Raw genomic sequence first — 56,574 nt, forward strand, 5'->3', positions numbered from 1 at the left:
GTGCGGGGCCCCTTCGCGTGGCCCGTGTCCGTCTACCAGGGCAGCTGGTCCTCGGCATTCAGGACCGGGCGGTCGACGGCCATGTACCAGACGCCGTCCTCGTCCTCACGCAGCACATCGGTGCAGCTGCCCTCCAGGTGGACGTCCTGCCCGTCCGGCGTGGTGAAGTCGAGCGTGAAGTCGACGACGACGAGCGCGGTGTCACCGGCCCGGTAGGAGTAGCGGACCGAGGAGTCCAGCCGGGGCTGCATCGCCAGCAGCTCCTTGATGGCGGCGGTCCGCGCCTCGCCGCTCAGCGGGGCTCCGGAGAGGTTCGAGATCGAGTCGTCGTGGTAGAGGGAGTCGAAGATCGCGCCATCACCCGAGTTGAACGCCTTGAGGAAGACCTCGTTCTGCGTCTCGGCCTCGGCGGTGAGCACCAGGCCGTACGGGTTGGGAGTGGCAGCCATGACGGAAGCTCCAATGGTCGGTGAGGGTGATCGATGACGGTGGCGGTGACGAAGATCGGTGATCGGTGATCGGTGACGGTCTCAGGGCTGGAAGAACCGCTGCTCGTCCTGGTCCCGGAGAATCGCCGCGACGCTGCGCAGCCCTGTCTCCAGCTGCTGGATCTCGTCGTCGCTCAGATACACCGACGGCTCGAAGCGCAGCGTGTTCACGGCGCTCGCCGTCGGGAACGTACGGATCCGGTGGCCGCGCAGCAGGTGGCCGGAGAGGGCGTAGCCGAGGAAGCCCGCCTGGGCGATGCCCGCGATGCCCGGCGCCGAGGCGCCCGCCTGGTCGTGGAACTCCATCCCGAGCATCAGGCCACGGCCGCGAACCTCCTTGACGACCTCGGGAAAGTCCGCGCGGACGGCCTCCAGCATCGCCTTCAGCGCCTCCCCGCGCTCGGCCGCGACGCCGTACAGGCGTCCGCCGTCGGCCTCCAGGAGGTCGAGCACCCGGTGGGCCACGAGACCGGAGAAGCCGTCCTTGGCGAAGGTCGAGCTGTGCACCAGCTCGAACTCCTTGCGGTACCGGGCCTGCCGCACGAGCATGACGGAGATCTTCGCGAGCCCCCCGCCGAGGCTCTTGGCGAGCGTGTAGTAGTCGCCGCGCAGACCGATCGACGAGGCGGCGAGGAACGAGCCCGTACGGCCCATGCCGCTCTGGATCTCGTCCACGACGACGGGGCAGTCGATCCGCGCGCACTCGCGCTGGATCTCCTGGGCCAGCTCGGGCGTCACCTCCACGATTCCGCCCTCGCCCTGGATCGGCTCCAGGAGGAACGCGCACACGGAGGGGAAGTCCCGCTCGACGACCGTGACCACACCGCCGTCGACGACCACGTCGAAGACGGTCGTCCGCTCGGCCTCGATCGCCTCCCTGACGGCGCCGGGACGCCCCAGCGGGACGAAACGGGCCTGCGCGCCGAGCGCGGCGAACGGGGTCCGGTAGGCCGGGTTGTGCGTGAGCTGGACGCTGCCCATGAGCTTGCCGTGGAAGCCGCCCTCCAGGGTCAGGAAGACCGGAGGCCGGGCCAGCAGCTGCTCGTTGTGGCGCGACACCGCGCCGAGCAGGTCCTCGATCCCGTCGGCGCCGGCCGTAGGCGGCACCGTCGGACCGACACGGGACCAGACCTCGTCGGCGATCTTCGCCTCACCGCCGGCGACGGCGGCGCGAGCGGCCCCGAGGTGCTCACCGATCTCCTCGGCGAGCGCCTGCACCCGCAGGACACGGTCCAGTTCGGCATGTTTCACGGCGGCCTCGATGGCCTCGGCGCCGCTGTTGGCGAAGATCGCCAAATAGGGCTCGTCGGACCCGACCTCCCGCTGGACGATCCCGTTCAGCCGTGCCGCGAGGGAACTCGCGTGGGAATTCCGGGAGAACTGCGCGTGCACCGGCGCCCCGGAGTCCAGTATTTCCTTCGCGCGCGCCACTATCTCCGGATTGTTGTGCCCGAGGAGGAGAGAACCGTAGCCACCCGCGAAGTCGACGACGGGAATCTCCTGGCCGTTCTCGTCCAGGTGGAAGAGGGTGTTCCCCTCGGCCCGCACATAGTCGACGTCCAGGCCGGCGGTGCCGAGCGTCTCCCGCAGATGCGGCTCCGCCAGATCGCGTTCGGTGGACACAGTACTCATGAAATCCCCATTCTCGACTGCCGGGAAAAGACATCCTGCAACGGGCTGACGGGCCCCTCATGGCGGACCGTTTCGACCGTACCAACGCCTTTCTCGGCTCCTCTCATCGCGCAGTCATGACGGGGTAACCAGGAATTCTCAGACCGCGGAGAACTGCTCGTGCCGGGTGCGGCCTGCCCGCTCGTTGCGCGCCGTCGACAGCAGCAGATCCACCAGCTTCTCCGTCGTGAGCCGCTCGGGCCGGTGCAGCGTGACCGTCGTCATCCGGCTCTTGCCACCGGCCCAGGTCGGGCGGCGCAGCAGCAGTTCAGGACCCGCCGAGGCGACGACGAACAGCGGCACCGGGCCCACCGACTCGGCCAGGTCCTCCACGGCGTCCAGGACGAAGTCGTCGGCGCGGTGCAGGTCGTCGACGCAGAGCACGACGGGATGCCGTCGCGCCGCCTCCCCGAAGAAGACGCGCCACGCCTCCAGCGTCTCCTCCTCACCGGTCACCCCGTGGCGGGGCCCGGCGGTGGAAGCGGCGAGAGGCACGAGCCGGGGCAGCAGCCGGCCGGCCATGTCGGGGGACGGGAAGAGCGCGCGCACCGTGTCGGCGAGTTTGCGCCGGGCGTCCTCCGCGGTGTCGCCCGGTCGGACCCCGCAGTACGCCGCGAGGATCTGCGCCTGGGCCGTCAGGGGGTCGTCGTGCGGGGACGTGGGAGCGCGGCCCGTCAGGAACACCGCAGGGGACGGCCCGTCGGTGACCTTGTGCGCGAGGGACCGCAGAAAACGGCTTCGGTCCGCTCCCGGGTCCGAGAGCACCGTGACCAGATGCGGTACCGAGCGCTGCCGCGTCCTCGCGAACAGCCCGAGCAGCGCGTCCAGTTCGTGTGCCTGCTCGGACCCTGCCATGGAGTCCGCGTCGTCCGACTGCTCATGCGGACCGAGCGCCTGGCGACCGGTGGCCGGCGCGTCCATCGAGGCGTACGCGACGGCGTGCCGCGTCACCCGGAACACCGCCTCGCTGACTCGGACCTCACCTGCCGGTACGTGCGCGAGCAGCGCCTGCGACTCGTCCAGGACCGCGCCGACGACGACCGGCGGCGCGCCGTCCCCCGGGCGGCCCCGCAGCAGCACCTCGCCCATGCTCACGGCCGCGTGCACGGTCAGCTGCGCGCCGTCGAGACCGTCGCACGGAGGAACGTTGAGGACGTCCCGGATGGCCAGGGCCGCGCGCACCGCGTGCTGGGCGTCACCGTGGCCCTTCTCCGCAAGGCCGAACAGGGCCAGGGAGGTGGAGCCGAGGGAGGCCGTCACGGTCCCGCCGCACCGCTCGATCTGCTCCCGGACGACGAGGGCGGCACCGTCCAGCAGGTCGTCGAGGTCCTGACCGCCCGCGCCGGCGAGCTCCGGCGCGAGCCGGGTCCGTACCGACAACACGGTGACCTGCCGGCGCACGGCGGCGGCCGTCTCCGCCTCGGCACGCTCCTGGCTTCCCGGCCCGGCCGTGACGTCCAGCGCGGAGGTCGTGGAGCCGGCGGTCGTGGTGCCGTCAAGTGCTGTGCCGATGGGCGCGGAAAGGCGGCCGGCCGCCGCCGCGGCGTCCCTCGGCGCGGACAACCGGACGGTCTCCTGGGGCGCGTCCGCGCAGGCCGCCCCGCCGAGGAGATCGCAGGAGGCCCCGCTGTCCCCGGCCAGGGACAGGGCCGGGTCCTGCGTGAGGATCGCCTGCTGGAGCCGCTGGAGCCCACGGCCGGGTTCCAGACCGAGGTCCTCCACCAGCACCGACCGGATACGGCTGTACATGTTCAGCGCGTCGGCCTGCCGCCCGCACCGGTACAGGGCGAGCATCAGCTGACCGCACGAGCGCTCCCTGAGCGGCTCGTTCTGGACCATGGTCTCCAGCTCGGCCAGCACCGCGTGGTGCCGTCCGGACGCCAGCTGCGCCTCGCAGTAGTCCTCCATGACGTCCAGGCGCGTGTTCTGGACCGCCGTCAGCTCCGGCCACTCGATCCCGGTCTCCACCAGGTCCGCCAGGACGGGCCCGCGCCACAGGGCGAGCGCGTCCTGCAGGAGCCGCGCCGCCGATGCCGCGTCGCCGTGCGCCAGCTTCTCCCTGCCCTGGGCGACCTGTTCGTGGAAGACGTACAGGTCCACCTGCCGAGGGTCCACCCGCATCATGTAGCCGGGGGCCTGGGTCAGCAGGGCGGTGGAGGCCCTGCCGCCGCCGTCCGGGCAGGGGAGGACCCCGCGCAGACCGGAGATCGCGTTCTGCAGGATCTTCCGGGCGGTGGCCGGCGCGTCGTCCACCGACCACAGGGCTCTCAGCAGCTCGCTGGTGGCCACCACGCGATTCGCCTGGAGCAGCAGAAAGCCCAGCGTGGCCCGCTGCTTGGTGCCTCCCAGCGCCACCGGCCGCTCGTCGGCCACGACCTCCATCGGCCCCAATACCCGGAACTGCATGACATTCCCCCCACGATCCGCACGCCAGTAGGCCAAGATCCTTGGTCCATCGTGCCTGGGAGCGCTCCAAGCCTGCACAAACGGCGGCCAAGGGCGGGTCGTACCAGGCGAGTTCTGCCCGCCGGCGGGCCCGGAACGGCAACTCCCCGTCGATCTTTGGCAAGTCGCGCTTGTGCGTACGACGGAAGGCGAACAAGAGTCGACGCTCGTACGAACCGACGAACAAGGAGGCTCACACATGCGCACGCACACCACCCCGGCACACCGGGGCCCGGTTCTGTGACGGCCACCGAGAACTCTGGAGCGGTCACCGTCATCGGTCTCGGGCTCATGGGCTCCGCCCTCGCACGCGCCTTCCTGGCGGGCGGTCACCCCACCACCGTCTGGAACCGGACGGCCCGCAAGGCGGACCCCCTCGTGGACGGGGGAGCGGTCCGCGCGGACTCCGTGCCCGAGGCCGTCGCGGCGGGCGGTGTGGTGGTGCTCTCCCTCATCGACTACACCGCGGTCCGCGAGGTCCTCGACGCGGCGGGCGACGCCCTGCGCGGCACGACCGTGGTGAACCTCAGCTCGGGAACGGTGCAGGACGCCCGGGAGGTGGCCGCCTGGTCCGCCGAGCGGAACATCCGCTATCTCGACGGGTCCGTCATGGCGGTCCCGCAGACGGTCGGGGGACCCGAGGCGGTCGTCGTCTACAGCGGCTCCCCGGAGCTGCTGGACGAGCACCGTCCCGTCCTGGAGTGCCTCGCGGGCGCGAGCCTCCACCTGGGGGAGGACCCGGGACTCGCCCTGCTGTACGAGAACGCGCTGGCCGGCATGCTCTGGACGACGCTGGGCGGCTATCTCCACGCCCTGGCCCTCGTCGGCACGGAGAAGGTGCCGGCGGCCGACTTCCTCGCCTTCGCGGCGCAGTGGCACACGTCCCTGGGCGCGTTCCTCCCGGTCATCGCCGAGGAGGTCACCTCCGGCACGTACACGACCGACGTCTCGACGCTCGACATGAACAAGCGCGCGATCGCCCATCTCGTCGAGACGAGCACGGCCCAGGGCATCGGCGTCGACGTCCTGAGCGGCATGCGGTCCCTGATCGAGCGGCGCGTGGCCGACGGGCACGGCAGCGAGAGCCTCAGCGGTCTGATCGAGGTGATCAGGAACCCCGGCGCCTGACGGCGCAGGCCGTCAGGCCATCTCCAGGACGGCGCAGCCGAAGCTCCGTCCGCAGCCTCCGCCGACCAGCACCACCAGGTCCCCGGAGGACAGTTCACCCGCCTCCAGCAGGTGCGCAAGGCCCGCGGCCTGGTCGCCCGCGCGCAGATGGCCCACGCCCGTGCCCCAGTCCCAGGTGGTCCGGTCCTCGTGGATGCCGAGGGCGGCCCGCCGGCTCCACCCCTGGAGGCGGCGGCCCAGGTTGGGGAAGACGAAGCGCACGACGTCCGCCACGGACGCCCCCGCCTCGGCGAGCGCCAGCTCCAGCACCTCACGCTCCCGCTCGGCGAGGACGGGCGCCATGTCCTCCGGCGCTCGTCCTTCGGCACGTTCCCGGCGGGGCGCGGCCGCCTCCGGCACCCGCCAGGACAGGTCGGCCCGTACCAACGCGCCCTCGGGCGCGTCACCGAGCACCGCCGTCGACAGCAGCCGCGCCACGCCGGTGCGCGTGGTGACGACCAGCCCCGTCGCGCCGTCGCCGAGCACCTTGCCCCGCTCCGTGCGGTAACGGTCGGGTCCCGGGCCCGCCGCACAGTCGACCGTGGTCAGCAGCGCGGCCCGCATGGCCGTCGAGGCGGACAGGTACGCGGCCACCAGGTGCAGCGCCACCAGGCCGCCGTTGGAGGCCTGGACGACCTCCATCGCGGTGGCCGAGGTGCAGGCCAGCTCCTGGCTGACGCGCGCGGCACAGCCGGCGTCCCGCGCGTGCCCGGGGAAGGTGTGGACGACGAGATCGATGTCGGACGGCGCCACACCGGAACGGCGACGGGCGAGCCCGGCCGCCTGGAGCACCATGCCGGGCAGCGCGCGACCCGGCGCCACCCGCACCGCCCGGTAGGAGTCCCGCTCGTGATCGTGGGCGTCGTACCGCCCCGCGGACACGGCGTGCCGGAGGTCCTCGGTCTCGCCGAGCGCCGCCGCGGCGGCACCGATGAAGACACCGTCCCAGCGGGTCACTTCGCCTTCCTCCCTGCGAACTCCCCTCGTCAGCGGGAGCGGTCGAAGCCCGTCGTTGCCGGTACGAGGGCGTCGAGCGTGCCGGAGACGGTCTCGGCGACCGCGGCGACGCGCCCGTCGAGGTAGAAGTGGCCGCCGCCGTAGACCCTGACGTCGGTCCGGGCCGTGGTGAAGCGGCTCCAGGCCGACGCCTCGGACACGGACACCACGGGGTCACTGTCCCCGACCATCACGGTGAACGGGACGCCGAGCGCCGGTCCCGCCGTCCACGTGTACGAGGCCAGCGCCCGGTAGTCGGCGCGCAGCGTCGGCATGACCATCTCCAGGATGTCCGGGTCCTCGAAGACGGTGGCCGTCGTGCCGCCCAGCCTGCGGACGGCGGCCAGCACGTCCGCGTCGGAGCGGAGCTGGTCGTGCGGGTTGGGGGTCGTCCGGGGCGCGCCCCGGCCGGAGAGGAACAGGTGGGCCGGCCCGGGCATGTCGGTGAGGCGCCGGGCCGTCTCGTACGCCAGGACGGCACCCATGCTGTGCCCGAAGAAGGCGTACGGCGAGGGCCCGGTGCGCCGTACCTCGTCGGCGAGCGCGTCCGCCAGGCGGCCGATCTCGGTGAACGGCGCCTCGCCCCGGCGGTCCTGACGGCCCGGGTACTGCACGGCGAGCACGTCGACGGCGGGCGCCAGCGTCCGCGCCAACGCGATGAAGGCGCTGGCGGCCCCGCCCGCGTGCGGGAAACAGAACAGGCGCATGCCGTCACCGGCCGCCGGCGGCTCTCCACCGACAGGGCCGAACCTGCGGAACCACTCGCTGCCCACGCCATCTCCCCGATCGTCGGTCGCGTGTGCCGCCCGGACGGGGGCGGCACGGGTCTCCATCGTCCCGGGCGGTGGTCAAAGGCCGGACAAAGCACGGACGAAGCGGCGGCGGGACGGACCCGGACGCGGGGTCAGGCGGCCGGGTGCCGGTCCGTCGTGAGCGGGCGGTCGCGGTCTTCCATGCGACGGAAGCCGTACGCCGCGGAGACCAGCGTCATGTGACGGTGCCAGCCCGGAAACGACCGCCCTTCGAAGTCGAGGAGGCCGAAGTCCTCCCCGAGGGCCCTGATGCTGTCCTGGGCGCGTGACTGCAGGCGGGCGAGGGCGAGGACGTCCTCCGCCCCGGCGTCGGTCATGTTCGTGAGCCAGTAGCGCGGCGCCTGCGGCGCGGCGGACTGCCGGGCCAGCAGCCGGTACGTCCCTCCGGCGGGCCCCGCCGCCGCGTCCGGTGGCCCGGGCAGACGTACGTCCGCCGTCAGCGTGGCGACGGGGCGCGGCTCCCGGTGGGCCTCGCTCGGCCGGAAGTGCCGTACCTGGCGGCGCCCGGCCAGGCGCAGGGCGTCGTAGGCGCTGATCGCGCCGCCCCGGGCGCCCGCCGGCCCCTCGCCGGAGCCCTGCGCCGGTCGCGAGGGGCCGAGGAGCACGGCCTGCCCGGGTCGCACCGCGACGACGAAGCGGACTCCGCGTCGGTTCATGCGGCCGAGGAGCGCGGCGGCGTGCGGGGCGCCCCGGAGATCGGCGACCAACGGCAGGGCGGGCGCCGGGAGATGGGCGGCGGCCCACTGGGCCAGTTCGGGGATCTGGTCCTCCGGGGTCCGGTGGGCGATGCCCTCGGGGACTTTGGCCCGGGTCCTGCGGTACGCGTCGGCGGCCCACTCCTGGTCGACGAACAGGCTCCACTGCACCGGCAGTGCGGTGGAGCCGGAGGCGAGGAAGAGCCCCATGGCAGCCTGGCAGTTGACGACTCGTCCCAGATGGGGGACGTGTCTGCGGTGCACGCCCGGCGAGATCCGCCCTGACTTGGGGATGACGGCCAGGTCGGCCACCCAGGCCAGGGGCGCCTGCCGGTACGGCACGAGGCGGCCCGGACCCGACGCATGAGGACCCGACGCATGAGAGCCCGGGGCAGGAGTGCCCGGGGCATGAGAGCCCGACGCAAGGTGGCCCCACGTCTGGTCCAGCGCACGATGGGCCAGCCGCGTGCGGGCCGGCGCCCACTCCCAGGGACTCTGATTGACGAACTGCCGCAGCGAGTCCGACGCGGTGCGGGGCGCGAGGAGAGCCGCGGCCATCCTCCGGGGTGACTTCCTGCCGGGACAGAGCAGCAGGCCACGCAGGTAGGTGCGCGCCCAATGACGCTGGTCGGCGCGGGGCAGATGACCGAAGAGATCGTCCGCGAACCGGTCGAGGGAAGCCTCGTACGGCCGAGGAGACCGGTGAACCGTGCAAGGGCCCGGCACCGTCGTCACGTCCTCTCGCCATGCTCGGGGGATGGTCCGGCAATTAAACCGATCAATCGGTTTGCTCCCGCCCATCGTCCGGGCATCGCGGACGGCGCACCGCCGCCACCGGGGTGACGGCCCGTCGTCAGAGGTGTGACACGGTGCAGGTCTCGCCCTCGGGCCAGGCCATCAGCGGGGCGTCCTCCCCGGCGACGCCCTCGGCGCCCACGCCCTCCCCGCGCCCGCCTTCCCAGGCCGGCGCTTCGTCGCCGTCGTCCTCGCACACCCGGGTCGTCCTCGTCCCCGATGCGTCGATCCCGGCCAGGGCCGGTTCCGAGCAGAGCCGGGGCAGCAACAGCGTCCAGAACCGGGTGACCGACTGCTGTGAGCACCACTCCCCGTCGGCCCGGCCGAGCACCTCGAACCCCACGACGGCCGCGGTGACGGCCGACACCGCGTCGTTCAGCGTCACGTCGGCCGCCAGGTCACCCTCGCCCGCGGCGAGGGTGAGCATGAACCGCACCCAGTTCCGCCACGCCATCCACAACTGCACGCGCGCCTGCCAGGTGGCGTCGTTGCCGAGCTGGAACCCGGCCCGCAGCACGATGTCGTCGGAGAGCCGCTGCGCGAGGATGTGCGAGGTGTCGACCAGGAGCTGCAGCGGCGAGAGGTCGCCGACGGGGCACGCCCCCATGATGTGGTGCAGGGTCTGCGCGGCGGCGGACTCGACCGCCTCACCCAGGGCCTTCTTGTTGCTGAAGTGGAAGTGCAGGGCGCCGTTGCTGACGCCGGCCCTGCTGCTGATCTCCGTGAGCGACGACTGCGCGAAGCCTCCTCGGTTGAACGCCTCGGCGGCGGAACGGATCAACTCCTGGCGCGTGCGTACCGCACGGTCCTGCTTGGCCATCGTGTCGCTCCGGGAATAATCAACGGCAGGTCAGCGCGCAAGCACTGTGCGTATCGAGGTGGGCACCTTAACAAACCGGATGTCTGGTTTAGTAGAGGGCTGTCAAGCGTGGCTCAAAACGAGTCAACCGCCGGGGAACCGGAGTCGAGGGTTCCGACTGCTGGGCGCACGGTTCGAGGAGGGCGGGCACAGACCCTATAGGGTGGACGCGATTTCTTGACGGCTCGCGGAAGAAGGCGACGAATGCAGCAGGTCGTGCTCACCACCAACTTCGGTGTGATCAAGCTCAAGCTGGACGCCGAGAAGGCGCCGAAGACGGTGGAGAACTTCCTGGCCTACGTCGACGCCGGGCACTACGACAACACCGTCTTCCACCGCGTCATCCAGACGTTCATGATCCAGGGTGGTGGCTTCCTGGAGGACATGACGCAGAAGCCCACCCGCGCGCCGATCGAGAACGAGGCGAACAACGGGCTGCGTAACACCCGCTACACCGTGGCCATGGCCCGTACGTCCGACCCGCACTCGGCGACGGCGCAGTTCTTCATCAACACGGCGAACAACAACTCCCTCGACCACACGGCGCAGACCCCGCGTGGCTGGGGCTACACGGTGTTCGGCAAGGTCGTCGAGGGACTGGACGTGGTCGACAAGATCGCCGCCGTCCCCACCGGCCGCCGCGGCGGCTTCCAGGACGTCCCGGTCGAGCCCGTGACCATCCTCGGCGCCACGGTCGTCGAGAGCTGAGGCCGTGACGGTGTGCCGAGCGCCCGAGGGCGGCGGCTTACCGGCGAATTCCCCGCGCATGGGCCGCCGTTGGTACCGCGTGAACGGCCGGCCGCCCTGTTGCCCGTACCGTTCGATCCGACCGCACGTGCGACGCAGGGGGAACTGATGGTGAGCGACCAACGGCCCGGCCGGCTCCTCGCGGTGAGCGACCTGCATGTGTCCCACGCCGAGAACCGGCGCATCGTCGAGGAGCTGAAACCGGAGTCCGAGGGCGACTGGCTGATCGTCGCCGGTGACATCGGCGAGCTGACCACCGACATCGAGTGGGCCCTGACCCTCCTGAGCGAGCGTTTCGCCGAGGTGGTGTGGGCGCCGGGGAACCACGAGCTGTGGACCCACCCGACGGACCCGGTCCAGTTGCGCGGGCAGGCCCGCTACGACCATCTGGTCGCCCTCTGCCGGCGCCTGGGCGTGCACACACCCGAGGACCCGTACCCGGTCTGGCGCGGGGCCGGCGGCCCGGTGGCGGTGGCCCCGCTGTTCCTCCTGTACGACTACACCTTCCGGGCCCCCGGACTCAGCCAGGAGCAGGCGCTCGCCCGCGCCTACGACGCCGGCGTGGTCTGCAGCGACGAGTTCCTTCTGCACCCGGACCCCTTCCCGAGCCGCGAGGCCTGGTGCCGTGCCCGCGTCGGCGCCACCGAGGAGCGGCTCGCCGCGTGCGACCCGGAGATCCCCCTGGTCCTCGTGAACCACTTCCCGCTCGTCCGCGAGCCCACCTCGGTGCTGTGGTTTCCCGACTTCGCCCAGTGGTGCGGCACCGTCCTGACCGCCGACTGGCACCGCAGGTTCCGAACCGCCGCCGCGGTCTACGGACACCTGCACATCCCGCGCGAGACCACGTACGACGGGGTGCCCTTCATGGAGGTCTCCCTCGGCTACCCCCGCGAGTGGCGCCGACGAGGCCTCCCGACAACGCTGCTGCGCCCGGTGCTCCAGGAGGAGGCGCGCGGATGATCGGCGAGATACTTCCCGCCGGAGTCCACCACGCGGACTCCCGCACCGACCTGACGTACGAGCCGCTCCACCCGGAGGAGGAGCAGCACATCGCCCTCTCCGTCGACACCCGGCGGCGGGAGTTCACCACGACCCGCGCCTGCGCCCGCAAGGCGCTGGCCCGCCTGGGCCTTCCCTCCGTGCCGATCCTGCCGGGGCCACGCGGGGCGCCGCAGTGGCCGGCGGGCGTGGTCGGCAGCATGACGCACTGCGCCGGCTACCGCGCGGCAGCGGTGGCGCACGCGGGCGACGCCCTCACCATCGGCATCGACGCCGAGCCGAACGAACCCCTGCCGGACGGAGTCCTGGAGGCCGTCGCGTTCCCCCAGGAGGCCGCGGCCGTCCACGCCCTCGGACGCACCCACCCGGGCGTGTGCTGGGACCGACTGCTCTTCAGCGCGAAGGAGTCCGTCTACAAGGCCTGGTTCCCGCTGACCGAACGCTTCCTCACCTTCGAGGACGCGACGATCACCTGGGACACGCCGTCCGACGCGCGGCCGACCACGTCCGGCGGCTTCCAGGCCGAACTCCTCGTCGAAGGCCCCTGGCCGACGGGCCGCCACCTACCCGGCCGCTGGACCGTGCGCGACGGCCTCCTCTGCACCTCGATCGTCCTGCCGCCGGCCTGAGCGGGACCCGCGAACGCCCGGGTGGCCCGCGTGCACACGCCCGCCCGCCATCACCAGGCGGATCTCGCGCAGCGCCTGCAGGTCCTTCAGGGGGTCGCCGTGGACGATCAGCAGGTCCGCGCGGTGGCCCGGGGCGAGGGTGCCGGTGTCGTGGAGGCCGAGGGCCTGGGCCGTGGTGTGGGTGGCCAGGTCGACGATCTCCTCCGGGGTACAGCCCAGATGCTCGAAGAACTCCAGGCTGGAGACGAAGTCGTCGAAGACCGCGCGGCTCACCCCCGCGTCCGTCCCGGTGATCAGGCGTACTCCTCGCTCGCGCATCCTGCGCAGGCCGCAGAACATCGTCTCCGCGCGTTCGGCTCCGAAGCGCTCGGCGAACCCCCGCCAGTCCGGGCTGGCCGCCGGGCAGACGTGGATGCCCTTGGCCGCGATCTCGTCGACCACGTCGTCGAGCAGCCGGAAGCCGTCGCGGTCGATCCAGGTGCAGTGCTCGATCGTGGTCACCCCCGCCGCGACCGCCGCCCGGATGCCCTCGGTGCCGTGCGCGTGGGCCGCCACCGGGAGACCGGCGCGGGACGCCTCGTCGACGACGACGCGGAGGTCCTCCGTCGTGAACTGGGCGGCCCAGACCGGCGGGCCACCCTTCGTGATGCCCCCTCCGGTGGCCATGACCTTGATGACGTCGACACCCCTCGACGCGTTCTGGCGGACCAGTTCGCGGATCGCCTCCGGGCCCGCCACCTCGCCGCCCAGGAACCAGCAGTGTCCGCCCGGGCCCGTGACGGGAGTGCCTGCGGCCAGGATCCGGGGCCCGGGCAGCCGGCCGGCCGCGATCGTGTCGCGGAGCCGTACCACCAGGCCGTTCCGGTCGCCCAGGTCGCGCACGGTGGTGACCCCGGCGTCGAGCAGGCGGCGGGCCCGTTCGGCCATGCCCCGGCTCACCGTCGCGTCGTCCGCCTCGCGCAGCGCGGTGACCGGGTCCGGGCCCGCGTCGAGCGCGAGATGGACGTGCGCGTCGACGAGGCCCGGCAGCAGCGTGCCGTCCGGGTGGTCGTGGCGTGGGACGCCCGCGGGGGCGCGCGCCTCCACCTCGGGGCGCGGTCCGGCGTCCGCGATGACGCCGTCACGGACCAGGACCGCGCCGTCGGTCAGCCGGCGGCTCTGCGGCCCGATCACCATGCGCCCGGCCGAGATCAGGGTTTCCATCGGTGCTCCGTTCGTCACGCGCGCGAGGCCGCCAGGGCCTCGGACATCCGCGTCAACTGCCGTACGTCGTCTTCCAGTCCGCCGTCCCCGTGCCCGTCGGGGAGCGCCACCGGTACCGCCTGGGAGGGCGCCTCCTCGCCCGCCGCGTACGCCCGCAGCGCCGTCCGCAGGTGGCGGGCCGCGACCTCCGGTTCCAGGGGAGCGTCCGCGTCCGCGACCAGCGCCAGATGGGGGCTGATCCGCACCAGGCCGTCACGGCACTCGATGACGCGCCGGTAGTAGCGGCGGTGCACGCCCCGCGGGCTCAGGACGTCCCACCAGCGGCCAGGGCGCGTGCGTTCGAGCGCGTCCTCCGGGAACGCGGCGTGCAGTTCCGTCCACAGCGGGGCGAGACCGCGGTAGACGCGCCCGTGGTGCCACCACAGCCGGATGCTCGCCCACCGCGTCACCAGGCCGGGGTAGACCACGCCCGCCACGAACAGCGGGATAGCCAGGTCGAGGAGGAGCTTCGCCCCGATGATCACGGGGTGCGGCACCGTCCCGCCGAGCAGCCGTACGAGCGTGGCGCCCTCGCGGACCGCCGACGCCGACACCATGCCGGCCAGCGCGGCCGCCACCATCCACAGGCCGGTCACCAGCGGCCGGCCCGCCAGCCGGGCGTAGCGCACCGTCCACAGCAGCGCCGTCGCCAGGGCGTACGTGAGGTAGGCGCCCGCCGTCAGGTAGAAGACGGCGACACCCGGTTCTCGCATGTCGGCCGTGGCGTACGTATGGCTCCGCTCGACCCCGGGCGTCAGCGCCATCGCCAGCGTGACGACGCCCGCGGTCGCGGCGAGAGGTACCAGCTGCCGGCGTACCCGCGCGGCGGCGGTCGCGGGGTCCGACGCCGAGTGGATGAAGAAGCACCCGAGGAAGTACACGGCGCCCAGCAGGCAGAGGTTCTGCAGCAGCTTCGCGACGCCGTCGCCGGTGAGGCCGTCGACCAGGCGCGCGCCGGCCGGGACGCCGAAGGGGAAGGAGAGGCCCGCGCAGAGCAGGCACAGGAACACGGCGCGCAGCAGCCGGTCGGACGGGTCGCGCAGGCACTGCCTGCCCGTCCAGAGCAGTGAGCCGTACAGGACGACCGCAAGGAGCAGGGACAGCACGGTCAGAGCCACCCCTGTCGGTCGGCCAGCGCAGTCTGCACCCGGCGGGCCGAGGCGTCACCGGGGGCGCGGGGGGTGACGCGGTCCAGTACGGAGGCCCATTCGAGGATGATCGTGGCGACGAGTTCGGCCTCGCGCTCCCGCTCCTCGGCGTAGGAGGTGCGCCGCAGCGCCCGGTTGATCGCCTCCACCGACAGGTCGGGGAGCAGCTCCTGCCATACGGCGTCGTCCGACACGTCACCCGGGTGGTCCGCGAGGATGTGGCCGACCTCGTGCAGGACGATGTGGTCCTGGTGGGCCTGGCTGGTTTCCTTCTGGAAGAAGATGTAGTCCGCGTGGGCGCCTGCGATCCACAGGCCGTAAGGGCCCGGTACGGGCAGGGAGTACGGGACCAGCCGGATCGGCCGCCCTCGGTGCTCACCGAGGAGCCGGCACAGCTCGGGTACGTGCAGAGGGGGTTTGATGCCGAGCTCCCGCAGGATGCTGCGACATCGTTTGCGTAACCGTCGTTCGTTCAAGGACCAACTCCGCTGGTGGTTCTCCCGCGTTCCGGCCTGTCATCCAACGGGGTCAGACCGTCATGATCCAGGACGATTTCGGCCATCATCGTCTGCGGCTCCGCCGCGTTCGGCCTGCTCCAGGCGGTAGACGACGTCCAGCAGGTCCATCACCTGCTTGCGGTGCTCCTGCGACAACTGGCCCGCCCGCATGGCCATCAGCTTCACGTCACTGCCCTGCGAGGCCTCGTGCAGCCGGGCCTGCTCGGCGGCCAGGGCGGAGAGCTGCTCCTCGATGCGGGCACCGCTCGCGTCGTCGACGAAGTACGCCGTCGGCACGCCGAAGAACCCTGCCAGAGCCTGGAGGTGACGGAGCGTCGGATTGGTCTTGCGGCTCTTGCGCAGCTGCCAGATGTAGCTCTGCGAGATGGAGACCCCGGTGTCCCGGATGGCCGACGCCACCTGCTCGTTGCTGTACTCGTGGGCGGGGTCCGGTCTGACGGTCTCGAAGAGCCGGTTCAGCTTGTCGGCGAAGCTGTGGTCCGCTGGCTCCGGCACGCGTCCACCTCCTTCGGGCCCGGTGCGAATCCGCTGCGACATGCGGCGCGACGTGCGGTACGGCTTCCACTGAGGTGAAAGAACGCAACGCCCACTCTGGCCGACCTGGTTGAAGACCGTCAAGCTCCGGGCTACGGTACGGCTGCACCGGCCGTCGAAGCCGTGCACGAACCACGCACGGAAGAATCGACCCCGGTCGATGCCGGACCAGGGGGAACGCCGAAGGCAGCCCTCGGCTCCCGCCCCGACCAAGCGGGAGTCACCCCATCGGGCTGCCTCGGCGCCGTACCGCTCCCCCCTGCGCCGGCGCGTCGACGGCACGGCGCGCGAGCTTGAGCACAACTTGAGCCAGAAGGGGGATTCACGGAATGTCTTCAGCGCCGGGAACGGCCCACGTCCGACACCAGGCAACCGCCACCGCAGAGCCGCTCTACGCCCGGATCCGGGCGGAACTCAGGATGGACATCGCCTCCGGTCTGTACGCCCAGGGAGAGCACCTGCCCCCTGCGGACCAGCTCGGCAAGGAGTACGGAGCCAACAAGAACACGATCCTGCGGGCCCTGCGGATGTTACGCAGCGAAGGGCTCATCGACTTCGGCCGTGGGCGCGGCGCCGTCGTGCTCCACGCCACCCACCCGATGGGCCTCGACGACATCTCCGACCAGCTCCAGCGGGTCGTCAACCTGGCCGACGTCTCCGGGATCCCGCGCGCCGCCATCATCTCCGCCATCGAGCGGATGCCCAGGGTGGCCGCCCGCCACGGCCGCGCGCGGCGGGTCCAGCCGGCGGCGCGTGCCACCGGTTGGGCTGGTGCCAAGGAAGCTCATGCGGAGAGTGAGCAACAACCCAAGAAGACCAGGCTGATCCACCGTACGCGGCCCGCCGGATCCGGCTGAACCAGGCCGCTCTTCTCCCAGGTGGCGCTCCCGTCGGGGGAGTACGGAAGTCCCCAACGGCCTTGACCACACACCGTGTTGGGCGCCGGTCGCACCTTGAGCGGCCGGTCGCCGACGGCCGAGGATCTTCGTGGGCGGTCACCGCATCCCGTGAACGGGACGCCGCATTGCGGGCACGGGGCCGTCTCGCCAGAAATCCAGCGAGAGAAGGGATCAGAACCATGGCCAGGAAGGTCTACGAGGTTCCGGCGCTGTCCAAGGCCGGCGACTTCCGCAAGGACACCGGTTTCCTGAAGCGCGGGCCGCACGAGCCCAAGGTCCGCCTGCCTCTGGGCTGGTAGTCCGATGACAGGCCACGGCGAGGGTTGGTTCGCGCTGTTTCCGGACTGTGAGGCCGCCCTCGCCGTGGCCTCCCGCATCGGAGCCGGCCGAGGGCCAGGCGCGCGGCGAACCGTCACACACCCCTCCGGAAACCCGTTCATCGTGGGCGACTGGGCCACGTCCGTCCAGGCCCGCAACAGCCACGGACTCTTCGTGGCGCTGATCGGCCACACCCCGGTCGGCACCGCCGAACTCGAAGCACACCTCGCCGGCGTGCGCGAGATCGACGCGCTCGACCGGCTGACCGCGCGCCTGCCCGGCGACTTCCACGTCGTCGCCGAGGCGCACGGCGAGATCCACGCACGCGGCACGGCGGCGGGGCTCCGCCGCCTCTTCCACGCCACCGAGAACGGGGTCACCGTCGCCGCCAACCGCGCCGACGTGCTGGCCAGGATGCTCGACGCGCCGGTCGACGAGGACGTCCTCGCCCTGCGTCTGCTCGACTTCGTCCCGCACCCGCTGGGCGACGTCCCGCTCTGGCGCGGCGTCCACGCGGTCGTCCCCGGCGAGCTCCTCCGCTTCGGCCACACGCCTACCCGTACGGTCCGCTGGTGGGAGCCGCCCCGCACCCACGTGCCGCTCGCCGAGGGCGCGAAGGCGCTCCGGAGCGCGCTCGACGAGGCCGTACGGATGCGGGTGGACGCGGCCGGGAACGTCAGCGCCGACCTGTCCGGAGGGCTGGACTCCACCACCGTCTGCGCGCTCGCCGCCCGGGCGGGCGCCCGGCCGCTGCCCGCGCTCACCATGCCGAGCCGGGACCCGGGCGACGACGACGTGCGGTGGGCGCGGCTCGCCGCCGCCGAGATCGAGGGCCTGGACCACATCCTCCTCGACATCGACGAGATCCCGCTCTTCTACAGCGGCCTGCTGGACGTACGCGGTCCCGTCGACGAGCCGCTGCCCACGATCCTCGACCAGCCGCGCCAACTCGTCGGCCACGACGGCCTCCTGGCCGGCGGCTCCCGGCTGCACCTGACCGGCATGGGCGGCGACCACGTCCTGTGGGGGCACCCCGCCCACCATCGCGACCTGCTGACCACCCGCCCGCTCACCGCGCTGCGCAGCATCCGCGGCTACCGCGCCCAGAACCGCTGGTCGCTGCGGGAGACGCTGTCGGTGCTCACCGACCGCCGCCCGTACGGACAGTGGCTCGCGGACGTCGCCGACGAGATCACCGCCCCCCGGCCGGCCCCGCACAGCCCGGACGTCTTCGGCTGGGACATCCCGCCCCGGCTCCCGGCCTGGGCCACGCCCGACGCCGCCGCCTCCGTACGCCGGAGTCTGCGGGAGGCCGCGCGCACGGCCGAGCCGCGCGGCGAGACCCGGGCCCTGCACAACGAACTGCACACCCTCCACCACGGGACGCGCGCCACCCGGATCCTGCACCAGGTCGCGGAACACAGCGGCCTGCCGCTGGCCAGCCCCTTCCTCGACGACCGAGTGGTCGAGGCCTGCTGGTCCGTACGCTCCGAGGAACGCGCCACCCCCTGGGAGTTCAAGCCCCTGCTCAAGACCGCGATGCGCGGCCACGTCCCCGACGCCCTGCTCCGCCGCACCACCAAGGGCGAGGCGTCGGCCGACGCGGCGAACGGCCTGCGGGAGAACCGGGCCAGGCTCGCCGACCTGTGGCGGGACTCGCACCTGGCCAAGACCGGCCTGGTCGACGCCGAACGCCTCGTGGACATCACCCTGCGGCCCTCGTCGCCCGAACTGCGGCACGGCGGCCTCGACGCCACCCTCGCCTGCGAGATCTGGCTCCGCACCATCTGAAGGGAAACGCGATGCACCTGCGCGAGGACGTGTCCTTGGTCGACACGGACTACGGCAAGGTCCTGCTCGACGGCAGCACCGGCGAGTACTGGGAGCTCAACCCGACCGGCAGCCTGGTCCTGACCGCCCTGCTCGACGGCAGGCCGGCCGAGGAGGTCGCCGACAGCCTGTGCGCCGAGTTCGACGTGGACGGGGACCGGGCGACGGCCGACGTCACCGCGCTCCTGTCCGCCCTGCGCGACGCCCGACTGGTACGGCCATGAGCTTCCACCCGGTTCCGGAGACCCACACCGGGACGTCGTTCGCGCAGCGCGCCGCGGCCCGCGTCGCCGTCGCGGTGGCGCGCCCCCTGCTCCTCCTGTCGCCCGCCCGGCTCGGGCGCCTCCTCGGCCTGGTGGCGCGCGGAGCCCGCCCGGCCGGTCACGCCCGCACGTACCGGGCGCGCCAGGCGGTCACCACGGTCAGCGCGGTGTGCGCCGGGCGCGAGGGGTGCCTGCCCCGTTCGGTGGCCACGGCCCTGCTGTGCCGGATCCGGGGGGAGTGGCCCACCTGGTGCGTCGGCGTCCGCGCCCAACCGCCCTTCGGCGCCCATGCCTGGGTCGAGGCGGAGGGCGTGCTGGTGGGCGAGGAACTGCCCGAGAGCTACTTCCGGGTGCTGATCAGCGTGGGCTCCCGGACCAAGGAAAGGAGCCGCCCATGACCGCACCGACCACCGAGGACGCCGATCCGGTCAAGCCCGGCCCGACCACCGCGGACGCCAAGCCGACCACCGCCGAGGACGCCGAGCCGCCCGAGCACCCCCGGCCCCGCACAGGGGACCTGATGCGGCTGCTGCGCGGGAGCGGCCGTACCGTGGGCGCGGCGCTCGCGCTGACCGTCGCCGGCACCGTACTCGCCCTGTTCCAGCCGCTGCTGACCATGCGGCTGATCGACCGGGTCTCCGCCGACGAGACCATCTCCCTGCTCGTCGTCGCCCTGGCCGCACTCTTCGTCGCCCAGGCGGCGCTGGAGGCCTGCGGCCAGTACCTGCTGGACGTCACCGGCGAGAGCGTGGTCCGGCGGCTGCGCCGACGGCTCGTCGAACGGCTGCTGTTCGTCCGGGTCCGGGAGCTCGACGGCCGACGGGTCGGCGATCTGCTGTCGCGCGTCGGCACCGACACGACCGTGCTGCGCGACATGGTGGCGGGCAGCTTCGTGCAGCTCGTCACCGTCTCCGTCACCGGCGTCGGCGCGGCCGGGCTGATGCTCTGGATCGACCCGGTGATGTTCCTCGTGGTCGCCGGGACGCTCGTGGTCGCCGCCGTCCTCGTCGCCGGGGTGATGGCGGGCATCCGCACCAGTACGGAACAGGCGCTCGCCGGCGTCGGCGCGATGACGGCCGACCTCGAACGCGCCCTCGGCGGCATCCGGACCGTACGGGCCGCCCGCGCCGAGCACCGGGAGGCCGAGCGCATCGGGGCGGACGTGGACAGCGCCTACACCGCCGGGGTGCGCTCCGCGCGGCTCGGCTCCGTCGTCGGGCCGGCCATGGAGATCGCGGTCAACGGCTCGTTCCTGCTCGTCCTGCTGATCGGCGCGGTGCGGGTGTCGAACGGCTCCATGTCCGTGAGTGAACTCGTCGCGTTCCTGCTGTTCGCCACGTACCTCGTCATGCCGCTCGCGGGCCTCTTCAACGCGCTCAGCCTCATCCAGCGCGGCCTCGGCTCCCTGCGCCGTATCGAGGACGTACTGCGGCTCCCCGTCGAAGCGGCCGAAGCTGCCGAAGCGGCCGATCCGACCGATCCGGCCGAGGAGACGGCTTCGCGGGAGACGCCCGCCGAGGCCACCCCCTCGCCCCTCCTCGATCTGCGCGGCGTCGCCTTCTCGTACGGTGAACGGCCCGTCCTGCGCGACGTCTCCTTCTCCGTGCCCCGGACCGGTCTCATCGCCCTCGTGGGGCGGTCCGGCGCAGGGAAGACCACCGTCGTGTCCCTCGTGGAGAAGTTCTACGAGCCCGACGGCGGACGCGTCCTCTTCGACGGCGTGGACCTCCGCCGGGTCGATCCACGCGAACACCGCGCCCGTATCGGTCTCGTCGAGCAGCACGCGCCCCTGCTGTACGGAACTCTGCGCGACAATCTCGCCTACGCGAGCCCGGACGCCGACGAGGAGAGAATCCGAGAAACCCTGCGGATGGTCAATCTCGAAGAACTCGTCGAAAGGCTTCCGGAAGGCCTGGAAACAGCAGTCGGCGACCGCGGATTCAATCTCTCCGGGGGAGAGCGCCAACGCGTCGCCATCGCCCGCGCGCTGCTCGGCCGGCCCGAACTCGTCCTCCTCGACGAACCGACGTCACAACTCGACCCGATCAACGAACGGGACCTCACCGCGATGCTCCGGGACATCTCCCGGGAACGCGCGCTGCTCGTCGTGGCCCACCGGATGTCGACGGTACGCGCCGCCGACCGGATCGTCGTCCTGGACGACGGCCGGGTCAGCTCCGTGGGCACCCACGAACAGCTGCTCACCGAGGACCCGTTCTACCGCCGCCTGACCACCGACCACCTCACGCGGCCGCTGGACAAGGCCGCCGCAGACAGGAGCGTCGCAGCACCGTGAGCGAGACCGACACACCGCCGCCCGGGCCCGCCCGCGCACCGGGCCGGCCGCATTGGAAACCGGCCCTCGAACGCGTCGGCCGGCTCACCCCACGCGAACAGGAGACGTTCCTGCTGCTGGCAGAGGGACTGTCCAACGAATCGATGGCGCAGCGCCTCCACGTCACCGAGAGAACCGTGCGCGCGCATGTCGCCGCCGTCATGGAGAAACTGGAACTCCATTCCCGCCTGGCCGTCTGCCTCGCCTCGTACGTATTCGCCACCGAAGGCCTTTCCCGGCCCGGGTGAATATTGTCGTCACGGCCAATGGAACCGACGGATGCGATTCGACAGGATTTCCTCAGCACCGGAATTCACCGGTGTTCCCGGCGGATTCAGCCGCCGGGAAGGAACGATGAGAGGAAAGAAAATGTCGGACGCATTCGACCTCGACGCCCGTATCTCCGCCCCGGCCGCCGGCCCCGCCGGTGAGCAGGCGCCCCCGCCGTCGATCTCGACGATCGCCACCCGCACGGTCTGCACCCGGGTCGGCTGCCAGGTCACCAAGACCTGCGCCTGCACCTCGATGTGCACCATCTTCTGCGTGGGCGGCAAGTAAGCACGGGCTGAACGCCTGACGGGTGCTGCCGTGGTGGAGACACGGCAGCACCCGTCGGCACAGCGCGCGAGCAGCACGCCGAACAGACAGGACTGGACTGACATGCAACTCGCCCACCACGGTACCGAAACCTGGACCGGCCCGGCAGACCCCGCACTCGTGCAGCGCGCACGGACGGCGATCCGCCAGGTCGTGGCCGCGACCACGACCACCGCGCAGCTCGACGACCTCGCGCTGCGCGCCGCCGAACAGAGCGACACCTCCGGCGCCTGGTACCCGCCCAGTCTCACCCACGGTCTGGCCGGTTCGGCGCTGCTGCACCTGTACGCCGCCCGCGCCGGACTCGGCGACCTCGACACGGCGTACGCCCACATACGCGAGGCGGTCCTGTCCACCCAGGTCGAACCCCTGGAGCACCACGGTCTGTTCGCCGGCACCAGCGGCCTCGCGCTCGCCCTCACGGACGTCGCCAGCGACGAGCCCCGCTTCCGCCCCAGCCTCGACCGGCTGAACGAGCAGCTCGCCGAGCAGGTCCTGGCCGCGCCGCCGCACCGTGTCGAACGCGCCGTGAGCGACCTCGACTACGACCTCGTGACCGGCACCGCCGGCACCCTCGCCCACCTCGCCTCCGTCCCCGAGCCCTCCGAACGGGTCGCCGAGGCCGTCGCCGTCCTCGTCGACCACCTGATCTGGCTCGCGCAGCCCGCAGAGACCGACGGCACACCGCACCGCTGGCTCATCACCCCGGCGCACTACCCCCCTGTCGGCGACTACCACGCCAAGTACCCGCACGGCTACCTCAACCTAGGTCTCTCGCACGGCGTTCCGGGCGTGGCCGCCGCCCTCGCCGCCGCCTGGGAGACGGGCCACCGCAGGCCCGGCCACCTGGAGGCCGTCGCCGGCCTCACCCGGTGGATCCGCGACCAGGCCGGCACCGACGCGCACGGCCCCGTGTGGGGCGACGGAACCCCCGTCGACGAGCACGGCCACGAAGCCGCCGCCGGATGCGGCCACGACCGGATCGCCTGGTGCTACGGCACCGTGGGCGTCGCCGGCGCCCTCCTGAGCGTCGCCACCGCGACCGCCGACGAGGAGCTGCGCGCCGCCGCCGTCACCGCCTTCGACGGCGCGCTGGCCCGCGCCCGGCACGTCCGGCCCCTTTCGCCCACGCTCTGCCACGGACTCGCCGGACTCGTCATGCTCACGCGGGAGTTCGCGCCCTGGAGCGCCACCGCCCGCGACCGGCTGCCCGAGCTCCTCGGGGAGCTGCTCGACGACCACGACCCGGACCTCCCGCTCGGCTTCGCCGACCTGGAGGAACCCGACAAGCCCGTCGACGACCCCGGGCTCCTCACCGGCGCCACCGGCGTCGCCCTCACCCTGCTCGCCGTCCTCGGCGACGAGCGGCCCGCCTGGTTCCGCGCCTTCCTCGCCCGGTGATGCCCATGTCCCCCTACGAGCCCGCCGGGTTCTTCCTGCTGCGCTCCCCGGTCCTGCCCGCCCGCGCCTTCCTCGACCTCACGGCGGACCCCGCCCGCACCCCGCAGGCCCTGATCGACCTGGCCCGCCGCCCGGACGTCGCGCGCGCCCTGCTCGTCGCCAGCGAGGACCTGGCCGGCAGCCTCGACCGCCTCGACGAGCTGAGCGGGAAACGCGTCCGCCGTCTGCGCTCCGGGCTGCTGCGCTACCTGACCCGCATGGCGACCAGGCCGACCCCCTTCGGCGCGTTCTCCGGCGTCGCCATGGGCGAGTTCGGCCCCGCCACCACCGCCCGGCTCGGCCGGCCCGAGGACCACCGGCTGCGCGTACGGGCCGACATGGGCTGGCTCCTCGCCCTGATCGAGAAGCTGGAGGAGGACGCCGATCTGCTGCGCCAACTCCACCTCGTCCTCAACCCGATGGCGGACTGCGCCGGTGACCGCGTGGTCCTGCCCCAGGCCGACAAGTACGGCCGCCACGACGCACGGACCGTGCGCATCCGTGCCACGCCCGCCGTCGACCTCGTCATGCGGACGGCCGCCGCGCCCGTCCCGTACGAGCGGCTCACGGCCGAACTCGCGGCCGCGTTCCCCGAGGCGTCCCCGGAGACCGTCGAGGGCCTGGTCCGGCAGATGTGGGACCTCGGCTTCCTCATCGGCGACCTGCGGCCCCCGCAGACCGCCGCACGCCCCGAACACCACGTCCTGAAGAAGCTCACCGGCGTCCCGGCCGCCGCCCCCACCGCCGACCGGCTGCGCGCCGTCGCCGACCTCGCCGACCGCGTCCACGACACCGCGTCCCTGCGCGCGCTGGCAACGGCCCAGAGCGAGCTGGTCCCCGGGCACACGGGCCGCACCTACCAGGCCGACACCCTCCTCGACCTGCGCGAACCGGTCCTGGACGCCTCGCTCGGGGACGCAGCGGCCGAAGCGGTCGGCGTCCTGATGCGGCTCAGCGCGGCCCACGGCAGGCGCGACCATCTGACGCGCTACCGCGAGGAGTTCACCGAGCGTTACGGGGCCGGGACCCGCGTACCGGTCCTCAGCCTGCTCAGCCCCGACACCGGCCTCGACGCACCGCCGACGTACACCAACCCGCCCCGCTCCATCGAGCTGCCCACGGCGCCGCCCGACGACACCGGCCGACTCGACGGCGCGCTCGTCGAGTTCGCCCAGCAGGCGTGGTGGGACCGGGCCGACGAGGTCGAGCTGACCGACGCCTGGCTCGACCGGCTCGCCCCGCCAGGACCCGTCCCCGACCCGCCGCCCGCGATGGAGGCGTACCTCCAGATCCACGCCGCCGACCGGCAGGCCCTCGACCGGGGAGAGTGGCGCGCGGTCCTGCGGCACGACAGCCTCACCTACGGCGGACGCACCTTCGGCCGCTTCGGCGACCTGCTCGGCGAGGACGCCGTGGAGCGGCTGCGGCAGTACGCCCGGCGCGAGGAGGCCCTCTTCCCGGACGTCGCGTACGCCGAACTCGCCTTCCTGCCGCCCTACGGACGGGCCGCCAACGTGACGCTGCGCCCCGCGGTCCGGCCCTACGAGATCCCCGTCAACACCGCCCCGTCGGTGGGCCCGGACCGGGTCCTGACGCTGGACGACATCCTCGTGGGCGTCTGGGGAGACCGCTTCCACCTGTGGTCGCGCCGGCTCGACCGGGAGGTCGTCGTCGCCCAGCACCACATGCTCAGCCCCACCCTCGCCCCGAACGTCGCGCGCTTCCTCATCGAGGCGTCTCAGGACGGCTTCGTCATGCCCACCGGATTCCACTGGGGCCCGGCGGAGGCGGCCCCGTTCCTGCCCCGCGTCACCCGGGGCAAGGTCGTCCTGCGGCCCGCCCAGTGGCGGCTCGCCCCCGGCGCAGGCGACGACCTCGACGGGTGGCGGGAACGGTGGCGCGTGCCCCGGCACGTCTACCTCGTGGAGGCCGACCAGCGGCTCCTCCTGGACCTCGACCATCCCGCCTGCCGCGACGAGATCCGCACGGAGCTGGAGAAGCGGAAGACCCTCGTCCTGCACGAGATGCTGCCGTCCTTCGACGGCATGTGGCTCCAGGACGAGGCCGGCGACCGGTACGCCGCCGAGGTCGTCGTGCCCGTCGTCGCCCGCGACGCCGTCCGCGCCACCCGCGCCCCCGTGCCACGCCACCGCCGCGAGGTGCCGGTGGAGCGCCACGCGCCCGGCGGTGCCTGGACGTTCCTCAAGGTCTACGCGGCCCCCGAGCGGCAGGACGAGATCCTCGCGGGCCCGCTGCTCGACCTCGTCGCCGAACTGGGCGGACAGGAACTCCTGGACCGCTGGTTCTACATCCGGTACGCCGACCCCTTCCCGCACCTGCGCCTGCGGGTGCGCGGCACGGACCCCGCCCGCACCCTCACCCACGTCACCGCATGGGGCCGGGAGCTCGTCGAGAAGGGCCTCGCCCGCGACATCGAACTCGCCGGCTACGCACCGGAGATCGCCCGCTACGGCGGCCCGGACGTCTTCGACACGGCCGAGCGGCTCTTCCGGTCCAACAGCGAGGCCACCGCCCAGCTGCTGTCCCGGCGCCTCGACATCCGGCCCGAGTTCCTCGCCGTCGCCGCCCTGGACACCCTCCACGCGCAGTGGGGCGTCGACCTCTCCGCGCACACGGGCCACGCCACCGGCCAGGAGGAGGCTCATGTCCGCGACACGCGCGCGCTGTTCCGCGCCCACCGGGCCTACCTGTGCGAACTCCTCAGCCCCTGGGACCGCGACCCCCACGAGGAGGGCCGCGCCCACCGGCTGCTGATCCAGGAGGCCTTCGCGGCCCAGGCCCCGGCCGTCGCGGAGACGGCGGCGGCCGTGCGCACGGCCGCCCGGCAGGGCACCCTGGTCGGCTCCGAGGACCAGATCCTCGCCAGCCTGGCCCATATGCAGATCAACCGGCTGCTGCCCATCGACCTCGACCGGGAGGCCCGCAGCCACGCCCTGTGGAGCCACGTCCGGCGCGCGGTCCGCGGCCGCGAGGCCGCGTCGGCGAGCACACCGGGACCGGACCACGGGCCGGGGCAGGGTGAGGGCCGATGATCTGGCTGCGCGTCAGCGGACTGTTCTGGCGGCTCAGCCCGCTGCGCGTGTCCGCCTTCACGGCCGTCTCCGTCCTGCTCGCCCTGATCCCGGCCGCCCAGATCGGCCTCGTCGCCGCCGCCGTCCAGGGCGTCGCCGACGCCGTCACCGGCGACCCGGACGCGGGCCGCACCGCCCTGCTCGCGGGCGCCGCGCTGCTGGGCGTGGGCCTCGCCAACCATGTGCTCGGCACCTTCCTCCAGTACCTCGACACCCTCCTGCGGCTGGAACTCACCGCGCGCGTGGGCGAGTGGGTGATGCGCAAGGGCACCCTGCTCGACCTCCAGCAGTACGAGGACGCCGAGGTCTACGACAAGATGCAGCGCGCCTTCCAGGAGAGCAGCGGAGGCCGCGTCTACCAGGTCTTCACCCAGCTCCTCGAAGTCGCCAGGGAACTGGTCACGCTGGTGACCGTCAGTGTCGTGCTGTTCTCCTGGAGCCCCTGGATCGCCCTGGTGATCCTGCTCTCGCCCGTCCCGTCGGTGATCTCGTACATGTTCTTCAGCCACAGGGCGTACGAGATCGAGTACGACCGGGCCCCCGACCGGCGCCGCCTGTACTACTACCAGCACCTCACGACCACAGACCACACGTACAAGGAGGTACGGCTCTTCCAGCTCGGGCCGCACCTCGTGGACCTCTACACCCGGCTCGTGCGGCGGTTCTTCGACGTCGACCGGCATCTCGCCCGCCGCCAGTCCGTGCTCGGCGGCGTCCTCGGCCTGATCAGCGTCGCCGCCTCGTCCGGCGCCGTGCTCTGGGCGATCCACAGCACCACCGACGCCGGGCAGGTCGGACAGCTCGCCGGCTACCTCCAGGCCGTCGGATCGATCCAGGTCTCCGCACACGGCATGCTGCTCGGCGTCGCCGCCCTCTACAAGGACAGCCTCTTCCTCGGCAACCTCTTCGACTTCTTCGCCCTGCCCGAACGGCAACTCAAGGGCGGCACCCGGCCCTTCCCCGACAAGCTCCGCAAGGGCATCGAGTTCCGTGACGTGCGCTTCGTCTACCCCGGCACCGGCCGCGTCGTCCTCGACGGTGTCAGCTTCACCCTCCCGGCCGGCCAGTGCGTCGCCCTCGTCGGGCAGAACGGCGCGGGCAAGACCACACTCGTCAAACTCCTCACCCGCCTCTACGAACCGACCAGCGGCCAGATCCTCGTCGACGACGTCCCGATCGAGGAGTACGACCTGGACGACCTGCAGCGCCACATGGGCGTCATCTTCCAGGACTTCATCCGCTACGAACTGCCCGTGCGCGACAACATCGGCTTCGGCCGCGTCGAGGCCCGCGAGGACACCGACCGCGTGGCCGAGGCGGCCCACGCGGGCGGGGCCGCGGGCATCGTCGAGTCGCTGCCCGCGGGGTACGACACCATCCTCGGGCGCCACTTCGAGGACGGCCACCAGCTCTCCGGCGGCCAGTGGCAGAAGGTCGCGCTGAGCCGCGCGTTCATGCGACGCGCACCCGTCGTCGTCCTGGACGAGCCGACGGCGGCCATCGACGCCGAGGCCGAGGCCGAGATCTTCTCCCGGCTCAAGGACGTGGCCCGCGGCGCCACCTCCCTCGTCATCGCCCACCGCTTCTCCACGGTCCGGATGGCCGACCGGATCGTCGTCCTGGAGAACGGCCGAGTCATCGAACACGGCGTGCACCAGGACCTCCTGCGGGCCGACGGTGTGTACGCCCGTCTCTTCCGAATCCAGGCTTCGGGCTACCTCACCGAAGCCGCTTCCTCCTGAGGTCGAGCGATGCGCGCATCCGTCCTGTACCCCGTCATGCCGACGGACCCCGAGTCCGTCGTCCCCTTCGCCGCGCTCGTCCGAGACGGCTTCGCCGCCCGCCTCTGGCAGGGCCAGTCGCTGAGCGCGGACACCCAGCAGGTCTTCGCCTACCTGGCCGGTCTCGGCCACCGCATACCCGTCGGCACCAGCGTCGTCCTCATGCCGCTGCGGCACCCCATGGAGGCCGCGATCCAGGCCCGCTCCCTGGCGCTGCTCACCGGTCACCCCACGGTCCTCGGGCTCGGCCCCGCGACCCCGGACTTCGTCGCCGGCCTGCACGGCAAGCCCTACGACAGCCCGCGCGACGCCTGCGTCGCCTACCTCCGGGAGGTACGGCGCCTCCTGGCTCCCGAGGACGACGGGGGCGCCGTCAGCCTGCCGGGGATGGAGCACCCCGGCGTCGAGACCGGTCTCGGCGTGCTGCGCCCCGCGCTCGCCCGGGCCGCCGGCCAGGTCGCGGACGTGGCGATCAGCTGGATGACCCCGCCCGGCTACGTCCAGGACACCCTGCTGCCCGCCATGGCCAAGGGCGCCGCCGAAGCGGGCCGGGCCGTACCGCGCGTGGTCACCGTCGTGCACGCCGCCGTCGACCGCCCGCAGCGCAACCCGTACCGGCTCGCCTACACAGCGGCCCGTGTCCACCTCGCCGGACCCCACTACGCGGACATGCTCCGCCGGGCCGGCCTGCGCGTGCACCACAGCCGCCCCAACCTCGGCGCCCGCGCGCTGGTCGACTCCGGCGTCTTCCTGTACGGCACGCCCCGGGAGATCGCCGCCGGACTGGCCGAATACGGTCGGGCGGGCGTCGACGAAGTTGTCGTCAACGTCGCGGGCGTGTATTCCGAGCATGGCCGACCGGACGCCGTGCGAGACCTGCGGGACATTCTCACGGCGTGCCGCGAGGCGGAGAGCTGACACACGATCGGGTGCGGCAGCACGGGCGGGCCGCAGGGGCCGCGCCCCGCCGCACGCAGGGAGGAGAGGCACCCCCGTGCCCGACGACATCGCCCGCTGGCTGACCGAGCACGCCCGCCCCCTGGGCACGCTGACACCGGGCGCCCCCACCGACGACCTGAAACCGCTGGGGGAGTCCCTGCGCGGGGCCCGGATCGTCGGCCTCGGCGAATCCACCCACGGCACCGGCGAGTTCTTCCGGCTGAAGCACCGGATCGTGGAGTTCCTGGTACGCGAGGAGGGGTTCACGACCCTCGCCATGGAGGCCAGCGAGTCCGCCGCCCGCGCCCTGGACGCGTACGTCCGGCACGGCGTCGGCGACCCCGCGCGCCTCGTCGCCCGCCTCGGCTTCTGGACCTGGCGCACCCAGGAGATGCTCGACCTCGTCGAATGGCTGCGCGCCCACAACCGCGTCCTCCCCGAGGACCGCCGGGTCCGCTTCGCCGGTACGGACCCCCAGCGCAGCGCCGACTCGGTCGAGGCCGTCGCCGCCTTCCTGCGGGCGTCCTCACCCGAACGGGCCGAGGACGTCCGCGAACTGGAGGTCCTGGCCCAGGCCCGTCCCGCCTCGCGCCCCGACCCCGACCAGGCCCTCCTGCACCGCGCCGAGGAGCTCGCCCGCCACCTGGCCGACCACGGCGACGCCGACGACGACGTCCGGGAACACGCGCGGATCCTCGTCCGCACCGCCGACCTCGTGACCCGCTCCCTGGACCACACCGCCGGGCAGGACAGCGTGTTCGCCGTACGCGACAGCTACATGGCCGACGCCGTCGCCCGCCTCGTGGACGACGACCCGGCGGCGCGCGTCATGGTCTGGGCGCACAACGGACACATCGCGAAGGGGACCTACGGCGACCGGGTTCCCGCCCTCGGCAGCAGGCTCCGCGAACGGTACGGCGACCGCTACTACGCCCTCGCCCTGCTCTTCGGCAAGGGTTCCTTCCTCGCCCGCCGGGGCGACGACGTCCAGGGCCTGCCCGTACGGCACCGCATCGGCACCGGCACCCGCTCCGTCGAGGTGCGCCTCGCGGACGCCGTCAAGGGCGACTACTACGTCGACCTGCGGGCCACCGCCCCCTGGCTCCACGCGCAGCACGCGCAGCGCAGCTTCGGCGCCAACGTGCCGCGGTTCGCCTACCGCTTCCACACCGCGCCGCTCGTACCGGCGAAGGACTACGACGGCATCGCCTTCGTCGCCCGCTCGACCTGCTCGCACCTGCTCCCGCAGGTCGATGAGTGAGAGCGGGACCCCCTCACTGCCACATCTCAAGGAGGGCGTTCAGGGTCAGCTTCCACATCGGCTCGGCCCCGGTCCCGAAGGCGGCGGCGAGCGCGTACCCGACGGCCGCGTCATAGGGCTCCGTGGCCGTCTTCGTCCCCGACTCCCACTCGGCCGTCACCGTCCCGTCGCCGGTCGACGTGAAGACGCCCAGGAGTTGGCCGTCCCGCAGCAGACGGCTGGTGGCCAGGGAGTCGGGCACCAGCACGTACGCCCGCTCCCGCGCCGCGGACACGACCTCCACGCGGTACGACCGCCGGGTCAGGAAGCCCTTGGCGGGGCGCAGGACCTCGTCGGCGCCGTCGAGGTCAAGGGTGAGACGCTCCGGGTCGCGCGTCCCGATCGGCACATGACTCTCCGTCTGTGTACCGGCGCTCCGCCGGATCTCGACGCGCGGCAGACCGTCGCCTCTCACGGTCAGCGTTCCGGCCTCGTGGTCGAGCGCGATGTCGACCTCGCCGAAGAGCCGGTCGTCGGCGGGCACGTACGTGAACGGGTCCATCGGTACGCCCTTCCCTCCTGGTCGATCTGGTGATCGTCGCCCCGCCAGTCTCCGTCAGGGCGCGTGGGCCGGTTCCCTTTTCGGCCACGGGCCGGGCGGGCGCCCGGTCGTCGGTCGAGGGATGCGCGACCGTGCCGTTCCTGAAGCCGACCGTGAGGCTCTTGGTCGTGCGACGGCCGGCGGCGAGGCCGCTGCGGCGTGCTTGGATGACCACAGCGTGTACCAAGATCCGTCCCGCCTGCCCGGGCCGCCGCGCGGTACGGGACACTGGGACGATCTCAGGGCGCTGACCTGGGGAGATGCCGGTCCCTGGGACGCGGGGGCGGGATGTGGGAGAGGGAGAAACGGTGGTCGGGGACGAGTTCGCGACATTGCTGGGACAGCTCAAGCAACGGTCCGGACTGAGCTACGGCGCGTTGGGGAAGCGCCTGCACCTGAGCGGTTCCACCCTCCACCGGTACGTCACCGGGGAGGCCGTCCCGGCGGACTACGCGCCCGTGGAGCGGTTCGCCCGGCTGTGCAAGGCGACGCCCGACGAACTCGTCGAGCTGCACCGGCTCTGGGTCCACGCGGACGTGACGCGCCGGCGCAAGGGGGCGACGCCGGAACCCACGCCGGCACCGCCACCGGCACAGGAACCGACACCCGAGGCCCCCGCCCCCACCCCTGAAGCCCACGACGAGATGGTCGTCACCGGCCCCGCCCCCACGGCCGAGCCCCGACCCCGGCGCGCGTGGCGTCGGCCTACCGTCGCGATCGCCGGTGCCGCCGTCGTCGCGGCCGTCGCGTCGGTGGCCCTCGTCCTGAACCTCCCCGCCGGAGCGGACGGCGACGGCAAGCGGGCGACCACAGGCGCCTCGTCCGCCCCCGACACCAAGAGCCCGTCCTCGACCCCCGCGCTGAACGTCGCCACCAACGCGTACAAGTGGGAAGGCCCGTGCAGCCAGCACTACTTGATGGACCGGCCGCCCGCACAGGTGCCACCGCCGCCCACGGAGCCGGACGCGCCCGGCTGGGTGTCGGCGCTCGGCGGAGTCGCGGCCGGTGAACAGCTGCTCGCGCTGACCGTGCAGGGCACGGGGAAGCAGACCGTCGTCCTGGAGGCCCTCCACGTCCGCGTGGTGAAGAAGGGCGCGCCGCTCCCCTGGAACGACTACAGCATGGGCGTCGGCTGCGGCGGCGACGTGTCCACCAAGTCCTTCGGCGTGGACCTGGACTCCGGCCGCCCCGACGTGACCCCCCGGTCCGGTCGGCGGGACTTCCCCTACAAGGTCAGCGAGTCGGACCCCGAGGTCTTCTACGTGAAGGCGAAGGCCGAGGCACACGACGTGAGTTGGTACCTCGAACTGGACTGGTCCAGCGGAAGCAGGCACGGCACCGTCCGCATCGACGACGACGGCAAGCCGTTCCGTACCAGCGGCAACCTCGGCCGGCCCGGCTACGACCATCCGCTGGGCGGCAGCGAGTGGATCGACCGCCCCAAGGAGGACAACAGCACCCAGTGGCCGTAGGACACACCGGGAGGCCTTGGAGTCAGGAAACCCCGGAGAAGCGGGAGCCGGACGCCGTCAGGGCGGGCTCCGGGCGGGCCGGGCCGTTCAGGAGGCTGTGCAGCAGCGCCGGGCGGCGCTCCGGGGAGACGTCCGAGAGGAGGGTCGCCAGGACGGCCATCCGAGCCTGCCCCGCACGCAGCGTCCCCGCCGGTACGGCTCCGGCGGCCACCAGGTCCACCGCTCCGCCGCCGGTGTAGAGCTCGGCGATCGGGCCGGCGGGGACCCGTGTGCTCAGGGCCACCAGGGTGCCCTGGCCGACGGCGGCGCCGACGGCCGCGGCGATCTCGGGGGTGGCGTTGCCCGCTCCGGTGCCGACGAGCACGACGCCGCCGGCGCCGGCCGCGACGGAGGTGTTGAGGAAGAGGGGGTCGCCGTCGCTGTGGTGCATGACCACGTCGACGCGGGGCAGTTCCCCGGCAGCCGGGTCCGCCGTGGGGAGGGGCAGCGGGGTGGGCCGGTCCGGGCTGCGGCGGATGTGGACGCTGCCGAAGCCGACCTTCCCGAGGCCGCTCTCCGTCGGATCGGCGAACGCGTCCGCCGCCAGGGTCTGCGTCTTCACCGTGCCGCGCGCCGCGTGCACCCGGCCGTCGAAGACCACGAGGACGCCCAGGTCACGCACCGAGGCGGCGACCTGCAGGGCGTCGTACACGTTGCCGGGGCCGTCGCCGTCCCCCGTACCGAGCGGACGCTGCGCGCCGGTGAAGACGACCGGGCGGGGATCCGCGTGGTGGAGGTCCAGGAAGAAGGCGGACTCCTCCAGGGTGTCCGTGCCGTGCGTGACGACGACGCCGTCCACGCCGGGGTCGGCGAGCGCCGCGTGGACCGCGCGCAGCAGCGTGAGCTGCCGTACCGAGGTCATCCGGGAGCTGTTGACGTTGAAGAGGTCGACGACCTCGACCGTCACGCCCTCGGGGAGCGCGGAGGTGGCCAGGACGTCGTCACCGGAGGCGTCGGCGGCGTAACCGGTGCCCTGCCAGCGGCTGGCTATCGTGCCGCCCGTGCTGATGAGGGTGATCCGGCGGGGCCGGTCGTCGCGTGTCCACTGCATGGGTGTCTGTCCCGGGGATCGTAGGTAGTCGCCTTCGCAACGATAGGACAGCTTGTCTGCAATGTGATTGCGAGTTCAGGGCCGGATTCGTAAATTGCGGCGTGCATAATTGCGCCATGGACCGGATCGACCGCAGTATCTTGCGCGAGCTTCAGGATGACGGCCGGCTGACCAACCTGGAGCTCGCCCAGCGCATCGGCCTCAGCGCCTCCGCCTGCCTGCGCCGCGTGCGGCAGCTGGAGGAGGACGGCGTGATCCAGGGGTACCGCGCCGTGATCGACCCCTCCGCCGTCGGGCGCGGTTTCGAGGTGCTCGTCTCCATCGAGGTCCGGCGCGACCGGGAGACCGTCGAGGCCTTCGAGGAAGCCCTGCAGGAGATCCCCGACGTCATCGAGGCCTACCGCCTCTTCGGCAGCCCCGGCTGCCTCCTGCGCATCGCGGTCGCCGACCTCGCCGCGTACGAACGCCTCTGGATCGAGCGGCTGACCTCGCTGGCGGGCGTCACGGAGGTCAACTCACAGATCATCATGAAGCGGATCAAGGAGCCGCGCGGACTGCCGGTCGAACGCTGACGCCCCGTGAGCGAGCCGGCCGGAGTCCCTCGTGTCGGTGTTGGGCCGAACGGGTGAGAAACGGGAGGATGGGCCTATGAGTAGGTACGAGAGGTACGACGTCACCGACGAACAGTGGGAGGGCCTCGCCCAGGTCGTCCCCCTGCGCGGCCGTGACGAATGGCCGTCCAGGGTCGACCACCGCGCGATGGCCGACCCGTACGAGGCCGCAGAGCAGCGCCGCATGGTCGTGCTGCGCGTCCAGGTCTTCGCCGACGCCCGCGAGGTCGCCGAGTACCTCATCGCCCGGATCCCGGTCCTCCTCGACCTGACCGGCGCCGACACCGAAGTGGCCAAGCGCATCCTGGACTTCAGCAGCGGCGTCGTGTTCGGGCTCGGCAGCGGCATGCACCGGGTCGACCGCAACGTCTTCCTGCTCGCTCCGGCCGGTACGGAGGTCGAGGGCACCTCCGACGCGGAGGCGGGGGAGGAGACGGCCCGGGTGACCGTCCCTCGATCGTAGGAAGATGGAGAGGGCGTAACGGTTCGTCATCCAGGGGGCTGCGTACGGTCCGATCATGGACTCCACCGGCGGCCCCACGCCCGCTTCCGTCTCCTCCCTCCCTTCGCCCTCCGCCGCTGCCTCCACCTGTACGACGACGCCGGTCCGGGCGCCCTTGCGCGGCCCGGCCGGGGAACGGGCTCCGGCCGGTGGCGGTCCGGCGGGAGGGGTTCCGGCCGGTCGCGGGCCGGTGGACGGCGGGTCCGGTGGCCGAGCCGCGCGTCGGGACATACTGCGGCAGTTGACGGACGCCTCCGCGCGCCGGGCGGCCCGGCCCGCCGTCACCGAGCTCCGCCTCTCCGCCTTCGCCGCGCACCGCGCCGCCGTCCACCCGCTCGGGCCCGTGACGCTCTTCGCCGGGCCGAGCGGCAGCGGCAAGTCCAGCGCCCTGCGGGCCTACGAGGCGCTCGCCCGGCTCGGCGCGGGCGAGGACCTCGCCACCGCGTTCCCCGACCCCGCCGCCTGCGTCCCCGAACAGGCCCGGCCCGACGCCCAGGGAAGGCGGGGCTTCCGCATCGGCTGCACCGTCGACGGCCCGGCCGGACCCGTCCGCCTCGACCTCGCGGTGCAGGCCGAACCCACGCTCCGCATCGTCGGCGAACGGCTCACCTGCCGCGGCCGAACGCTCCTCACCACCGCGCTCCGCGACCCCGGCCGCACGACCGTGCAGGCCGAGTGGCACACCGCGGGCGCCACCCCCGTCACCCGGGCGCCCTTCCCCGACGACCTCCTCGGCACCGCGCTGCTCCCGCTGCGCGTCGCCGGCAAGACGAAGGGACAGCTGGAGGTTCTGGCGGCGGCCGAGCAGGTGGTGGTGGCGCTGCGCTCGGTGTTCCCCTGCGACCCGCGGCCCGACCGGATGCGGGAACCCGTGGAGAGGGGCGAGGGCCGGTTGCGGCGCGGCTGCGACAACCTGGCGGAGGTGCTGCACCGCACCGCCACCGAGTGCCCGCGCCGCCACGCCCGGCTCGCGGCGGTGGCGGACGCCGGCTGCGCGGGCCTCGTCACCGGGCTACGGGTGGAGGAGCTGCCCGACGCGACGGTACGGGCGCTTCTGGAGCGCACACCGGGAAGCGACGGACGGCCGGGCGCGGCCACCCCTGCGGCGTGGACCGGGGACGCCCTGGTCCCGGCGCCGCGCCGGGCGCCCGTCGTGACGCCGCTCGGCCGGCTCGGCGACGGAGAACTGCGCTATCTCGCTCTCGCGCTCGTCCTGCTCACCGGGCCCGGTGTGCTCGCCATGGACCAGCTCGGCGAGGTGCCCGCGGCGATGAGGACCCTGACGATCCTCGCCGACGGCCTCGACCGGTCCCTGGACGGGGCGCAACTGCGCGCGCTGTTCGGCCTCGCCGCCGACATCTGCGCCGACGGGCACATCCGGTTCGTCGGCGCGGTGGGCGAGTGGGCGGCCGGTTACGCGCGCGAGATGCCAGGGGTGTCGGTGGTAGACCTGGGGCGTGAGTGAACTGGATGTAGCGGGATTGCAGCGCAGGCTGGCCGAGTTCGCGGCCGCGCGGCAGTGGCAGCCGTACCACACCCCGAAGAACCTGGCGGCGGCGCTCAGCGTCGAGGCGGCCGAACTCCTGGAGATCTTCCAGTGGTTGACGCCCGAGCAGGCGGAGCGCGTGATGGACGACCCGGACTCCGCCCACCGGGTCGAGGACGAGGTCGCGGACGTGCTGGCGTATCTGCTCCAGTTCTGCGGGGCGTTGGGCGTGGATCCGCTCGCCGCCCTGGCGGCGAAGATCGACAGGAACGAACTCCGCTTTCCCGCCGGACGGCCTCCGGGGCGGGACGGGGACGCGACCGAAAACGGTTTTCGTCACTCTTCGGAGTGATCGGGATCTCCCCATCGAGCTTCCTGTCCACAGATTTCCGAATTCCTCTGGCGTTGAGGCTCAGGCGCCTTCACGCTGGGTAATGGAGTCATTGGGCAGTAAGTCGTACGAACGGGGGCGGCGTTCATGGAAGCGGAGCGACTGATCGCGGCAGGCCGGCACGCGCTCGCGGAGAGCGGGACGGCGCTGGACATCGTGGCGGAGGCTTGGCAGGCCCAGGCCCTCGCGCAGGCGATAGGGAGTCATCTCGCCCTCTGCGGACCGCAGGAGGTCCGGAGCGAGGCACGCGGGCTGAGCGAGATCGGCGGCGGGCGCGGAATGGTGGCCGACCACCCGGTCCTCGGGACGGGCGTTCCGAGGGCCGCCCAGCTCACCGACGTGGTCAATCCGCGCGTGGCGTTGACCGCGCTCGGGGCGCTGCTCGGGGAAGTGGGGATCGCCCTGGTCGGCGTGGCCTGCGCGACCGACGAGGAGGGTCTGTACTGGCAGTGCATCGAGGCCATAGACGCCGCCGACGAGTCGAACGACCGGGTGCGCGGGATGCTGCGCCGACTCGCGGTGCGGGAGCGGGACCGGCCGCCCGATGCCGCCCGGGGCCGGGCGGGTCCGGCGGGGTGGTCATGAGTCGCCGGCGGGCGGCCGGGGCGGCGTCAGTCCGCGCGGGGCTCGTCGTTCGCCTGGGTCTCCAGACGGTCCGCCGAGGACTGAAGGTCGGCGTCGAGCTGCGACAGGTCGGCAGTGAGCGCCGCCATCAGCTCCTCCATCTGCTGCAGCAGGCCCTTGGGGGCGCCGGAGCCCTTCTGCTCGGGCACGGACTGCTGCACCGGCTGCTCGGGCATCGCCCTTTCGGGCGCGGCTTCCTGGGACATGGCGGCCTCCTCGGCCCAGGCCCTTCCCCTGAGGGAGGGGCCACACGGGAGAACGACGCACCGGCAGCGGCCGCCGGCACGCGGGCGCCGGGCGGTCCGGCTCCGCCCGAGCCAACGACGGGTGCCGGGCCACGGTCACTGGCCTGGCGGAACGCGCCACGCCAGGGGGCCCGATATTCACCCGACCGAGCCGGAGCGGCCCTCGGGATGACGGAGAGGTTGACGGCCGCCCGGCGGTGCAGGATGGAGGCATGGATCTTCGAATCTTCACCGAGCCCCAGCAAGGGGCCAGCTACGACACCCTGCTCAAGGTCGCCAAGGCCACCGAGGACCTCGGCTTCGACGCCTTCTTCCGGTCCGACCATTACGTCAGCATGGGCACCGCCGACGGGCTGCCCGGGCCGACCGACGCCTGGATCACCCTGGCCGGACTGGCCCGGGAGACCCGGCGGATCCGGCTCGGCACGCTGATGACCGCCGGTACGTTCCGCCTCCCCGGCGTCCTCGCCATCCAGGTCGCCCAGGTCGACCAGATGTCCGGCGGCCGGATCGAACTGGGCCTGGGGGCAGGCTGGTTCGAGGAGGAGCACCGGGCGTACGGCATCCCGTTCCCCAAGGAGAAGTTCGGCCGCCTCGAGGAGCAGCTGGCGATCGTCACCGGGCTGTGGAACACCAAGCTCGGCGAGAAGTTCTCCTTCGACGGCGAGTTCTACCAGCTGGCCGACTCGCCCGCGCTCCCCAAGCCGGCCCAGGACAGGATCCCGGTGCTCATCGGCGGGCACGGCGCGAGCCGTACGCCGCGCCTGGCCGCCCGGTACGCGGACGAGTTCAACATCCCCTTCGCGTCGCTGGAGGACAGCGAGCGGCAGTTCGGGCGCGTCCGGGCCGCCGCGGAGGCCGCCGGGCGCCGGGCCGACGAGCTGGTGTACTCCAACGCCCTGGTGGTCTGTGTCGGCAAGGACGACGCGGAGGTGGCCCGCCGGGCGGCGGCCATCGGGCGCGGGGTGGAGGAGCTGAAGGCGAACGGTCTCGCGGGCTCGCCCGCCGAGGTCGTCGACAAGATCGGGCGGTACGGAGCGATCGGGGCGTCCAGGATCTACCTCCAGGTCCTCGACCTGGCCGACCTGGACCACCTGGAGCTGATCTCCGACCAGGTCCAGACGCAGCTCGGCTGACGGGGAGGCGCGACGATGAGGCCCGTCCGCACCCTCGCCGAGGCGCTCGCCGACGACGTGCTCGTCCTCGACGGCGGGCTCTCCAACCAGCTGGAGGCCCAGGGCTGCGACCTGGGCGACGCGCTCTGGTCGGCGCGGCTGCTCGCCGACGGGCCCGAGCAGATCCAGGCGGCGCACACCGCCTACGCGCGGGCGGGCGCCCGGGTGCTGATCACCGCGAGCTACCAGGCCACGTTCGAGGGCTTCGCCCGGCGCGGTGTGGGCCGGGCGGAGGCGGCGCGGCTGCTCGGGCGGAGCGTGGAGCTGGCCCGGGCGGCGGGGGAGGGCGCGGCGGCGCCGGTGTGGGTGGCCGCGTCGGTGGGGCCGTACGGAGCGATGCTCGCCGACGGCAGCGAGTACCGCGGCCGGTACGGACTGACGGTGCGTGAGCTGGAGCGGTTCCACCGGCCCCGGGTCGAGGCGCTCGTGGCGGCGGGGCCGGACGTGCTGGCCCTGGAGACGGTGCCGGACCTGGTCGAGGCCGAGGCGTTGCTGCGGGCCGTCGAGGGGTGCGGGGTGCCGGTCTGGCTCTCGTACACCGTGGCGGGGGAGCGGACCCGGGCCGGGCAGGGACTGGGCGAGGCGTTCGGGCTCGTCGCGGGGAACGACCAGGTGCTCGCGGCCGGGGTCAACTGCTGTGAGCCGGCGGACGCGGCGCGGGCCGTGGAGGTCGCCGCCGAGAGCACGGGGAAGCCGGTCGTCGTCTACCCCAACAGCGGGGAGCAGTGGGACGCCGGCGCCCGTACCTGGCGTGGCGCCGGGTCCTTCGCCCCGGACCGGATGCGGGACTGGCCGGCCGCCGGGGCCCGGCTGATCGGCGGCTGCTGCCGCGTGGGCCCGGACCGTGTCGCGGCCCTGTCCGCCGTGCTGGCGCCGTGACGTACAGCCGGGTGCGAGTCGGCCCCGTACCCGAGGGCGGGCCCCTGGAGTGCCTCGCCCGCCACCGGGACCCCGACCCGGACCGGGGGTCCGGGCACCGCCCGGGGGCGTAGGGAAAAATGCCTGGTCGGAGCCGGGTCCGGCGCCCATACTCGGACGTGTGTTCCTGACGATCAGTACCACCGGCACCCCCGAGCGTCCCGCGACCGACCTGGGCTTCCTGCTGCACAAGCATCCCGACAACGCGCAGACGTTCTCGACCTCGCACGGCACGGCGCACGTCCTCTACCCCGAGGCGACCGCCGAGCGGTGCACGGCCGCCCTTCTCCTGGAGGTCGACCCCATCGGTCTGGTGCGGCGCGGCAAGGGCAAGGGCCGGGGCGGCGCCCCCGACTCCGCGCTCGCGCAGTACGTGAACGACCGGCCCTACGCCGCGTCCTCGCTCCTCGCCGTCGCCCTCGCCACCGTCTTCAAGAGCGCGCTGCACGGCGCCTGCAAGGCGATGCCCGAGCGGGCGGCCGCTCCCCTGCCGCTGCGCGTCGAGGTTCCGGCGCTCCCGGCACGCGGCGGAGCCGAACTGGTCCGCAAGCTGTTCGGGCCGCTCGGCTGGGACACGGTCGACGCCGAGCCGGTGGCGCTGGACACCGCGTTTCCCGAGTGGGGCGACTCGCGCTACGTACGCCTCGTCCTCGAAGGGGAGCTGCGGCTCGCCGACGCGCTCAACCAGCTGTACGTCCTGCTGCCCGTACTCGACGACGCCAAGCACTACTGGGTCTCGCCCGACGAGGTCGACAAGCTGCTGCGCGCCGGTGACGGCTGGCTGGCCGACCACCCCGAGCAGAAGCTGATCACCAGTCGTTACCTCTCCCGCCGCTGGGGCCTGACCCGGGACGCCATGGAGCGCCTGGAGCTCGCGCGCCTCGCCGAGGCCGACGGGCTCGACGTCGAGGACGTCGACAACGCGGTCGACGAGTCGCAGGACACCGAGGAGAAGCCGGTACCGCTCGCCGTGCAGCGGCGCGACGCGATCCTCGCCGCGCTGCACGCCGCCGACGCCAGTCGCGTGCTCGATCTCGGCTGCGGGCAGGGCCAGTTGGTGCAGGCGCTGCTCAAGGACGTGCGCTTCACCGACATCGTCGGCGTCGACGTGTCCGTGCGGGCCCTGACCATCGCCGGGCGCCGGCTGCGCCTCGACCGGCTGGGCGAGCGCCAGGCCGGCCGCGTGAAGCTGATCCAGGGCTCCCTCGCGTACACCGACAAGCGGCTCACCGGCTACGACGCGGCCGTGCTCAGCGAGGTCATCGAGCATCTCGACCTGCCGAGGCTGCCCGCCCTGGAGTACGCCGTGTTCGGCTCGGCGCGCCCCCGGACGGTCCTCGTGACCACGCCGAACGTCGAGTACAACGTCCGCTGGGAGTCCCTCCCTGCCGGACACGTCCGGCACGGTGACCACCGCTTCGAGTGGACCCGCGAGGAGTTCCGCACCTGGGCGGCGCGCGTCGCCGAACAGTACGGATACGGCGTCGAGTTCACACCCGTCGGCCCGGACGACCCCGAGGTCGGCCCGCCGACCCAGATGGCCGTCTTCACCCAGCAGACCACCGCGACCCCGAAGGAGGAGCAGGCATGACCACCACCGGTGTCACCCGCACGCTGCCCGTCACCGACCTGTCCCTCGTGGTCCTGGTCGGCGCGAGCGGCTCCGGCAAGTCCACCTTCGCGCGGCGCCACTTCAAGCCCACCGAGGTCATCTCCTCCGACTTCTGCCGAGGCCTGGTCGCCGACGACGAGAACGACCAGAGCGCCAGCAAGGACGCCTTCGACGTCCTGCACTACATCGCGGGCAAGCGCCTGGAGGCAGGCCGGCTGACCGTCGTCGACGCCACCAACGTCCAGCAGGAGGCCCGGCGCCAGCTCGTGCAGCTGGCCCGGCAGCACGACGTCCTCCCCATCGCGATCGTGCTCGACCTGCCCGAGGAGGTCTGCCAGTCCCGGAACGCGGCCCGTCCCGACCGTGCCGACATGCCCCGGCACGTCATCCAGCGCCACCGTCGCGAGCTGCGGCGCTCGCTGCGCGGTCTGGAGCGCGAAGGCTTCCGCAAGGTGCACGTCCTGCGGAGCGTCGAGGAGGTGGAGGCGGCCCAGGTCGTCCTGGAGAAGCGGTTCAACGACCTGCGTCACCTCACAGGACCCTTCGACATCATCGGCGACATCCACGGCTGCCGCTCCGAGCTGGAGACCCTGCTCACCCGCCTGGGGTACGTCGACGGCCACCACCCCGAGGGCCGTACGGCCGTCTTCGTCGGCGACCTCGTCGACCGGGGGCCCGACAGCCCGGGTGTCCTGCGCCGCGTCATGGGGATGGTCGCGGCCGGCGACGCGCTCTGCGTGCCCGGCAACCACGAGAACAAGCTGGGCCGTTGGCTCAAGGGCCGCAAGGTCCAGGAGACCCACGGCCTCGCCGAGACCATCGAGCAACTGGGGCGCGAGAGCGAGGAGTTCCGCGCCGAGGTGGGCACGTTCATCGACGGGCTTGTCAGCCACTACGTCCTCGACGAGGGCAAGCTCGTGGTCTGCCACGCCGGTCTGCCGGAGAAGTACCACGGCCGGACCTCCGGCCGGGTGCGCTCGCACGCGCTGTACGGGGACACGACGGGCGAGACCGACGAGTTCGGCCTGCCCGTGCGCTACCCGTGGGCGGAGGAGTACCGAGGCCGGGCCACCGTCGTCTACGGCCACACGCCCGTTCCGAACACCTCCTGGATCAACAACACCATCTGCCTGGACACCGGCGCCGTCTTCGGCGGGAAGATGACCGCGCTGCGCTGGCCGGAGCGCGAACTCGTCGACGTACCGGCGGAGAAGGTCTGGTACGAGCCGACCCGGCCGCTCACCACCGACGCGCCGGGCGGTCACGAGGGGCGGCCGCTGGACCTCGCCGACGTGCACGGACGCCGGATCGTGGAGACCCGGCAGATGGGCAACGTCTCCGTACGCGAGGAGAACGCGGCGGCGGCCCTGGAGGTCATGAGCCGGTTCGCCGTCGACCCGCGCCTGCTCGCCTACCTGCCGCCGACCATGGCGCCGACCGCCACCTCGAAGGTGGACGGCTACCTGGAGCACCCCGCCGAGGCGTTCGCGCAGTACAGGGCGGACGGCGTGGAGCGAGTGGTGTGCGAGGAGAAGCACATGGGCTCGCGGGCGGTCGCGCTGGTCTGCCGCGACGCGGACGCGGCACGCGAGCGGTTCGGGGCCGACGGGCCCACCGGCGCGCTGCACACCCGCACCGGACGGCCCTTCTTCGACGACCAGGCGGTCACCGAGCAGGTCCTCGCGCGGCTGCGGACGGCGATCACCGCCGCCGGGCTGTGGGAGAGCCTCGCAGCATCGAACAGCGCCTCCGGCGCGGGGGACTGGCTGCTGCTCGACGGCGAACTCATGCCGTGGTCGCTGAAGTCGGTGGGGCTGCTGCGCTCGCAGTACGCGGCCGTCGGCGCGGCCTCCCGCGCCGTCTTCCCCGGCGCGCTCGGCGCGCTGGAGCAGGCGGCGGCGCGAGGCGTGAGCGGAGTGGACGCGCTCCTCGCCAAGCAGCGGGAGCGGGCGGCGGACGCCGAGGCGTTCACCGAGGCGTACCGCCGCTACTGCTGGCCGACGCAGGGGCTTGAGGGCGTGCGCTTCGCGCCCTTCCAGGTCCTCGCCGTGCAGGGCCGCTCGCTGGCCGCCGTACCCCACGACGAGCAGCTCGGATGGATCGACCGGCTGGTCGACGCCGATCCGACCGGCCTGCTGCAGGTCACGCGTCGGCTGATCGTCGACACGGGGGACGAGGCGTCGGTACGCGCCGGTGTCGACTGGTGGCTGGAGATGACCGCGGCCGGTGGCGAGGGCATGGTCGTCAAGCCGCTCGCCGCGCTCGTCCGTGGCGCCGGCGGCCGGCTCGTCCAGCCGGGGGTGAAGGTCCGCGGCCGCGAGTACCTGCGGATCATCTACGGTCCCGAGTACACCCGTCCCGAGAACCTGGAGCGGCTGCGAAACCGTTTCCTCGGCCACAAGCGTTCGCTGGCGCTGCGCGAGTACGCGCTCGGCCTGGAGGCGCTGGACCGGCTGGCCGAGGGCGAGCCGCTGTGGCGGGTGCACGAGGCCGTCTTCGCGGTGCTCGCCCTGGAGTCCGAGCCGGTGGACCCGCGTCTGTGACGGACGCCTCCGTCGGTGAGGGACGCCGGCGTCGGGGACGTACGTCGGCGTCGGTGACGGGCGGCTCGTCGTGACCGAGAACCACGCGCGAGCCGCCCGGCTCCGTCAGGATGGGCGCATGGGATTCCATGTCGATTCCGAGACCGGGCGGCTCCGCCGCGTCATACTGCACCGGCCCGATCTGGAGCTGAAGCGGCTGACACCCTCCAACAAGGACGCTCTCCTCTTCGACGACGTGCTCTGGGTGCGCCGCGCCCGCCAGGAGCACGACGGCTTCGCCGACGTCCTGCGCGACCGGGGCGTCGACGTCCACCTCTTCGGGGACCTCCTGCGCGAGTCCCTCGAACTGCCCGCGGCCCGCAAACTCGTCCTCGACCGGGTCTTCGACGAGAAGGAGTACGGCCCCCTCGCCGCCGACCACCTCCGCGCGGCCTTCGACTCCCTGGACGCCGCCGCCCTCACCGAGGCGCTGGTCGGCGGGATGACGAAGCGGGAGTTCCTGGCCGCGCACCGCGAGCCGACCTCGGTCCGGTTCCACGTCATGGACCTGGACGACTTCGTCCTCAGGCCGCTGCCGAACCACATCTTCACCCGGGACACCTCCGCCTGGATCTACGACGGCGTGTCCATCAACGCCATGCGCTGGCCCGCCCGTCAGCGGGAGACCGTCCACTTCGAGGCGATCTACAAGCACCACCCGCTCTTCACCGGCTCCGAGGCGGGCACCTTCCACCTCTGGTCCGAGGGCCAGGCCGACTACCCGTCCACCATCGAGGGCGGTGACGTCCTCGTCATCGGCAACGGAGCCGTCCTCATCGGGATGAGCGAGCGGACCACCCCGCAGGCGGTGGAGATGCTGGCCCGGGGGATGTTCGCGGCCGGCTCGGCCCGTACGATCGTCGCCCTCGACATGCCGAAGCGACGCGCGTTCATGCACCTCGACACGGTGATGACGATGGTCGACCACGACACCTTCACCCAGTACGCGGGGCTCGGCATGCTCCGCTCGTACACGATCGAGCCGGGCGACGAGGGGCAGTCCCTGCGGGTCACCGACCACCCGCCCGAGCACATGCACAGCGCGATCGCCGCCGCGCTCGGCCTCCAGGACATCCGGGTCCTCACGGCCACGCAGGACGTCCACGCGGCGGAGCGCGAGCAGTGGGACGACGGCTGCAACGTCCTCGCCGTCGAGCCGGGCGTGGTCGTGGCGTACGAGCGGAACGTCACCACCAACACGCATCTGCGCAAGCAGGGCATCGAGGTGATCGAGATCCCCGGCAGCGAGCTGGGCCGGGGGAGGGGAGGCCCGCGCTGCATGAGCTGTCCGGTGGAGCGCGACGCCGTGTGAGTCCGGTCGGGAGGCGACGCGTAGGCAACGTCACTGTATAGCCATACTGATTTACGTATAGACTTCCAGTCGCTGACATGTTTCGTCGCTGTTCGTCGCCGTCCCCGACCGTATCCAGGAGCACCCCATGGCCACCGACCTCATCGGCCGCCACTTCCTCAAGGAGCTGGACTTCACCGCCGAGGAGTTCCGCGGTCTGATCGACCTGGCCGCCGAGCTCAAGGCGGCCAAGAAGGCGGGCACCGAGGTCCAGCGGCTGCGGGGCCGGAACATCGCGCTGATCTTCGAGAAGACCTCCACCCGCACCCGCTGCGCCTTCGAGGTCGCCGCCGCCGACCAGGGCGCCTCCACGACCTATCTGGACCCGTCGGGCTCGCAGATCGGCCACAAGGAGTCGGTCAAGGACACCGCCCGCGTTCTCGGCCGGATGTTCGACGCCATCGAGTACCGCGGCGACAGCCACTCGAAGGTCGAGGACTTCGCCGCCCACGCGGGCGTGCCCGTGTTCAACGGTCTGACGGACGACTGGCACCCCACCCAGATGCTCGCCGACGTGCTCACCATGACGGAGCACACGGACAAGCCGCTCGGCGAGGTCGCCTTCGCCTACCTCGGCGACGCCCGCTTCAACATGGGCAACTCCTACCTCGTCACCGGCGCCCTGCTCGGCATGGACGTGCGGATCGTGGCGCCCAAGGCGTACTGGCCGGGCGAGGAGGTCGTCGCCTCGGCGCGCGCGCTCGCGGAGAGCAGCGGCGCGACGATCACCCTCACCGAGGACCTCGCCGAGGGGGTCCGGGGGGCGGACTTCGTCGCCACCGACGTCTGGGTCTCCATGGGGGAGCCCAAGGAGGTCTGGGACGAGCGGATCGCCGACCTCGTGCCGTACGCCGTGACCATGGACGTGCTGCGCGCCACCGGCAACCCGGACGTGAAGTTCCTGCACTGTCTGCCGGCCTTCCACGACCTCGGTACGGCCGTCGGCCGTGACATCCACGCCCGGCACGGGCTGACCGAGCTGGAGGTCTCCGACGAGGTCTTCGAGTCGAAGCACTCGGTCGTCTTCGACGAGGCGGAGAACCGGATGCACACGATCAAGGCGGTCCTGGTCGCGACGATGGCCCCTGCCGCGTAAGGGCGATACGCCCGGAAGGCCGCGGCCTCCGGCGCACCCTCAGTGCGCAGGCCTGCGCTGCGCCGGTACCGCGGGGAGGGTGAACCAGACCGCCTTGCCCTGTGCGGTGGGGCGGTGGCCGCAGTCGCTGGAGAGCGCGCGGATGAGGAGCAGGCCGCGGCCGTGCTCCTGCCAGGGGTCGGGCATCTCGACCGGCTCCGGGCCGATCAGCTCGCCCGGGCGGGCGGGGCGCCGGTCGTGCACCTCGACCTGACAGCCGCCCGGCAGCAGCTCGACGACCAGCTCGATGGGGCCCTCGCCGCCCGTGTGCTCCACGGCGTTGGCGACGAGCTCGGCGGTCAGCAGTTCGGCCGTGTCGCTGTCGGCGGGCGTGTCGATCTCCGTGAGCGCGGTGCGGACCAGCGCGCGGGCGATCGGCACGGCGGCGGTGGTGTGCGGAAGCTCGATGCGCCACGTGGTGGGGTCGGTGGCTTCGACCATGGCGGAGTCCGTTCGCCGAGGGCAGGGGCAAGGCGGTGCGTGGGGGAGGACGTGTCCCGAGACGTCCTGCTTTCAACCTTACGGAGCGCGTCGGCGGGATCCATGGGCACCCCCTCCTTCATGGCGGGGCCCGGCGGCCCGAAGGCGCCGGGACCTTCGGTCCGGGGAAGCCGCCGCGAACGTATCGCGTGCTCGTGACGACAGTCACGATGCGGTGATACGCTCCTGGGGAGGAGGAAGGGAGGGCGTCGCCCATGAGCCCCTTTACCGGCTCCGCACCCCGTACCGAGCGCTGGCGGCACCTGCGGCTGACCGTCGACGACGGCGTCGCCACCGTCACCCTCGACCGCCCCGCGAAACTCAACGCGCTCACCTTCGGCGCCTACGCCGACCTGCGCGACCTGCTCGCCGAGCTCTCCCGCGAGCGGGCCGTCCGCGCCCTCGTCCTCGGCGGTGAGGGGCGCGGCTTCTGCTCCGGCGGCGACGTGGACGAGATCATCGGCGCCACGCTCGCCATGGACACCGCCCAGCTGCTCGACTTCAACCGGATGACCGGGCAGGTCGTCCGGGCGATCCGCGAGTGCCCCTTTCCCGTGATCGCCGCCGTCCACGGCGTCGCGGCCGGCGCGGGAGCCGTCCTGGCCCTCGCCGCCGACTTCCGGATCGCCGACCCGACCGCCCGCTTCGCCTTCCTCTTCACCCGGGTCGGGCTCTCCGGCGGCGACATGGGCGCGGCCTACCTGCTGCCCCGGGTCGTCGGCCTCGGCCACGCGACCCGGCTCCTCATGCTCGGCGACCCGGTCCACGCGGCCGAGGCGGAGCGCATCGGGCTGCTCAGCGAGCTCACCGAGGAGGGCGCCGCCACCGCCCGCGCCGCCGAGCTGGCCCGCCGCCTCGCCGACGGACCCGCCCTCGCCCACGCCCAGACCAAGGCCCTGCTCACCGCCGAGCTCGACATGCCGCTCGCGGCCTCCGTCGAGCTCGACGCCGCCACCCAGGCGCTGCTGATGAACGGCGAGGACTACGCCGAGTTCCACGCCGCCTTCACCGAGAAGCGCCCCCCGAAGTGGCGGGGGCGCTGACGATGCCCCCGACCGGGGCCGGGACCCGGGAGACCCCCCTGCGGATCGCCGTCGTCGGCGGCGGACCCGGCGGGCTCTACGCCGCCGCGCTGCTCAAGCGGCTCGACCCCGCCCGCGAGGTCACGGTCTGGGAGCGCAACGCGCCCGACGACACCTTCGGCTTCGGCGTGGTCCTCTCCGACGAGACCCTCGGCGGCATCGAACACGCCGACCCGGCCGTGTACCGGGCCCTCCAGGAGGAGTTCGTCCGCTGGGACGACATCCACATCGGCCACCGTGACCACCTCCTCACCTCCACCGGCCACGGCTTCGCCGCCCTCGGCCGCCGCCGGCTCCTGGAGATCCTGCACGCGCGCTGCGGTGAACTCGGCGTACGGCTCCGCTTCCGCACCGAGGCCCCGCCCGCCGCCGAACTGGCCGCCCACCACGACCTGGTCATCGCCGCCGACGGCGTCCACAGCGCGACCCGCGAGGCCCACGCGGACGTCTTCCGCCCCCGGATCACCACCCACCGCTGCCGCTACATCTGGCTCGCCGCCGACTTCGCCCTCGACGCCTTCCGCTTCGAGATCGCCGAGACCGAGCACGGCGTGATGCAGCTCCACGGCTACCCCTTCTCCTCCGACGCCTCCACCGTCATCGTCGAGATGCGCGAAGAGGTCTGGCGGGCCGCCGGATTCGACGAGCTGGACGAGGAGGAGTCCACCGCCCGCTGCGCCAAGCTCTTCGCCGACGTCCTCGGCGGCCGGCCCCTGCGCTCCAACCGCTCCTCCTGGACCGCCTTCCGTACGGTCGTCAACGAGCGCTGGTCCCACGGCCCCGTCGTCCTCCTCGGCGACGCCGCCCACACCGCGCACTTCTCCATCGGATCCGGCACCAAGCTCGCCGTCGAGGACGCCCTCGCGCTCGCCGCCTGCGTCGAGGAACAGCCCACGATCGCGCAGGCGTTGACGGCGTACGAGACCGAGCGCAGGCCCGTGGTCGAGTCGACCCAGCGCGCCGCGGCCGCCAGTCTCCGCTGGTTCGAGGAGATCGAGGGCCATCTCGACCAGCCGCCACGGCAGTTCGCCTTCAACCTCCTCACCCGCTCCCGCCGCGTCACCCACGACAACCTGCGGCTGCGCGACCCCCGCTTCACCGACTCCGTGGAACGCGACTTCGGCTGCCCGCCCGGCACCCCGCCGATGTTCACCCCCTTCCGGCTGCGCGGCCTCACCCTGCGCAACCGGGTCGTGGTCTCGCCGATGGACATGTACGTCGCCGAGGACGGCCTCCCCGGCGACTTCCACCTCGTCCACCTCGGCGCCCGGGCCCTCGGCGGCGCCGGACTCGTCATGACCGAGATGGTCTGCGTGAGCCCCCAGGGCCGCATCACCCCCGCCTGCACCGGCCTCTGGACGGACGAGCAGGCCGAGGCCTGGCGCCGGATCACCGCCTTCGTGCACGCGCAGGCCCCCGGCACCGCCGTCGGGATCCAGCTCGGCCACTCCGGCCGCAAGGGCTCCACCCGCCGCATGTGGGAGGGGATCGACCAGCCGCTCCCCGAAGGTAACTGGCCGCTGACGGCCGCCTCACCGCTCCCCTACCGCCCCGGCGTCAACCAGGTCCCGCACGCCCTGGACCGGGCGGGCATGACGGCCGTACGGGAGGAGTTCACCGCCGCCGCCCGGCGCGCCGCCCGCGCCGGATTCGACCTCCTCGAACTGCACTGCGCCCACGGCTACCTGCTCTCCGGCTTCCTCTCCCCGCTGACCAACCACCGCGACGACGCGTACGGCGGCCCGCTGGAGAACCGGCTCCGCTTCCCCCTCGAAGTCTTCGACGCGGTACGGCAGGTGTGGCCCGAGGACCGGCCGATGACCGTCCGCCTCTCCGCGACGGACTGGGCGGACGGCGGGACCACGCCGGAGGACGCCGTCGAGATCGCCCGTGCCTTCGCCGCCCACGGCGCCGACGCCCTCGACGTCTCCACCGGCCAGGTCGTCCCCGACGAACGCCCCGAGTACGGCCGCTCCTACCAGACCCCGTACGCCGACCGGATCCGCAACGCCCTCGGCGTCCCCGTGATCGCGGTCGGCGCGATCTCCTCCTGGGACGACGTCAACTCGATCCTCCTGGCCGGCCGCGCCGACCTCTGCGCACTGGCCCGCCCCCACCTCTACGACCCCCACTGGACCCTGCACGCCGCGGCCGACCAGAACTACCAGGGCCCGGCGGCCCCCTGGCCGGACCCGTACCGCGCGGGCAGCCGCACACCCCCCACGGGCCGCACGGACGCGCCCAAACCGCGGCTCACCCTGAAGTGACGTTCAGCCCGTCCTGGTGAACTCCGCGCCCAGGTCCCGCAGCCGTTCGTGCAGCTCCGCGAAGACCGCCGCCGAGCGGGCGCCCGGCCAGTCCTGGGGGAGGAGCTCGGTCGGGAGGACCGGGTCGGCGTACGGCAGGCGGCGCCAGGAGTCGAGGGCGAAGAGGTAGTCGCGGTAGGCGTCCTCCGCCGAGCCCGGCGTGGCCTTCCAGGCACGCAGCACCGGCTCGTGGGCGGCCAGGAACTCCTCGTGGAGCTTGGCGATCGACGGCAGGTCCCACCAGCGCGCCACCGCCTCCGCCGTCGGCGCGTACCCCAGGTGCTCGCCCCGGAAGAGGTCCACGTACGAGGAGAGGCCAAGGCGCTCCAGGGTGTGGCGGGTCTCCTCGTGCAGTCGCGCGGGGGCGATCCAGACCCCCGGCGCCGCCGTCCCGAAGCCGAGCCTGGCCAGGCGGGAACGGAGCAGGTGGCGCTTGTGGCGCTCGGCCTCCGGGACCGTGAAGACGGCGAGGACCCACCCCTCGGCGAGCGCCGGAGTGGTCCGGGCGTAGATCCGGCGGTCGCCGTCGTCCAGGAGCTGGCGCGCGTCGTCCGACAGGACGTATCCGGCCGCCCCGTCGGCCGTCCGCCGTGGCAGCAGCAGGCCGCGGCGCTTCAGCCGGGACACCGACGAGCGCACCGACGGCGCGTCCACGCCGAGCACCGCGAGGAGGCGGATGAGCTCCGCCACCGGCAAGGGCTCCTCGCCCGGCGCGAGGCCACGGCCGTACGCGCCGTACAGCGAGACGATCAGGGAACGGGGGGTGTGCTGCTCGGCCACGTGATCACTCTAGGCGGTGTCCTCAGGGCCCGCGCGCAGCCGGAAGCGCTGGAGCTTGCCGGTCGCCGTCCGGGGCAGCGCGTCCAGGAAGACGATCTTCCGGGGACTCTTGTACGGCACGAGCCGGGCCCGTACGAACGCCCGCAGCGCCCCCGCCGTGTCCGCGTCGCGCGGCACCCCGTCCCGTACCACCGCGTACGCCACCACGATCTGGCCGCGCAGCGCGTCCTCGTGCCCCACCACCGCCGCCTCGACCACGTCCGGGTGGGCGAGGAGCGCCTCCTCCACCTGGGGCCCCGCGATGTTGAAGCCCGCCGAGATGATCATGTCGTCGGCGCGGGCCACATAGCGGAAGTAGCCGTCGGCGTCGCGGACGTACGTGTCACCCGTGACGTTCCAGCCCTGGTGGACGTACTCGCTCTGGCGCGGGTCCGCGAGATACCGGCAGCCGACCGGACCGCGCACCGCCAGCAGCCCCTCCTGGCCGTCCGGGAGCTCGGCGCCGGACCGGTCCACCACCCGTGCCTGCCAGCCCGGGACCGGCCGCCCGGTCGTGCCCGGGCGGATGTCGCCGTCGGCGGCCGAGATGAAGATGTGCAGCAGCTCCGTCGCGCCGATGCCGTTGATGAGCTTCAGGCCGGTGCGCGTGTACCAGGCGTCCCAGGTCGCGGCCGGCAGGTTCTCGCCCGCCGACACGCACCGGCGCAGCGAGCCCAGCGTGGCGACGTCATGGCCGCCGTGCCGGTCGATCTCCTCCAGCATCACCCGGTACGCGGTCGGCGCGGTGAACAGCACCGACACCCGGTGCTCGGCGATCGCCTCCAACAGCTGCTTGGGCCCTGCCTGTTCGAGCAGCAGCGCGCTGGCTCCGGCGCGCAGCGGGAAGAGGACGAGCCCGCCGAGCCCGAAGGTGAAGCCGAGGGGCGGGGAGCCGGCGAAGACGTCGTCCGGCTCCGGGCGCAGCACGTGCGTGGAGAAGGTGTCGGCGACGGCCAGTACGTCCCGGTGGAAGTGCATGCACCCCTTGGGCCGCCCGGTGGTCCCCGAGGTGAACGCGATCAGGGCCACGTCGTCGGCGGCGGTCTCCACCGCCTCGTAGGTGTCCGGCGCGGCGGCGGCGAGGGTGAGCAGGTCGTCCGGGGCGTCCCCGCCGAAGGCCGTGATCCGCAGCCCCGGCACCTCGGCCTTGACCAGGTCGTCCACCGTTCGGACGTCACAGAGCGCGTGCGCGCAGCGGGCCATCTCGCACATGACGGCCAGCTCCTGGGCGCGCTGCTGGGCCAGGACGGTGACGGCGACGGCGCCCGCCTTCATCACGGCGAGCCAGCAGGCGGCCAGCCAGGGGGTGGTGGGGCCGCGCAGGAGCACCCGGTTGCCGGGCAGGACGCCGAGGTCGTGGGTGAGGACGTGGGCGATCCGGTTCACCCGCTCGGCCAGCTCTCCGTAGCTCCAGACGTTTCCCTCGCCGTCCCGGAACGCCGGGCGCTCGGCGCCGAATCGTTCCACGGTCCGGTCGAGCAGCTCCGTGCCGCAATTGAGCCGCTCCGGGTAGTCGAGCTCCGGCAGATCGAAGAGCAGCCGGGGCCACTGGTCGGCGGGCGGCAGGTGGTCGCGCGCGAAGGTGTCGTGGTGGGCCGAAGGGGTCAGCTCCATGAGTTCGTCCCCTTGTCGTGGTGGGGTCGCCCAACGAGCGTATCGTGATGGTGACGACAGTCAACGGTCCGCGATAGAAGTGGTGCGGGAGAGCGGGACAGCAGAGGGACGAGCAGCACGGCAGGGCGAGACAGAGGGAGACAGGGGTCCGAATGTCCGTATTCTCACTCGATCCACAGCAGACCATCCGCTGCGCGGAGCTTCGCGCCCTCGCGGCCGAACGGCTGCGCCCACTCGCCGAGAAGGGCGAACCGGGCCGCGTCAACCGCCCCCTCGTCGCCGCCCTCGGCGAGCACGGCCTGCTGGCCGGGCTCTTCGACGCGGGTGCCCTCGACCTCTGCCTGCTCCGCGAGTCCCTCGCCCACGCCTGTACGGAGGCCGAGACCGCCCTCGCCCTCCAGGGCCTCGGCGGCCACCCCGTCGCCGCCTTCGGCACCCCCGAGCAGCGGGCCCGCTGGCTCCCCGAGATCGTCGTGGGACGGGCGGTCGCGGCCTTCGCGCTCAGCGAGCCCGACGCCGGCTCCGACGCCGCCGCGCTCGCCCTGGAAGCCCGTCCGGACGGCGCGGGCGGCTGGCGCCTGCACGGCGAGAAGCGCTGGATCTCCAACGCCCCGGAATCAGACTTCGCCACCGTCTTCGCCCGGACCACCCCCGGAGCGGGCGCCCGGGGCGTCACCGCCTTCCTCGTCCCGGCCGACCGGCCCGGCCTCTCCGGCAGCCCCCTCGACATGCTCGCCCCGCACGCCATCGGCACCCTCGTCTTCGACGGCGTCCCCGTCGGCCCCGCGGACCTCCTCGGCGAGCCCGACCAGGGGTTCAGGGTCGCCATGACCACGCTCAACCGCTTCCGCCCGAGCGTCGGCGCCTTCGCGGTCGGCATGGCCCAGGCCGCCCTCGACGCCACCCTCGCCCACACCGCCGCCCGCCCTGCCTTCGGCGGCGTGCTCGGCGACCTCCAGGCCGTCGCCCACCAGGTCGCCGAGATGGCCACCCGTACCGAAGCCGCCCGCCTCCTCGTCTACGCGGCGGCGGCCGCGTACGACGCCGGGGCGGACGACGTCCCGCGCCGCGCGGCGATGGCGAAGCTGCTCGCGACCGAGACCGCGCAGTTCGTCGTCGACGCGGCCGTCCAGCTGCACGGGGCGCGGGCGCTGCAACGGGGCCATCTGCTGGAACACCTCTACCGAGAGGTGCGTGCCCCGCGCATCTACGAAGGCGCCACCGAGGTCCAGCGCACGATCATCGCCAAGGAGCTGTACAAGGCCAGGGCGCTCTGCGAAGTCCCTTCAGAGCTGCGTGCCCCGCACACGGACCGGTCGCCGGAACCCACGCCGTCCACGACCCTGGAACCTACGCGGTCCACGACCCTGGAGCCCACAGCGTCCGCATCCCCGGAGCCCCCACGGTCCAAGGAGGCCACGGCATGAGCCTGCACCGGCACAACCCCGCCGAACTCTCCCCGCCCACCGGCTTCTCCCACGCCGTCACCGCCACCGGCTCCCGCCTCGTCCTCCTCGCCGGGCAGACCAGCCTCGACCGCGACGGCAAGGTCGTGGGACAGACCCTGCCCGAGCAGTTCGAGACCGCCCTGGCCAATCTCCTCGCCGCGCTCCGCCACGCCGGCGGATCCCCGGCCGACCTCGCCCGCGTCACCGTCTACGCCACCGACATCGCCGACTACCGGCGCCACGCCCACGAACTGGGCCGGATCTGGCGGCGGTTGGCCGGGCGCGACTATCCGGCGATGGCGGTGATCGGTGTCGTACGCCTGTGGGACGAGCAGGCGCAGGTGGAGGTGGACGGCCTCGCCGTCCTGGACTGACCGCCCGCTTGATCAACTGGAGACTCCCAGGACCCGGGCTTAGTGTCGAAAGGTGGACTGACCGGCCCACGGCTCTCTCACCCAGCGAGGGCGCGATGCGCCATGAGTACACCGAATCCGACGCCCCACGCAGCACCGACCGCGACTCCCACGAAGAGCGGCGACGGCAAGGGCATCGCCCTCTTCGTCATCGCCTCGTGCCAGCTGATGGTCGTTCTCGACATCACGATCGTCAACATCGCGCTGCCACACATCCAGAGTTCGCTGGGGTTCTCGACCACGAGCCTGTCGTGGGTGGTCAACGCCTACACCCTGACCTTCGGCGGTCTGCTGCTGCTCGGCGGACGTGCCGGTGACATCCTCGGCCGCCGCCGCGTCTTCGTCTTCGGCATCCTCCTCTTCGGCTTCGCCTCGCTGCTGTGCGGACTGGCCCAGAACGACTGGCAACTGCTCGCCGCCCGGGCCCTGCAGGGCGTCGGCGGTGCGATCGCCTCCCCGACCTCGCTCTCCCTGATCACCACGAACTTCGAGGAAGGCCCGGAACGCAACCGGGCCTTCGGCGTCTTCGCGGCCGTCTCGGCGGGCGGCGGAGCGATCGGGCTCGTCGCCGGCGGGCTGCTCGTCGAATGGCTCGACTGGCGCTGGATCTTCTTCGTCAACGTGCCGATCGCGCTGTTCATCGCGTTCCTCACGCCCCGCCACATCAAGGAGTCCGCGCGGCACCCCGGCCACTTCGACTTCACCGGAGCGCTCACCTCCACCCTCGGCATGGTGGCGCTGGTGTACGGGTTCATCCGCGCCGCCCAGGAGGGCTGGCGGGACCCCTGGACGCTGGTCTCTTTCGGCGCGGCCGTCGTCCTGCTGCTCCTGTTCATCCTGGTGGAGCGGCGCTCCCGGCAGCCGATCACCCCGCTGCACATGTTCGCCGACCGCAACCGGGCGGGAACGTACGGCATCATGCTCTGCCTCGCGGCGGCGATCTTCGGCATGTTCTTCTTCCTGACGCTCTGGGTGCAGAACGTCCTGCACTTCAGCCCGCTGAAGACCGGACTGGCCTTCCTGCCGGTGAGCGCGATCATCGCGGTCGGCGCGGGCCTCGCCTCCCAACTGCTGCCCCGGTACGGGCCGAAGCCCTTCATGGTGGTCGGCTCGTTCCTGTCGGCGGTCGGCCTGGCCTGGCTGACCCTGACCGATGTCCACTCCACCTACATGGGCAGCGTCTTCGGGCCCATGCTGGTCTTCGGCTTCGGCATGGGCATGATGTTCGTCTCGCTGACGCTGATGGCGCTCTCCAACGTCGAGCAGCGGGAGTCGGGCGCCGCCTCCGGTCTGCTCAACGCGACCCAGCAGGTGGGCGGTTCACTCGGCCTGTCGATCCTGGTGACGGTCTTCGGCACGGCCAGCCGCAACGAGGCGAAGGACCTGATCCCCGCCTTCCTCGCCCAGGCCAGCCCGCTGGAACGGGCCCGGTTCGCCAGGACCGGCCAACTGCCCCCGCCCTGGTCCGACGAGGTTCTGACGGCAGGCGTCTCGTCCGGGTTCATCACGGCGGCCGCGTTCGCCGTCGTCGCCTGTGTGATCGCCCTCTTCGCGATCCAGGTCCGCCCCTCGGACATCGAACGCCTCAAAGGCGGCATGCCACCCCCAGGAGCCGGCTGATCCGGGGAGGACGCAACGTACGATCGTGGGCGTTGTCGTATCACTCTCCGAACACCCTCCGAGGGAGATTCCCCATGGCCCAGATCGCGTTCAAGGGCAACCCCGTGCAGGTCAACGGCGTGCTGCCCGCCCCCGGCAGCGTCGCTCCGGCGTTCTCGCTCGTCGCCAAGGAGCTGACGGACAGCACGCTGGAGCAGTACAGCGGTCAGCGCAAGGTGCTGAACATCTTCCCGAGCGTCGACACGGGCGTCTGCGCCGCCTCGGTCCGCGCGTTCAACGAGAAGGCCGCCGACCTGGACAACACGGTCGTGCTCTGCATCTCCGCGGACCTGCCCTTCGCCCAGTCCCGCTTCTGCGGCGCCGAGGGCCTGGAGAACGTGAAGACGCTCTCCACCCTGCGCGACCGTGAGTTCCACACCAACTACGGCGTCGACATCACCGACGGCCCGCTGGCCGGCCTGACCGCCCGCGCCGTGGTCGTCCTCGACGAGAACAACGAGGTGCTGCACTCGCAGCTC

At 72.6% G+C, this 56,574-nt stretch carries 52 protein-coding genes (1 of these 52 only partly in view); 35 read left to right on the forward strand and 17 right to left on the reverse strand.

Annotated elements, in window-relative coordinates:
- Positions 1-32 precede the first annotated feature (32 nt).
- The 3 genes from ACWF79_RS25980 to ACWF79_RS25990 all read right to left on the reverse strand — a co-directional run bounded on the left by ACWF79_RS25980 (position 33) and on the right by ACWF79_RS25990 (position 4,565).
- Positions 33-449 (reverse strand): YybH family protein, encoded by a 417-nt coding sequence (locus ACWF79_RS25980; RefSeq protein WP_453730554.1) that lies wholly within the window; start codon positions 447-449, stop codon positions 33-35.
- Positions 450-530: 81 nt separating this feature from the next.
- Entirely contained in the window at positions 531-2,120 is a 1,590-nt protein-coding gene (locus ACWF79_RS25985; RefSeq protein ID WP_453730555.1) for an aspartate aminotransferase family protein, read from the reverse strand.
- Between the two features lie 138 nt (positions 2,121-2,258).
- Positions 2,259-4,565 carry a BTAD domain-containing putative transcriptional regulator gene (locus ACWF79_RS25990; RefSeq protein ID WP_453730556.1) on the reverse strand — a complete coding sequence of 769 codons (2,307 nt, stop codon included), beginning with the start codon at positions 4,563-4,565 and terminating at the stop codon, positions 2,259-2,261.
- 279 nt (positions 4,566-4,844) lie between these two features.
- On the opposite strand from ACWF79_RS25990, the gene ACWF79_RS25995 reads away from it, so the two are divergent.
- A complete protein-coding gene (locus ACWF79_RS25995) occupies positions 4,845-5,732 on the forward strand; it encodes an NAD(P)-dependent oxidoreductase (protein WP_453730557.1) in 888 nt (295 codons plus the stop codon).
- A 12-nt stretch (positions 5,733-5,744) separates the two neighbouring features.
- Here ACWF79_RS25995 and ACWF79_RS26000 read toward each other — a convergent pair whose 3' ends face one another.
- The 4 genes from ACWF79_RS26000 to ACWF79_RS26015 all read right to left on the reverse strand — a co-directional run bounded on the left by ACWF79_RS26000 (position 5,745) and on the right by ACWF79_RS26015 (position 9,889).
- The gene (locus ACWF79_RS26000) at positions 5,745-6,728 is read right to left on the reverse strand and encodes a 3-oxoacyl-[acyl-carrier-protein] synthase III C-terminal domain-containing protein (protein ID WP_453730558.1); all 984 of its coding nucleotides are present in this window, start codon (positions 6,726-6,728) and stop codon (positions 5,745-5,747) included.
- A 29-nt stretch (positions 6,729-6,757) separates the two neighbouring features.
- The gene (locus tag ACWF79_RS26005) at positions 6,758-7,540 is read right to left on the reverse strand and encodes a thioesterase II family protein (protein WP_453730559.1); all 783 of its coding nucleotides are present in this window, start codon (positions 7,538-7,540) and stop codon (positions 6,758-6,760) included.
- Between the two features lie 131 nt (positions 7,541-7,671).
- Positions 7,672-9,000 carry an IS701 family transposase gene (locus ACWF79_RS26010; protein ID WP_453730560.1) on the reverse strand — a complete coding sequence of 443 codons (1,329 nt, stop codon included), beginning with the start codon at positions 8,998-9,000 and terminating at the stop codon, positions 7,672-7,674.
- Between the two features lie 127 nt (positions 9,001-9,127).
- Positions 9,128-9,889, reverse strand: coding sequence for a ScbR family autoregulator-binding transcription factor (locus tag ACWF79_RS26015; protein ID WP_453730561.1), 762 nt, complete (start codon positions 9,887-9,889; stop codon positions 9,128-9,130).
- A 243-nt stretch (positions 9,890-10,132) separates the two neighbouring features.
- On the opposite strand from ACWF79_RS26015, the gene ACWF79_RS26020 reads away from it, so the two are divergent.
- The 3 genes from ACWF79_RS26020 (at position 10,133) to ACWF79_RS26030 (ending at position 12,303) form a co-directional block, all read left to right on the forward strand.
- Positions 10,133-10,636, forward strand: coding sequence for a peptidylprolyl isomerase (locus ACWF79_RS26020; RefSeq protein WP_453730562.1), 504 nt, complete (start codon positions 10,133-10,135; stop codon positions 10,634-10,636).
- 147 nt (positions 10,637-10,783) lie between these two features.
- A complete protein-coding gene (locus ACWF79_RS26025; protein ID WP_453730563.1) occupies positions 10,784-11,635 on the forward strand; it encodes a metallophosphoesterase family protein in 852 nt (283 codons plus the stop codon).
- Entirely contained in the window at positions 11,632-12,303 is a 672-nt protein-coding gene (locus ACWF79_RS26030; RefSeq protein WP_453730564.1) for a 4'-phosphopantetheinyl transferase family protein, read from the forward strand. The genes ACWF79_RS26025 and ACWF79_RS26030 overlap by 4 nt, the downstream gene beginning before the upstream one ends.
- Here the strand turns inward: ACWF79_RS26030 and ACWF79_RS26035 are convergent.
- From ACWF79_RS26035 to ACWF79_RS26050, 4 genes are read right to left on the reverse strand one after another with little or no spacing between them, the layout of a single operon-like run.
- Positions 12,238-13,506 carry an amidohydrolase family protein gene (locus ACWF79_RS26035; RefSeq protein WP_453730565.1) on the reverse strand — a complete coding sequence of 423 codons (1,269 nt, stop codon included), beginning with the start codon at positions 13,504-13,506 and terminating at the stop codon, positions 12,238-12,240. The two genes, ACWF79_RS26030 and ACWF79_RS26035, sit on opposite strands and share 66 nt — an antisense overlap.
- 14 nt (positions 13,507-13,520) lie before the next feature.
- Positions 13,521-14,663, reverse strand: a complete 1,143-nt coding sequence (locus ACWF79_RS26040) for an MAB_1171c family putative transporter (RefSeq protein ID WP_453730566.1) — start codon at positions 14,661-14,663, stop codon at positions 13,521-13,523.
- Positions 14,654-15,169, reverse strand: a complete 516-nt coding sequence (locus tag ACWF79_RS26045) for a hypothetical protein (protein WP_453730567.1) — start codon at positions 15,167-15,169, stop codon at positions 14,654-14,656. The genes ACWF79_RS26040 and ACWF79_RS26045 overlap by 10 nt, the downstream gene beginning before the upstream one ends.
- 60 nt (positions 15,170-15,229) lie before the next feature.
- On the reverse strand, positions 15,230-15,706 hold the full coding sequence (locus ACWF79_RS26050) for a helix-turn-helix domain-containing protein (RefSeq protein ID WP_453730568.1): 477 nt from the start codon (positions 15,704-15,706) through the stop codon (positions 15,230-15,232).
- A gap of 368 nt (positions 15,707-16,074) precedes the next feature.
- Between ACWF79_RS26050 and ACWF79_RS26055 the strand changes: the two genes are divergently transcribed.
- From ACWF79_RS26055 to ACWF79_RS26115, 13 genes are all read left to right on the forward strand, one after another.
- Positions 16,075-16,602, forward strand: a complete 528-nt coding sequence (locus ACWF79_RS26055) for a GntR family transcriptional regulator (protein ID WP_453730569.1) — start codon at positions 16,075-16,077, stop codon at positions 16,600-16,602.
- Positions 16,603-16,823: 221 nt separating this feature from the next.
- The gene (locus ACWF79_RS26060) at positions 16,824-16,943 is read left to right on the forward strand and encodes a keywimysin-related RiPP (RefSeq protein ID WP_145828190.1); all 120 of its coding nucleotides are present in this window, start codon (positions 16,824-16,826) and stop codon (positions 16,941-16,943) included.
- A gap of 142 nt (positions 16,944-17,085) precedes the next feature.
- Complete coding sequence (locus ACWF79_RS26065; protein ID WP_453730570.1) at positions 17,086-18,753, forward strand: asparagine synthase-related protein; 1,668 nt, start codon at positions 17,086-17,088, stop codon at positions 18,751-18,753.
- An 11-nt stretch (positions 18,754-18,764) separates the two neighbouring features.
- Complete coding sequence (locus tag ACWF79_RS26070; protein ID WP_453730571.1) at positions 18,765-19,016, forward strand: lasso peptide biosynthesis PqqD family chaperone; 252 nt, start codon at positions 18,765-18,767, stop codon at positions 19,014-19,016.
- Positions 19,013-19,453 carry a lasso peptide biosynthesis B2 protein gene (locus tag ACWF79_RS26075; protein ID WP_453730572.1) on the forward strand — a complete coding sequence of 147 codons (441 nt, stop codon included), beginning with the start codon at positions 19,013-19,015 and terminating at the stop codon, positions 19,451-19,453. The genes ACWF79_RS26070 and ACWF79_RS26075 overlap by 4 nt, the downstream gene beginning before the upstream one ends.
- Positions 19,450-21,351, forward strand: a complete 1,902-nt coding sequence (locus ACWF79_RS26080; protein ID WP_453730573.1) for an ABC transporter ATP-binding protein — start codon at positions 19,450-19,452, stop codon at positions 21,349-21,351. The genes ACWF79_RS26075 and ACWF79_RS26080 overlap by 4 nt, the downstream gene beginning before the upstream one ends.
- Positions 21,348-21,638: a response regulator transcription factor gene (locus ACWF79_RS26085; RefSeq protein WP_453730574.1), complete on the forward strand. Its 291-nt coding sequence runs from the start codon at positions 21,348-21,350 to the stop codon at positions 21,636-21,638. Before ACWF79_RS26080 ends, ACWF79_RS26085 begins: the two co-directional genes overlap by 4 nt.
- 121 nt (positions 21,639-21,759) lie before the next feature.
- Complete coding sequence (locus tag ACWF79_RS26090; protein WP_149546868.1) at positions 21,760-21,948, forward strand: FDLD family class I lanthipeptide; 189 nt, start codon at positions 21,760-21,762, stop codon at positions 21,946-21,948.
- A gap of 102 nt (positions 21,949-22,050) precedes the next feature.
- The gene (locus tag ACWF79_RS26095) at positions 22,051-23,388 is read left to right on the forward strand and encodes a lanthionine synthetase C family protein (RefSeq protein WP_453730575.1); all 1,338 of its coding nucleotides are present in this window, start codon (positions 22,051-22,053) and stop codon (positions 23,386-23,388) included.
- A gap of 5 nt (positions 23,389-23,393) precedes the next feature.
- The gene (locus tag ACWF79_RS26100; protein ID WP_453730576.1) at positions 23,394-26,480 is read left to right on the forward strand and encodes a lantibiotic dehydratase; all 3,087 of its coding nucleotides are present in this window, start codon (positions 23,394-23,396) and stop codon (positions 26,478-26,480) included.
- Positions 26,477-28,261 carry an ABC transporter ATP-binding protein gene (locus ACWF79_RS26105; protein ID WP_453730577.1) on the forward strand — a complete coding sequence of 595 codons (1,785 nt, stop codon included), beginning with the start codon at positions 26,477-26,479 and terminating at the stop codon, positions 28,259-28,261. The genes ACWF79_RS26100 and ACWF79_RS26105 overlap by 4 nt, the downstream gene beginning before the upstream one ends.
- Before the next feature lie 9 nt (positions 28,262-28,270).
- Positions 28,271-29,218 (forward strand): LLM class flavin-dependent oxidoreductase, encoded by a 948-nt coding sequence (locus tag ACWF79_RS26110; protein WP_453730578.1) that lies wholly within the window; start codon positions 28,271-28,273, stop codon positions 29,216-29,218.
- 76 nt (positions 29,219-29,294) lie between these two features.
- On the forward strand, positions 29,295-30,500 hold the full coding sequence (locus ACWF79_RS26115; RefSeq protein WP_453730579.1) for an erythromycin esterase family protein: 1,206 nt from the start codon (positions 29,295-29,297) through the stop codon (positions 30,498-30,500).
- A 13-nt stretch (positions 30,501-30,513) separates the two neighbouring features.
- Here ACWF79_RS26115 and ACWF79_RS26120 read toward each other — a convergent pair whose 3' ends face one another.
- Positions 30,514-31,041 carry a hypothetical protein gene (locus ACWF79_RS26120; RefSeq protein WP_453730580.1) on the reverse strand — a complete coding sequence of 176 codons (528 nt, stop codon included), beginning with the start codon at positions 31,039-31,041 and terminating at the stop codon, positions 30,514-30,516.
- Positions 31,042-31,388: 347 nt separating this feature from the next.
- Here ACWF79_RS26120 and ACWF79_RS26125 point away from each other — a divergent pair, with 347 nt between their 5' ends.
- Positions 31,389-32,552 (forward strand): helix-turn-helix domain-containing protein, encoded by a 1,164-nt coding sequence (locus ACWF79_RS26125; RefSeq protein WP_453730581.1) that lies wholly within the window; start codon positions 31,389-31,391, stop codon positions 32,550-32,552.
- A 22-nt stretch (positions 32,553-32,574) separates the two neighbouring features.
- On the opposite strand, the gene ACWF79_RS26130 is transcribed toward ACWF79_RS26125, so the two are convergent.
- Positions 32,575-33,642 (reverse strand): asparaginase, encoded by a 1,068-nt coding sequence (locus ACWF79_RS26130; protein WP_453730582.1) that lies wholly within the window; start codon positions 33,640-33,642, stop codon positions 32,575-32,577.
- Positions 33,643-33,758: 116 nt separating this feature from the next.
- Here ACWF79_RS26130 and ACWF79_RS26135 point away from each other — a divergent pair, with 116 nt between their 5' ends.
- The 5 genes from ACWF79_RS26135 to ACWF79_RS26155 all read left to right on the forward strand — a co-directional run bounded on the left by ACWF79_RS26135 (position 33,759) and on the right by ACWF79_RS26155 (position 37,217).
- Positions 33,759-34,214 carry an Lrp/AsnC family transcriptional regulator gene (locus ACWF79_RS26135; protein WP_453730583.1) on the forward strand — a complete coding sequence of 152 codons (456 nt, stop codon included), beginning with the start codon at positions 33,759-33,761 and terminating at the stop codon, positions 34,212-34,214.
- A 76-nt stretch (positions 34,215-34,290) separates the two neighbouring features.
- Positions 34,291-34,716, forward strand: coding sequence for a cell division protein SepF (locus tag ACWF79_RS26140; protein ID WP_453730584.1), 426 nt, complete (start codon positions 34,291-34,293; stop codon positions 34,714-34,716).
- Between the two features lie 55 nt (positions 34,717-34,771).
- Complete coding sequence (locus ACWF79_RS26145; protein WP_453730585.1) at positions 34,772-36,220, forward strand: ATP-binding protein; 1,449 nt, start codon at positions 34,772-34,774, stop codon at positions 36,218-36,220.
- Positions 36,213-36,593 (forward strand): nucleotide pyrophosphohydrolase, encoded by a 381-nt coding sequence (locus ACWF79_RS26150; RefSeq protein ID WP_453730586.1) that lies wholly within the window; start codon positions 36,213-36,215, stop codon positions 36,591-36,593. The genes ACWF79_RS26145 and ACWF79_RS26150 overlap by 8 nt, the downstream gene beginning before the upstream one ends.
- Before the next feature lie 126 nt (positions 36,594-36,719).
- Positions 36,720-37,217, forward strand: a complete 498-nt coding sequence (locus tag ACWF79_RS26155; protein WP_453730587.1) for a DUF6099 family protein — start codon at positions 36,720-36,722, stop codon at positions 37,215-37,217.
- Positions 37,218-37,243: 26 nt separating this feature from the next.
- Here the strand turns inward: ACWF79_RS26155 and ACWF79_RS26160 are convergent, their stop codons facing one another.
- The gene (locus ACWF79_RS26160; RefSeq protein WP_453730588.1) at positions 37,244-37,462 is read right to left on the reverse strand and encodes a hypothetical protein; all 219 of its coding nucleotides are present in this window, start codon (positions 37,460-37,462) and stop codon (positions 37,244-37,246) included.
- A 251-nt stretch (positions 37,463-37,713) separates the two neighbouring features.
- Here ACWF79_RS26160 and ACWF79_RS26165 point away from each other — a divergent pair, with 251 nt between their 5' ends.
- From ACWF79_RS26165 to argF, 6 genes are all read left to right on the forward strand, one after another.
- A complete protein-coding gene (locus tag ACWF79_RS26165; RefSeq protein WP_453730589.1) occupies positions 37,714-38,637 on the forward strand; it encodes an LLM class F420-dependent oxidoreductase in 924 nt (307 codons plus the stop codon).
- Between the two features lie 15 nt (positions 38,638-38,652).
- Positions 38,653-39,555 carry a homocysteine S-methyltransferase gene (gene mmuM, locus ACWF79_RS26170; RefSeq protein ID WP_453730590.1) on the forward strand — a complete coding sequence of 301 codons (903 nt, stop codon included), beginning with the start codon at positions 38,653-38,655 and terminating at the stop codon, positions 39,553-39,555.
- Positions 39,556-39,715: 160 nt separating this feature from the next.
- Complete coding sequence (locus ACWF79_RS26175; protein ID WP_453730591.1) at positions 39,716-41,185, forward strand: 3' terminal RNA ribose 2'-O-methyltransferase Hen1; 1,470 nt, start codon at positions 39,716-39,718, stop codon at positions 41,183-41,185.
- Entirely contained in the window at positions 41,182-43,749 is a 2,568-nt protein-coding gene (locus ACWF79_RS26180; RefSeq protein WP_453730592.1) for a polynucleotide kinase-phosphatase, read from the forward strand. Before ACWF79_RS26175 ends, ACWF79_RS26180 begins: the two co-directional genes overlap by 4 nt.
- A 118-nt stretch (positions 43,750-43,867) precedes the next feature.
- Entirely contained in the window at positions 43,868-45,100 is a 1,233-nt protein-coding gene (locus ACWF79_RS26185; protein WP_453730593.1) for an arginine deiminase, read from the forward strand.
- Between the two features lie 127 nt (positions 45,101-45,227).
- Positions 45,228-46,235 (forward strand): ornithine carbamoyltransferase, encoded by a 1,008-nt coding sequence (argF, locus tag ACWF79_RS26190; RefSeq protein WP_453730594.1) that lies wholly within the window; start codon positions 45,228-45,230, stop codon positions 46,233-46,235.
- A gap of 39 nt (positions 46,236-46,274) precedes the next feature.
- Here the strand turns inward: argF and ACWF79_RS26195 are convergent, their stop codons facing one another.
- Entirely contained in the window at positions 46,275-46,715 is a 441-nt protein-coding gene (locus ACWF79_RS26195; RefSeq protein ID WP_453730595.1) for an ATP-binding protein, read from the reverse strand.
- 254 nt (positions 46,716-46,969) lie between these two features.
- Between ACWF79_RS26195 and ACWF79_RS26200 the strand changes: the two genes are divergently transcribed.
- Together ACWF79_RS26200 and ACWF79_RS26205 are read left to right on the forward strand one after the other, a co-directional pair.
- Entirely contained in the window at positions 46,970-47,797 is an 828-nt protein-coding gene (locus tag ACWF79_RS26200; RefSeq protein WP_453730596.1) for an enoyl-CoA hydratase family protein, read from the forward strand.
- A gap of 2 nt (positions 47,798-47,799) precedes the next feature.
- A complete protein-coding gene (locus tag ACWF79_RS26205; protein ID WP_453730597.1) occupies positions 47,800-50,103 on the forward strand; it encodes a bifunctional salicylyl-CoA 5-hydroxylase/oxidoreductase in 2,304 nt (767 codons plus the stop codon).
- 3 nt (positions 50,104-50,106) lie between these two features.
- On the opposite strand, the gene ACWF79_RS26210 is transcribed toward ACWF79_RS26205, so the two are convergent.
- Both ACWF79_RS26210 and ACWF79_RS26215 read right to left on the reverse strand, forming a co-directional pair.
- A complete protein-coding gene (locus tag ACWF79_RS26210) occupies positions 50,107-50,922 on the reverse strand; it encodes a PaaX family transcriptional regulator (protein ID WP_453730598.1) in 816 nt (271 codons plus the stop codon).
- 9 nt (positions 50,923-50,931) lie between these two features.
- Positions 50,932-52,575: an AMP-binding protein gene (locus tag ACWF79_RS26215; protein WP_453730599.1), complete on the reverse strand. Its 1,644-nt coding sequence runs from the start codon at positions 52,573-52,575 to the stop codon at positions 50,932-50,934.
- A gap of 152 nt (positions 52,576-52,727) precedes the next feature.
- Between ACWF79_RS26215 and ACWF79_RS26220 the strand changes: the two genes are divergently transcribed.
- From ACWF79_RS26220 to tpx, 4 genes are all read left to right on the forward strand, one after another.
- On the forward strand, positions 52,728-54,002 hold the full coding sequence (locus ACWF79_RS26220; protein ID WP_453730600.1) for an acyl-CoA dehydrogenase family protein: 1,275 nt from the start codon (positions 52,728-52,730) through the stop codon (positions 54,000-54,002).
- A complete protein-coding gene (locus ACWF79_RS26225; protein WP_453730601.1) occupies positions 53,999-54,397 on the forward strand; it encodes a RidA family protein in 399 nt (132 codons plus the stop codon). Before ACWF79_RS26220 ends, ACWF79_RS26225 begins: the two co-directional genes overlap by 4 nt.
- 102 nt (positions 54,398-54,499) lie before the next feature.
- Positions 54,500-56,056, forward strand: a complete 1,557-nt coding sequence (locus tag ACWF79_RS26230; RefSeq protein WP_453730602.1) for an MFS transporter — start codon at positions 54,500-54,502, stop codon at positions 56,054-56,056.
- Positions 56,057-56,130: 74 nt separating this feature from the next.
- Positions 56,131-56,574, forward strand: partial view of a thiol peroxidase gene (gene tpx, locus ACWF79_RS26235; RefSeq protein ID WP_453730603.1) — the 5' portion only. Its footprint extends 57 nt past the window's final position; 444 of the gene's 501 nt are visible here — the first part of the coding sequence; it begins with the start codon at positions 56,131-56,133; the stop codon falls past the right edge of the window.

The sequence above is a fragment of the Streptomyces sp. NPDC054975 genome, assembly GCF_053609105.1.

What these genes read in the sequence shown, in the direction of transcription:
- ACWF79_RS25980 (WP_453730554.1), bottom strand. Translation starts at nt 449, where the DNA reads ATGGCTGCCACTCCCAACCCGTACGGCCTGGTGCTCACCGCCGAGGCC.
- ACWF79_RS25985 (WP_453730555.1), bottom strand. Translation starts at nt 2,120, where the DNA reads ATGAGTACTGTGTCCACCGAACGCGATCTGGCGGAGCCGCATCTGCGG.
- ACWF79_RS25990 (WP_453730556.1), bottom strand. Translation starts at nt 4,565, where the DNA reads ATGCAGTTCCGGGTATTGGGGCCGATGGAGGTCGTGGCCGACGAGCGG.
- ACWF79_RS26015 (WP_453730561.1), bottom strand. Translation starts at nt 9,889, where the DNA reads ATGGCCAAGCAGGACCGTGCGGTACGCACGCGCCAGGAGTTGATCCGT.
- ACWF79_RS26020 (WP_453730562.1), top strand. Translation starts at nt 10,133, where the DNA reads ATGCAGCAGGTCGTGCTCACCACCAACTTCGGTGTGATCAAGCTCAAG.
- ACWF79_RS26025 (WP_453730563.1), top strand. Translation starts at nt 10,784, where the DNA reads ATGGTGAGCGACCAACGGCCCGGCCGGCTCCTCGCGGTGAGCGACCTG.
- ACWF79_RS26030 (WP_453730564.1), top strand. Translation starts at nt 11,632, where the DNA reads ATGATCGGCGAGATACTTCCCGCCGGAGTCCACCACGCGGACTCCCGC.
- ACWF79_RS26035 (WP_453730565.1), bottom strand. Translation starts at nt 13,506, where the DNA reads ATGGAAACCCTGATCTCGGCCGGGCGCATGGTGATCGGGCCGCAGAGC.
- ACWF79_RS26055 (WP_453730569.1), top strand. Translation starts at nt 16,075, where the DNA reads ATGTCTTCAGCGCCGGGAACGGCCCACGTCCGACACCAGGCAACCGCC.
- ACWF79_RS26060 (WP_145828190.1), top strand. Translation starts at nt 16,824, where the DNA reads ATGGCCAGGAAGGTCTACGAGGTTCCGGCGCTGTCCAAGGCCGGCGAC.
- ACWF79_RS26070 (WP_453730571.1), top strand. Translation starts at nt 18,765, where the DNA reads ATGCACCTGCGCGAGGACGTGTCCTTGGTCGACACGGACTACGGCAAG.
- ACWF79_RS26075 (WP_453730572.1), top strand. Translation starts at nt 19,013, where the DNA reads ATGAGCTTCCACCCGGTTCCGGAGACCCACACCGGGACGTCGTTCGCG.
- ACWF79_RS26080 (WP_453730573.1), top strand. Translation starts at nt 19,450, where the DNA reads ATGACCGCACCGACCACCGAGGACGCCGATCCGGTCAAGCCCGGCCCG.
- ACWF79_RS26090 (WP_149546868.1), top strand. Translation starts at nt 21,760, where the DNA reads ATGTCGGACGCATTCGACCTCGACGCCCGTATCTCCGCCCCGGCCGCC.
- ACWF79_RS26095 (WP_453730575.1), top strand. Translation starts at nt 22,051, where the DNA reads ATGCAACTCGCCCACCACGGTACCGAAACCTGGACCGGCCCGGCAGAC.
- ACWF79_RS26100 (WP_453730576.1), top strand. Translation starts at nt 23,394, where the DNA reads ATGTCCCCCTACGAGCCCGCCGGGTTCTTCCTGCTGCGCTCCCCGGTC.
- ACWF79_RS26105 (WP_453730577.1), top strand. Translation starts at nt 26,477, where the DNA reads ATGATCTGGCTGCGCGTCAGCGGACTGTTCTGGCGGCTCAGCCCGCTG.
- ACWF79_RS26110 (WP_453730578.1), top strand. Translation starts at nt 28,271, where the DNA reads ATGCGCGCATCCGTCCTGTACCCCGTCATGCCGACGGACCCCGAGTCC.
- ACWF79_RS26120 (WP_453730580.1), bottom strand. Translation starts at nt 31,041, where the DNA reads ATGGACCCGTTCACGTACGTGCCCGCCGACGACCGGCTCTTCGGCGAG.
- ACWF79_RS26130 (WP_453730582.1), bottom strand. Translation starts at nt 33,642, where the DNA reads ATGCAGTGGACACGCGACGACCGGCCCCGCCGGATCACCCTCATCAGC.
- ACWF79_RS26135 (WP_453730583.1), top strand. Translation starts at nt 33,759, where the DNA reads ATGGACCGGATCGACCGCAGTATCTTGCGCGAGCTTCAGGATGACGGC.
- ACWF79_RS26140 (WP_453730584.1), top strand. Translation starts at nt 34,291, where the DNA reads ATGAGTAGGTACGAGAGGTACGACGTCACCGACGAACAGTGGGAGGGC.
- ACWF79_RS26145 (WP_453730585.1), top strand. Translation starts at nt 34,772, where the DNA reads ATGGACTCCACCGGCGGCCCCACGCCCGCTTCCGTCTCCTCCCTCCCT.
- ACWF79_RS26155 (WP_453730587.1), top strand. Translation starts at nt 36,720, where the DNA reads ATGGAAGCGGAGCGACTGATCGCGGCAGGCCGGCACGCGCTCGCGGAG.
- ACWF79_RS26160 (WP_453730588.1), bottom strand. Translation starts at nt 37,462, where the DNA reads ATGTCCCAGGAAGCCGCGCCCGAAAGGGCGATGCCCGAGCAGCCGGTG.
- ACWF79_RS26165 (WP_453730589.1), top strand. Translation starts at nt 37,714, where the DNA reads ATGGATCTTCGAATCTTCACCGAGCCCCAGCAAGGGGCCAGCTACGAC.
- mmuM (WP_453730590.1), top strand. Translation starts at nt 38,653, where the DNA reads ATGAGGCCCGTCCGCACCCTCGCCGAGGCGCTCGCCGACGACGTGCTC.
- ACWF79_RS26180 (WP_453730592.1), top strand. Translation starts at nt 41,182, where the DNA reads ATGACCACCACCGGTGTCACCCGCACGCTGCCCGTCACCGACCTGTCC.
- ACWF79_RS26185 (WP_453730593.1), top strand. Translation starts at nt 43,868, where the DNA reads ATGGGATTCCATGTCGATTCCGAGACCGGGCGGCTCCGCCGCGTCATA.
- argF (WP_453730594.1), top strand. Translation starts at nt 45,228, where the DNA reads ATGGCCACCGACCTCATCGGCCGCCACTTCCTCAAGGAGCTGGACTTC.
- ACWF79_RS26195 (WP_453730595.1), bottom strand. Translation starts at nt 46,715, where the DNA reads ATGGTCGAAGCCACCGACCCCACCACGTGGCGCATCGAGCTTCCGCAC.
- ACWF79_RS26200 (WP_453730596.1), top strand. Translation starts at nt 46,970, where the DNA reads ATGAGCCCCTTTACCGGCTCCGCACCCCGTACCGAGCGCTGGCGGCAC.
- ACWF79_RS26205 (WP_453730597.1), top strand. Translation starts at nt 47,800, where the DNA reads ATGCCCCCGACCGGGGCCGGGACCCGGGAGACCCCCCTGCGGATCGCC.
- ACWF79_RS26215 (WP_453730599.1), bottom strand. Translation starts at nt 52,575, where the DNA reads ATGGAGCTGACCCCTTCGGCCCACCACGACACCTTCGCGCGCGACCAC.
- ACWF79_RS26220 (WP_453730600.1), top strand. Translation starts at nt 52,728, where the DNA reads ATGTCCGTATTCTCACTCGATCCACAGCAGACCATCCGCTGCGCGGAG.
- ACWF79_RS26225 (WP_453730601.1), top strand. Translation starts at nt 53,999, where the DNA reads ATGAGCCTGCACCGGCACAACCCCGCCGAACTCTCCCCGCCCACCGGC.
- ACWF79_RS26230 (WP_453730602.1), top strand. Translation starts at nt 54,500, where the DNA reads ATGAGTACACCGAATCCGACGCCCCACGCAGCACCGACCGCGACTCCC.